This is a genomic window from Vibrio sp. 1401 (assembly GCF_033340295.1).
Window position 1 is genome coordinate 1 of the sequence record NZ_JAWOWF010000014.1, and the last position, 57,671, is coordinate 57,671.

The 57,671-nt window shown below is 44.5% G+C and carries 50 protein-coding genes and 1 pseudogene; 25 read left to right on the plus strand and 26 right to left on the minus strand.

Translation table 11 applies throughout. The features are described from left to right. The first annotated feature begins 92 nt into the window (after positions 1-92). Entirely contained in the window at positions 93-659 is a 567-nt protein-coding gene (locus R7Z77_RS09375; RefSeq protein ID WP_318136646.1) for a linear amide C-N hydrolase, read from the plus strand. Between the two features lie 250 nt (positions 660-909). Here R7Z77_RS09375 and R7Z77_RS09380 read toward each other — a convergent pair whose 3' ends face one another. The 5 genes from R7Z77_RS09380 to R7Z77_RS09400 all read right to left on the minus strand — a co-directional run bounded on the left by R7Z77_RS09380 (position 910) and on the right by R7Z77_RS09400 (position 6,735). Then, on the minus strand, positions 910-1,953 hold the full coding sequence (locus R7Z77_RS09380; RefSeq protein WP_005373458.1) for a GMP reductase: 1,044 nt from the start codon (positions 1,951-1,953) through the stop codon (positions 910-912). A 436-nt stretch (positions 1,954-2,389) separates the two neighbouring features. Next, complete coding sequence (locus R7Z77_RS09385; RefSeq protein WP_213895771.1) at positions 2,390-3,931, minus strand: NAD(P)H-hydrate dehydratase; 1,542 nt, start codon at positions 3,929-3,931, stop codon at positions 2,390-2,392. Positions 3,932-4,017: 86 nt separating this feature from the next. Then, positions 4,018-4,455 carry a PAS domain-containing protein gene (locus R7Z77_RS09390; RefSeq protein ID WP_005373463.1) on the minus strand — a complete coding sequence of 146 codons (438 nt, stop codon included), beginning with the start codon at positions 4,453-4,455 and terminating at the stop codon, positions 4,018-4,020. Beyond that, positions 4,455-5,459: a response regulator gene (locus tag R7Z77_RS09395; RefSeq protein ID WP_005373466.1), complete on the minus strand. Its 1,005-nt coding sequence runs from the start codon at positions 5,457-5,459 to the stop codon at positions 4,455-4,457. Before R7Z77_RS09395 ends, R7Z77_RS09390 begins: the two co-directional genes overlap by 1 nt. Positions 5,460-5,826: 367 nt before the next feature. Then, positions 5,827-6,735 carry an aldo/keto reductase family oxidoreductase gene (locus R7Z77_RS09400; protein WP_064354842.1) on the minus strand — a complete coding sequence of 303 codons (909 nt, stop codon included), beginning with the start codon at positions 6,733-6,735 and terminating at the stop codon, positions 5,827-5,829. A 95-nt stretch (positions 6,736-6,830) separates the two neighbouring features. Here R7Z77_RS09400 and R7Z77_RS09405 point away from each other — a divergent pair, with 95 nt between their 5' ends. After that, positions 6,831-7,244, plus strand: coding sequence for a helix-turn-helix domain-containing protein (locus tag R7Z77_RS09405; protein WP_005387686.1), 414 nt, complete (start codon positions 6,831-6,833; stop codon positions 7,242-7,244). On the opposite strand, the gene R7Z77_RS09410 is transcribed toward R7Z77_RS09405, so the two are convergent. Then, positions 7,225-7,839 (minus strand): hypothetical protein, encoded by a 615-nt coding sequence (locus R7Z77_RS09410; protein ID WP_081248214.1) that lies wholly within the window; start codon positions 7,837-7,839, stop codon positions 7,225-7,227. The two genes, R7Z77_RS09405 and R7Z77_RS09410, sit on opposite strands and share 20 nt — an antisense overlap. Positions 7,840-8,310: 471 nt before the next feature. Here R7Z77_RS09410 and clcA point away from each other — a divergent pair, with 471 nt between their 5' ends. Both clcA and R7Z77_RS09420 read left to right on the plus strand, forming a co-directional pair. Then, positions 8,311-9,714 (plus strand): H(+)/Cl(-) exchange transporter ClcA, encoded by a 1,404-nt coding sequence (gene clcA, locus R7Z77_RS09415; protein WP_005373473.1) that lies wholly within the window; start codon positions 8,311-8,313, stop codon positions 9,712-9,714. Between the two features lie 260 nt (positions 9,715-9,974). After that, positions 9,975-10,922, plus strand: a complete 948-nt coding sequence (locus tag R7Z77_RS09420; protein ID WP_005373475.1) for a TDT family transporter — start codon at positions 9,975-9,977, stop codon at positions 10,920-10,922. A gap of 45 nt (positions 10,923-10,967) precedes the next feature. On the opposite strand, the gene folE is transcribed toward R7Z77_RS09420, so the two are convergent. Further along, complete coding sequence (gene folE, locus R7Z77_RS09425; protein ID WP_005373478.1) at positions 10,968-11,621, minus strand: GTP cyclohydrolase I FolE; 654 nt, start codon at positions 11,619-11,621, stop codon at positions 10,968-10,970. Positions 11,622-11,909: 288 nt separating this feature from the next. Here folE and moeA point away from each other — a divergent pair, with 288 nt between their 5' ends. The 5 genes from moeA (at position 11,910) to R7Z77_RS09450 (ending at position 17,652) form a co-directional block, all read left to right on the plus strand. Beyond that, positions 11,910-13,145 (plus strand): molybdopterin molybdotransferase MoeA, encoded by a 1,236-nt coding sequence (gene moeA, locus R7Z77_RS09430; protein WP_213968016.1) that lies wholly within the window; start codon positions 11,910-11,912, stop codon positions 13,143-13,145. Positions 13,146-13,154: 9 nt separating this feature from the next. Further along, entirely contained in the window at positions 13,155-13,904 is a 750-nt protein-coding gene (gene moeB / locus R7Z77_RS09435) for a molybdopterin-synthase adenylyltransferase MoeB (protein ID WP_064354845.1), read from the plus strand. A gap of 175 nt (positions 13,905-14,079) precedes the next feature. Then, positions 14,080-16,185, plus strand: coding sequence for an LruC domain-containing protein (locus R7Z77_RS09440; RefSeq protein ID WP_064354846.1), 2,106 nt, complete (start codon positions 14,080-14,082; stop codon positions 16,183-16,185). A gap of 12 nt (positions 16,186-16,197) precedes the next feature. Further along, on the plus strand, positions 16,198-16,692 hold the full coding sequence (locus R7Z77_RS09445; protein ID WP_064354847.1) for a hypothetical protein: 495 nt from the start codon (positions 16,198-16,200) through the stop codon (positions 16,690-16,692). A gap of 129 nt (positions 16,693-16,821) precedes the next feature. Beyond that, complete coding sequence (locus tag R7Z77_RS09450) at positions 16,822-17,652, plus strand: sulfurtransferase (protein ID WP_064354848.1); 831 nt, start codon at positions 16,822-16,824, stop codon at positions 17,650-17,652. Between the two features lie 165 nt (positions 17,653-17,817). On the opposite strand, the gene R7Z77_RS09455 is transcribed toward R7Z77_RS09450, so the two are convergent. After that, positions 17,818-18,819 (minus strand): sugar-binding transcriptional regulator, encoded by a 1,002-nt coding sequence (locus R7Z77_RS09455; RefSeq protein ID WP_005387670.1) that lies wholly within the window; start codon positions 18,817-18,819, stop codon positions 17,818-17,820. A gap of 466 nt (positions 18,820-19,285) precedes the next feature. On the opposite strand from R7Z77_RS09455, the gene tal reads away from it, so the two are divergent. Both tal and tkt read left to right on the plus strand, forming a co-directional pair. Beyond that, positions 19,286-20,236, plus strand: coding sequence for a transaldolase (tal, locus tag R7Z77_RS09460; protein ID WP_005373488.1), 951 nt, complete (start codon positions 19,286-19,288; stop codon positions 20,234-20,236). A 125-nt stretch (positions 20,237-20,361) separates the two neighbouring features. Continuing rightward, entirely contained in the window at positions 20,362-22,353 is a 1,992-nt protein-coding gene (gene tkt, locus R7Z77_RS09465; protein ID WP_042522667.1) for a transketolase, read from the plus strand. A 141-nt stretch (positions 22,354-22,494) separates the two neighbouring features. On the opposite strand, the gene R7Z77_RS09470 is transcribed toward tkt, so the two are convergent. The 3 genes from R7Z77_RS09470 to aroG all read right to left on the minus strand — a co-directional run bounded on the left by R7Z77_RS09470 (position 22,495) and on the right by aroG (position 26,651). Further along, positions 22,495-24,057: a methyl-accepting chemotaxis protein gene (locus tag R7Z77_RS09470; RefSeq protein WP_017819900.1), complete on the minus strand. Its 1,563-nt coding sequence runs from the start codon at positions 24,055-24,057 to the stop codon at positions 22,495-22,497. A 209-nt stretch (positions 24,058-24,266) separates the two neighbouring features. Then, on the minus strand, positions 24,267-25,439 hold the full coding sequence (locus R7Z77_RS09475) for an MFS transporter (RefSeq protein WP_021035943.1): 1,173 nt from the start codon (positions 25,437-25,439) through the stop codon (positions 24,267-24,269). Positions 25,440-25,598: 159 nt separating this feature from the next. After that, complete coding sequence (gene aroG / locus R7Z77_RS09480) at positions 25,599-26,651, minus strand: 3-deoxy-7-phosphoheptulonate synthase AroG (protein ID WP_213968015.1); 1,053 nt, start codon at positions 26,649-26,651, stop codon at positions 25,599-25,601. 458 nt (positions 26,652-27,109) lie between these two features. On the opposite strand from aroG, the gene R7Z77_RS09485 reads away from it, so the two are divergent. Then, positions 27,110-28,102, plus strand: a complete 993-nt coding sequence (locus R7Z77_RS09485; protein ID WP_017819897.1) for an OmpA family protein — start codon at positions 27,110-27,112, stop codon at positions 28,100-28,102. A gap of 88 nt (positions 28,103-28,190) precedes the next feature. Here R7Z77_RS09485 and R7Z77_RS09490 read toward each other — a convergent pair whose 3' ends face one another. Then, positions 28,191-28,793 (minus strand): beta-phosphoglucomutase family hydrolase, encoded by a 603-nt coding sequence (locus R7Z77_RS09490; RefSeq protein WP_017819896.1) that lies wholly within the window; start codon positions 28,791-28,793, stop codon positions 28,191-28,193. A gap of 76 nt (positions 28,794-28,869) precedes the next feature. Here R7Z77_RS09490 and arfB point away from each other — a divergent pair, with 76 nt between their 5' ends. Further along, complete coding sequence (arfB, locus tag R7Z77_RS09495; protein ID WP_017635196.1) at positions 28,870-29,283, plus strand: alternative ribosome rescue aminoacyl-tRNA hydrolase ArfB; 414 nt, start codon at positions 28,870-28,872, stop codon at positions 29,281-29,283. A gap of 100 nt (positions 29,284-29,383) precedes the next feature. Next, positions 29,384-31,152 (plus strand): annotated as a pseudogene (locus R7Z77_RS09500) (methyl-accepting chemotaxis protein). A gap of 89 nt (positions 31,153-31,241) precedes the next feature. On the opposite strand, the gene vmeZ reads toward R7Z77_RS09500, so the two are convergent. Both vmeZ and vmeY read right to left on the minus strand, forming a co-directional pair. Next, positions 31,242-34,394 (minus strand): multidrug efflux RND transporter permease subunit VmeZ, encoded by a 3,153-nt coding sequence (vmeZ, locus tag R7Z77_RS09505; RefSeq protein ID WP_017635194.1) that lies wholly within the window; start codon positions 34,392-34,394, stop codon positions 31,242-31,244. Between the two features lie 8 nt (positions 34,395-34,402). Beyond that, the gene (gene vmeY, locus R7Z77_RS09510; RefSeq protein ID WP_017635193.1) at positions 34,403-35,530 is read right to left on the minus strand and encodes a multidrug efflux RND transporter periplasmic adaptor subunit VmeY; all 1,128 of its coding nucleotides are present in this window, start codon (positions 35,528-35,530) and stop codon (positions 34,403-34,405) included. Between the two features lie 419 nt (positions 35,531-35,949). Between vmeY and R7Z77_RS09515 the strand changes: the two genes are divergently transcribed. After that, positions 35,950-36,414, plus strand: coding sequence for a dCMP deaminase family protein (locus R7Z77_RS09515; protein WP_005373515.1), 465 nt, complete (start codon positions 35,950-35,952; stop codon positions 36,412-36,414). Between the two features lie 82 nt (positions 36,415-36,496). Here R7Z77_RS09515 and pepT read toward each other — a convergent pair whose 3' ends face one another. Both pepT and R7Z77_RS09525 read right to left on the minus strand, forming a co-directional pair. Beyond that, positions 36,497-37,726, minus strand: coding sequence for a peptidase T (gene pepT, locus R7Z77_RS09520; protein ID WP_176311456.1), 1,230 nt, complete (start codon positions 37,724-37,726; stop codon positions 36,497-36,499). 170 nt (positions 37,727-37,896) lie between these two features. Then, positions 37,897-38,760: a DUF6279 family lipoprotein gene (locus R7Z77_RS09525; protein WP_053304525.1), complete on the minus strand. Its 864-nt coding sequence runs from the start codon at positions 38,758-38,760 to the stop codon at positions 37,897-37,899. 261 nt (positions 38,761-39,021) lie between these two features. On the opposite strand from R7Z77_RS09525, the gene R7Z77_RS09530 reads away from it, so the two are divergent. Next, the gene (locus R7Z77_RS09530; protein WP_005373524.1) at positions 39,022-39,195 is read left to right on the plus strand and encodes a hypothetical protein; all 174 of its coding nucleotides are present in this window, start codon (positions 39,022-39,024) and stop codon (positions 39,193-39,195) included. 90 nt (positions 39,196-39,285) lie between these two features. Here the strand turns inward: R7Z77_RS09530 and R7Z77_RS09535 are convergent, their stop codons facing one another. Next, positions 39,286-39,900 (minus strand): response regulator, encoded by a 615-nt coding sequence (locus R7Z77_RS09535; RefSeq protein ID WP_031777156.1) that lies wholly within the window; start codon positions 39,898-39,900, stop codon positions 39,286-39,288. 4 nt (positions 39,901-39,904) lie between these two features. Continuing rightward, the gene (narQ, locus tag R7Z77_RS09540; protein WP_025767926.1) at positions 39,905-41,641 is read right to left on the minus strand and encodes a nitrate/nitrite two-component system sensor histidine kinase NarQ; all 1,737 of its coding nucleotides are present in this window, start codon (positions 41,639-41,641) and stop codon (positions 39,905-39,907) included. A gap of 247 nt (positions 41,642-41,888) precedes the next feature. Here narQ and napF point away from each other — a divergent pair, with 247 nt between their 5' ends. The 6 genes from napF to R7Z77_RS09570 all read left to right on the plus strand — a co-directional run bounded on the left by napF (position 41,889) and on the right by R7Z77_RS09570 (position 46,503). Then, entirely contained in the window at positions 41,889-42,374 is a 486-nt protein-coding gene (napF, locus tag R7Z77_RS09545) for a ferredoxin-type protein NapF (RefSeq protein WP_080276949.1), read from the plus strand. Between the two features lie 47 nt (positions 42,375-42,421). After that, positions 42,422-42,730 carry a chaperone NapD gene (locus tag R7Z77_RS09550; protein WP_005373535.1) on the plus strand — a complete coding sequence of 103 codons (309 nt, stop codon included), beginning with the start codon at positions 42,422-42,424 and terminating at the stop codon, positions 42,728-42,730. Beyond that, positions 42,727-45,216, plus strand: a complete 2,490-nt coding sequence (gene napA / locus R7Z77_RS09555) for a periplasmic nitrate reductase subunit alpha (RefSeq protein WP_005389060.1) — start codon at positions 42,727-42,729, stop codon at positions 45,214-45,216. Before R7Z77_RS09550 ends, napA begins: the two co-directional genes overlap by 4 nt. A gap of 78 nt (positions 45,217-45,294) precedes the next feature. After that, positions 45,295-45,750 (plus strand): nitrate reductase cytochrome c-type subunit, encoded by a 456-nt coding sequence (locus R7Z77_RS09560; RefSeq protein ID WP_005389061.1) that lies wholly within the window; start codon positions 45,295-45,297, stop codon positions 45,748-45,750. Between the two features lie 28 nt (positions 45,751-45,778). Continuing rightward, entirely contained in the window at positions 45,779-46,357 is a 579-nt protein-coding gene (locus R7Z77_RS09565) for a NapC/NirT family cytochrome c (protein WP_005373542.1), read from the plus strand. 11 nt (positions 46,358-46,368) lie between these two features. Then, positions 46,369-46,503, plus strand: coding sequence for a TIGR02808 family protein (locus R7Z77_RS09570; protein WP_005373546.1), 135 nt, complete (start codon positions 46,369-46,371; stop codon positions 46,501-46,503). 173 nt (positions 46,504-46,676) lie between these two features. Here the strand turns inward: R7Z77_RS09570 and phaC are convergent, their stop codons facing one another. The 4 genes from phaC to R7Z77_RS09590 form a co-directional block, all read right to left on the minus strand. Then, a complete protein-coding gene (gene phaC, locus R7Z77_RS09575; RefSeq protein WP_064354855.1) occupies positions 46,677-48,452 on the minus strand; it encodes a class I poly(R)-hydroxyalkanoic acid synthase in 1,776 nt (591 codons plus the stop codon). 66 nt (positions 48,453-48,518) lie between these two features. Next, positions 48,519-48,866, minus strand: coding sequence for a phasin family protein (locus R7Z77_RS09580; protein WP_005373550.1), 348 nt, complete (start codon positions 48,864-48,866; stop codon positions 48,519-48,521). Between the two features lie 44 nt (positions 48,867-48,910). Then, complete coding sequence (locus tag R7Z77_RS09585) at positions 48,911-50,119, minus strand: acetyl-CoA C-acetyltransferase (protein ID WP_064354871.1); 1,209 nt, start codon at positions 50,117-50,119, stop codon at positions 48,911-48,913. A gap of 12 nt (positions 50,120-50,131) precedes the next feature. Further along, positions 50,132-50,872: an SDR family oxidoreductase gene (locus R7Z77_RS09590; RefSeq protein WP_064354856.1), complete on the minus strand. Its 741-nt coding sequence runs from the start codon at positions 50,870-50,872 to the stop codon at positions 50,132-50,134. Between the two features lie 739 nt (positions 50,873-51,611). Here R7Z77_RS09590 and R7Z77_RS09595 point away from each other — a divergent pair. After that, positions 51,612-52,232 (plus strand): LysE family translocator, encoded by a 621-nt coding sequence (locus R7Z77_RS09595; RefSeq protein ID WP_021035942.1) that lies wholly within the window; start codon positions 51,612-51,614, stop codon positions 52,230-52,232. A 15-nt stretch (positions 52,233-52,247) separates the two neighbouring features. Beyond that, complete coding sequence (locus tag R7Z77_RS09600; RefSeq protein WP_064354857.1) at positions 52,248-52,514, plus strand: hypothetical protein; 267 nt, start codon at positions 52,248-52,250, stop codon at positions 52,512-52,514. A gap of 61 nt (positions 52,515-52,575) precedes the next feature. On the opposite strand, the gene secF is transcribed toward R7Z77_RS09600, so the two are convergent. The 4 genes from secF to R7Z77_RS09620 form a co-directional block, all read right to left on the minus strand. Beyond that, positions 52,576-53,478 (minus strand): protein translocase subunit SecF, encoded by a 903-nt coding sequence (gene secF, locus R7Z77_RS09605; RefSeq protein WP_054577769.1) that lies wholly within the window; start codon positions 53,476-53,478, stop codon positions 52,576-52,578. Positions 53,479-53,480: 2 nt separating this feature from the next. Then, positions 53,481-55,319, minus strand: a complete 1,839-nt coding sequence (gene secD, locus R7Z77_RS09610) for a protein translocase subunit SecD (protein WP_053349261.1) — start codon at positions 55,317-55,319, stop codon at positions 53,481-53,483. A 164-nt stretch (positions 55,320-55,483) separates the two neighbouring features. Then, positions 55,484-55,963, minus strand: a complete 480-nt coding sequence (locus tag R7Z77_RS09615) for a hypothetical protein (RefSeq protein ID WP_064354858.1) — start codon at positions 55,961-55,963, stop codon at positions 55,484-55,486. 168 nt (positions 55,964-56,131) lie between these two features. Further along, on the minus strand, positions 56,132-56,800 hold the full coding sequence (locus R7Z77_RS09620; RefSeq protein WP_005373574.1) for an SH3 domain-containing protein: 669 nt from the start codon (positions 56,798-56,800) through the stop codon (positions 56,132-56,134). 103 nt (positions 56,801-56,903) lie between these two features. Here R7Z77_RS09620 and R7Z77_RS09625 point away from each other — a divergent pair, with 103 nt between their 5' ends. Further along, positions 56,904-57,452: a hypothetical protein gene (locus tag R7Z77_RS09625; protein ID WP_064354859.1), complete on the plus strand. Its 549-nt coding sequence runs from the start codon at positions 56,904-56,906 to the stop codon at positions 57,450-57,452. Positions 57,453-57,671: the final 219 nt, after the last annotated feature.

The window sequence follows — 57,671 nt, forward strand, 5'->3', positions numbered from 1 at the left end:
CTACGATGATTAACTGATGTAACCGATCAGATCGTAACTTCCTGATTTAGTTCCATCGAATTACGCAACAAAGCCACTCCTACGTAGGAATAATGACTAACTGCCCAAATTACCATTGGCATGTCAATCACCTCTCATATTTTTCCAATTTGCGCAACTACAACCCAGAACCGAACAATGAAGTAACCATGCAACGTCATGTCCAAGTGCCTGGCCCACTTCAATCAATCAATGGCGCTGGCTTGATGGGCCTACCCGCCGACCCAACACCGCCGTCTCAATTTGTACAAACCTATGCAATTAAGCAATTAAGCGAACAACCAACTAACTTCGACGAAGCCTTCTCACTCGGACAAAAGCTACTTAATCGCGTTGATATACCTTTGGGCATCATGGCGAATGAGCTTGAGACATCCGATAACCCTGAAGTCTTTTTTAGTGATATCACCCAATGGAGCGTTATTAGACATAACAGTCATCAATCACCCGCGTTCTATCTGCGTACTTACGGAGACATGACTTGGCGAGTCGCTAATGTCAAAGACTATATTGGATTAAATAGAGACTGTCAGATTTCAAGCGTTTTACAGCTCATGCCAGTTACAACATCATTACCGTTTGAACAAGTCGAATCTCGACCAACTATTAAAATCGCTTAGAGTTAATTTTGAAGCGCAAACAAATGAGAAGCAAAAAGCCCCGCTTTCTAAGCGAGGCTTTTAAAAGACAAAACTGCTAAATTCACTATTCTTAAATTATCTTGAACTAAACAAGATGATCGCTATAAAGCTAATAAAAAAGCCAGAGTAAGAAATCAATCTCACTCTGGCTCATAGCTGCATATAGTATAGTTTTATCTGCTATAGATATAACGTATGGTTGCTTTTACACTTTTTACATTCAGTCGATTTACTCTTTACCGAACACGTTGTTCTCTTGTTCTTGAACGCGGATGAATGTAGTACGCTTGGTTAGCTCTTTAAGCTTTGCTGCACCTACGTATGTACATGTTGAGCGAACGCCTCCAAGGATGTCTTGAATAGTGCCGTGAACGCTACCACGGTATGGCAATAATACGGTTTTACCTTCAGCCGCACGGTAGCCAGCGACACCACCTGAGTGCTTATCCATCGCGCTCTTCGACGACATGCCATAGAATTTCATGAACTTCTCGCCGTCTTTCTCGATCACTTCGCCGCCTGACTCTTCGTGACCCGCTAGCATCCCACCTAGCATTACGAAGTCCGCGCCACCACCGAATGCTTTCGCTACGTCACCCGCACAAGAACAGCCACCGTCACCGACGATCATGCCACCAAGGCCGTGCGCTGCATCACCACACTCGATGATTGCAGAAAGCTGCGGGTAACCAACACCCGTTTTTACACGAGTTGTACATACAGAGCCTGGGCCGATACCCACTTTAACGATGTCTGCACCAGCTAGGATTAGCTCTTCACACATATCACCAGTAACCACGTTGCCTGCAGAAATGACCTTGTCTGGGAACTCTGCTCGCACGCGTTCAACATACTCGACCAAATGCTCTGAGTAACCATTTGCAATGTCGATACAAATGAAAATAAATTCATCTGAAAGTGCCATGATGTCTTTGGTTTTTTGGAAGTCTGCGTCAGATGTCCCAGTAGACACCATAACGTTATTCATGGTTACTTTATCTGCTGATTTAGCAAACTCAGCCCAATCTTCTACCGTGTAATGTTTGTGAACAGCGGTCATTACACCATGCTCAGCCAGCGCTTTAGCCATTGCAAAGCTACCAACCGAATCCATGTTTGCTGCGATTACTGGCACACCAGACCATTGACGACCACTATGCTTGAATGTAAAATCGCGGGTTAAATTTACTTGAGAACGGCTCTTAAGGGTAGAACGTTTCGGGCGAAACAGTACATCTTTAAAACCTAACTTAAGTTCTTGTTCGATACGCATTGTGTAATTCCTTGATTCATATGTATATGTGTCATTTCAGAGTGCGTAGTGACTTCGTTGGCAGACGAGTTCACTGTTCTTCGGACACAAAAAAACCGGAGCGTTGGCAGACGCTCCGGTTTTCAGCATTATAGGCTGTGATTTATTTCCTACAAGTCTGATATTTGAATTTTTTTTGTGATACCATCTTGAAAATCGCATATCAAAAACGCTCCCCAAGTCACCAAAACCTCTTATTATTTATAACTATCAACAACTTGAGAAAGCACTTAAGTTAACCCATTGCGCAAACCTTTGCGTCATATCTTAAAAATTAAAACGCATCACCTCTCAAATCTGCCTAAAACTCAATCACCTAATACTAAGATGCCCTGCTAATTCGTAAAAAAGTACTCAAAAAAATCGACCAATTTTCTCAGCAATGCATGAAATCTAATTAATTTCGATAGAGCTCTTGGGTGATAGCGGTACGAAGAGTGCTAACGACATCACTTGCCAAAAGACCAATTTGACCATTCTGACTCACGTTTATATCAGCAGCATGACTGTGAAGTACCACACCTAAACGTGCGGCAACAGAAATTGGTAAACCTTTGGCTAGTAATGCACCAATGACTCCAGATAACACATCTCCCATTCCCCCCGTCGCCATTCCGGCGTTACCCGCTAGACAGACGTACATTCTCGTTCCATCGTAAATAAGCGTCCCCGCGCCTTTTAAAACCACTACACCGCCATAACGCTCTTGCAGTTGTCTTGCAGCAGAGTATCGGTCACTTTCTATTTGTTGAATGGTTACATTTAGTAGTCGAGCTGCCTCTCCAGGATGCGGCGTGATCACTCGATGGTTGTCGCACACTAGAGTGCCATCGCATCGCTGGCTCAGCATCGCTAGAATATTGAGGCCATCAGCATCAACAACTTTAGGTTTCTGCTCTTGAGCCAGATATTGATAGGCTTGATAAGCCCACTCATCATCTCCAAAGCCAGGACCAAACACTAATACGTCAGCCCAGCGAATGCGTTTAGTTAAGTCGTTCTCAGTATCCCTGAGTAAGTCAGCGGTGATGCTCTGGCTCATTACTTCTGGGCAACCAACCTGCAGTGGAATAAGGCTACTCGTGTGAGTAATTGCGGCAGTTAAACCCGCTCCGGCTCTAATCGCAGCGGAGGAACATAAACGAATCGCTCCAGACATCCCTTGGTTGCCACCAACACAAAGCAACTTCCCGTTGTCACCTTTATGGACCGTTGGATTTGGCTTGGGCATTAATCTTGAAACAACCTGATGATCAATACCTAATGCACTTTCTACTTCGATAGTATCAAACTTAGTATTGACGCCTAAACCACAAAAGTAGAGCTCGCCAACTCGATCTCTCGCTTGTCCAGTGCATAAGCCTTGCTTAACCCCAATGAAGGTTACAGTATGCTCGGCACGAATAGCATCACCTAAAACTGCACCTGTATTAGCACACAGACCAGAAGGAACGTCGACTGCAATCACAGGGGTATGAATTTGATTAATTTGGTCAATATAGCGACGATACTCCGAACGAACCTCACCGCTTAAACCAGTGCCTAACATGGCATCGATGATCACATCTGCTTCTAGCAATGCGGTATTCCATTCATCCCAATCATTGTTAACACCGTCGATTGACTGCCAGTCTTGGTATGCGCGCAAAGCATCACCTTTTAGCACAGATACATCACCAATTTGGAAAACATGTACATTGAGTTGAGCTTGTTTCGCAAGAGATGCAAATACGTAACCATCGCCACCGTTATTCCCTTTACCGCAAATCACTAAGATATTTTTTGATTTAGGATACAGATGTAAAAAGCGCTCATACACGGCCATACCAGCGCGTTGCATTAAGCTATACATAGAAACACCAGCCATTTGCACAGCCAGCGTTTCACCGTTTTTTACTTGCTCTGCGGTGTAGAGTTTTAGAGCGAGATTAAAGTCCATATTCACGTTCTACGCATTGGGAAACACAATTATAAGTATACAAAAAAGCCAAGGCGGACCTTGGCTTTTGAGAAAGTTTTTTATCGCTATTGATTCTGAGACATCAGAGCTTCAGCCGTCGCGTCTTGTATAGACAAAAACAACGAGTTGATTTTTCCAGTCGGTGTACGCATTGGGTTCAACGTAACATTCTGGTACATAAACTCCGCTTGCTGCGTAACTGGTCGAACATTGCGACAGCAGAATAAGTAAGGTCGTTGTCGCCATGTGATGAAGCTGCGACAGCCTAGGTCATACACTGGTTTTGTTTTTAATTTAAACCACTCCTGTGGGATTTCAGGGAAGATATCAAATATAGAACGACCTATCGCATCATGAGACTGCAAACCACTGTGATGAGTCATAAACCCATTCCAGACCTGTACATTGTAATCTCGATCAATGACCACTAAGCCCATGTCGACGTTTTGTACCATATCCACCATCCAATGGAATTGTTCAAACTCTGCTGGCATATTCAACATTAGAACTCCTCCATTAGATAAGACAGTTTGTTATCAAGCAGCGGCAAGGATTCATCCACAAACATAAACAACAAGTCACAACGAATCGACGTTCCTTCAATGTTGTAGCTCACTTCGAATGTCATCGTGCGGCTGAATGCTCCAGTTGTAGATTCAATGATCGAGTCAATTGAGATATGCTGACCAAGGAGTACTGGTGGACTTTGGAAGAATCGGACTTCAGACTGCTCGCCTAAACCATTTAAGAACGACCCCACCAAAATATTAGAAATATCCATTAGCAGCTCAAGCTCTTCTAGCTCTTCGCTGTCTGCTGGTACTTTCATCAACTTTTTGAGATCAGATACGCTTGAGTCACTCAAGATCACTAGCGCTTCGCCAGCAATACCTTCGCCACAAAATCCCTGACAAACACCCGATACGTTGTCATGCGACGCCAAGTCGCGTAGGGCCATGTGAAGTTCGCTCACTTCAAAGATATTGACGTTCGGCAGAGGTAGTTGCACAAACACATCAAAGTGACGCGCCAACGCATCGGCTGCTCGACCAATTGAAACGTTAGCCACTTCCATGTAAATATCGCGACGACGTAAAATCGGTAACTCAATAGAGACAGGCGTGATAATTTGAGGACGAGGTTCTGGCTCGACCAACTCTTTAAGCGCCTTCTTGAGTTCATCTTTGGCGATCGGTTTTTGAATAAACGCTTTTGCACCCAGTGCGAACACGCGCTCTTTCGCTTTAGGTTGGATATCCCCCGACACCACAACCACCGGAGTTTTATCCCCTAACCGTTGCATGTGCTCTAGTGTTTCAAAGCCATCCATTTCTGGCATGGTCAAATCAAGAAACATCAATTTAAACTCGTTTTTTTCGAGTTCTTCTAGCGCGTTTTTTCCGTGGATAGCAAACGTAATATCGGCATTCAATGTGGCTGGTAGTGATCTCGCCATCTGTTTGCGTGCTAACGCTGAATCATCACAGATGAGTACGGGAAAAGACATTCAATCACCTTTTTATATTCCACAATCTGCGCCGGAGTCTAACAGATTGTTACAGCATGTAATACGAGAAAACTGACGAGTTTTTTATTTCTTTATTATTCAATAAGCATACGCAATATGAATGAATGAGTGAACAAAATGACTAAAAAGCAAGCATCACATTCGCTGTTTAGTGACATAAAACAAACATGGGTAAAACTCCTCCACCAAAAGTAAGCAAAAAGTTGCAGCTAACATCCAAAGCCCATTTTTGCTCGAATTTCATTCTTTCCATTTCCATAATGGGTAAACAGTAACGCGCTAAAACTAAAAAGGCACCCTGCTAGAGGATGCCTTTAATAATAATTTCATCGATAAGATATCAATTCTATGGCACACCATGGCCTTTAGAAGCCACCCATACGCGATACCATTGCTCTCGAGTAAGTTCGATGTTCAATGCATTAACTGCAGTTTGCACACGCTCGATTTTACCAGAGCCAATGATTGGAATAGGGTTAGATGGCAAACGACGTACCCAGGCATAAATTACTTGATCAATACTCGCTGCGCCCACTTCTTCACGAATTGCTTCTAATTCGTTACGGACACGAACAGCTTGCTCACTGTCACCACTAAAAATTGAACCACCACCGAGGCAAGACCAAGCCATTGGTCGCGTGCGCAACATTTGCATTTGATCAAGCGTTCCATCGTGTGCAACCTCAAAGCTAAGTGGGTTGATTTCCACTTGGTTAGTAACCAACGGCTTACCTAAGCGAGATTGCAGCAGTTCAAACTGGCGTGGAGTGAAGTTAGACACGCCAAAGTGCTTCACTTTGCCGACTTTGTGAAGCTCAGAAAATGCTTCTGCAACCTCGTCTGCATCCATTAACACGTCAGGACGATGAATTAAAAGTACGTCGATTTCATCCACATTCAAACGTTCTAGCGAGTTATTCACCGATTGGTAGATATGTGCTGAGCTCGTGTCGTAGTGATTGATCTTACGCTCTGGCGTTTTATCGCCACACAAATTGATGTCGCATTTCGTCACGATCTGAATTTGCTCACGAACACTCTTGTCTAAAGCTAACGCTTCACCAAACAACGCCTCACACTCGTAATTACCGTAGATGTCGGCGTGATCGACTGTCGTAATGCCTAACTCAATGTGTTGCTTAAGAAATGACAAACGCTCTTGAGCCGTCATTCCCCACTCAACTGCACGCCAATATCCTTGAACCAGCTCTGAGAACTCTGGGCCTTTTGGTGCAGTTACTACTTTTGCAACCATGGGTTTTCTCCTTCAATTGATCTGCATTCATCGTAGTCTTGTTTTCGTACCGGCTCAACGGGTAAACTTTCGCAATTCGAACTGGAGTACGAAATATGTCTTTTGCCCAACGCCTAGCCACCCTGATCGGAGAAGAAAGCATCAGCGGGTTCGCACGACGCGTCGATGTGTCTGAAGCTTTAATACGCAAATACCTTAAAGGCAGTGAACCTAGCCTAACCAAAGCAAATCAAATTGCAATGCGCGCCAATTGCTCTCTTGAATGGTTAGCAACGGGATGTGGTTATTTATATCGCCGTGCTGAAGTCGTGGATATGGATGCGTACAAACTTGCCTTTCAACACGTTATGAATCAGCCGTTGTCAGACGATGCAGAAGAGCTACACCGCAAGCTAATCGCAGGCTATCAATACCTGCGCGCTCACAAAAAATCGGATGGTTTTTTGGACGAATCTGCAATGGCGACCTTCCTATCTCTCCATAAAGAATCTAAAAACGAGTCACTTTGACCTCGATAATTTCGCCATCACTGCGCAATTGCACATTTAAGGACGGTGATGGCGTCAGAAACTCGTCCGGTTTTACCCAAAGCAAACTTCGAATCGCTTCTTGCGGATAGCGGTTCATCAACAAAATAACTTCTTTATCGACAAGTTCGGAAGATTTCTTTTCCAGAGCTTCAACGACATCATAGTGTTCTTGTCCGATAGTAACTCTGCGTAAAACTAACCCATCCTTTCTTAAGTTGAGGAGTAAGTCATTCAGACGCTGCCACTCGTATTCAGTGAGAAACGAGAACTGAGCTCTTTCTCTTCTCAAAATCACTTCACCATACAAGTGCTGCTGGTAGTACGAAAAATCATCCAAACAAAATGCGCTGATAAACGTTGAGTTGTCTCGCAACTGCACTTCGCAACCATACCAGCTTCCACTTTTTTCTATACGTTCTTTTAGATTGGAATATGGCATTGCTGACAACGTGTCTTGCCACCAGCTCGGCGTTGAAAGTGCCGGAAACGTTACCGAACAACAACATAAAGAAAGTAAGAGTCGAAGATAAAAGCGCATGCACTGCTCTAGTTGGTTGACATCGAACCAAGACATTACTAACTGCAAGAAAATGTTCAAGAGAAAAATAGTGGCAGGTGGCGATGAAAGTTATGGTGATGAAAGTTATAACGCAGAAATTAAGAAGGCGCACATGTGCGTGCGCCTCTACCTCGTTACTCAATCGTGAGTGTGCGAATCGGCGATGTCTATTGATGCATCCCGAACATAAAACGAGGACTTACCGTAGGGTTTGAATCCATCCAAATTGTGTGTAAAACCTCACATCCCTCCTTCTGAAGCAGTCATGTTGCTTTACAATTAAAGCATGGTTCATTTTTCTCAAAAAACAAGTTTTTTATCCTAAATTATGAGAGCAATAGCACAATCTGAGTGAATGAATAATATCGCGACACTTCGAACACTCAATAGTGAAAAGCTAAATTGCATCTTTATTGATTAGGTCTAGACTCTGCGAAGCGTATACTTTCTTTCGTCCCTTCCCCCCAGCAACAGGAGAGCTTGTTAATGACCAAACGCGAGAGAATTGTGAAATCTGTGTTGGCGCACGTACCGAAAGATGCGATTAACCAGTTTGTCTCTCGAGGGTCAACACCATTTTCTGTTCTCATTATGGCCGCCATTGTGGGTACGTTGGCTGGTTTTGTCGGTACGTATTTCGAGCTTGCCGTTCATTTCGTTTCTGAAACACGAACAGAATGGTTAAGAAGCGAAATTGGTAATGTTCTACCGTTGTGGCTGGCAGCGGTTCTCATTAGCGCACTTTTAGCTTTTATTGGCTATTTTCTTGTGCACCGCTTTGCGCCAGAAGCGGCAGGTTCTGGTATTCCTGAAATCGAAGGGGCAATGGATAATATTCGTCCAGTGCGCTGGTGGCGAGTTCTACCAGTAAAATTCTTCGGCGGCATGGGCGCACTTGGCTCAGGTATGGTGCTGGGTCGTGAAGGCCCAACCGTTCAAATGGGTGGTGCTGTAGGTCGAATGGTGACCGATATATTCCGGGTAAAGGATGACGATACCCGCCACTCCCTGCTCGCTTCTGGTGCTGCTGGCGGTTTGGCTGCGGCTTTTAATGCCCCACTCGCAGGCATTATGTTCGTTGTGGAGGAAATGCGACCTCAGTTTCGCTACTCTTTGATCTCAATTCGTGCAGTGATCATTTCTGCCATTATGGCGAACATAGTGTTTCGCGCCATCAACGGGCAAGACGCCGTTATCACTATGCCGCAATACCAGTCGCCAGAGCTTCAAACCCTATGGCTATTTTTATTGCTTGGCGCATTGTTTGGCGTGTTTGGCGTGATCTTCAACAAACTGATTACCGTGGCACAAGACAGTTTTGTCGCAATTCACAAAAACGATCGTAAGCGCTACTTGATTGTGGGTTCGTTACTGGGAGGCGTGTTTGGCTTGCTTCTTTTGTACGTACCCCAACTAACTGGTGGTGGTATCGGCCTTATTCCTGACATTACTAACGGTAACTACTCGGTATCCATTTTAGTTTTGCTTTTCTTTGGTCGTGTAATTACAACCCTGCTCTGTTTTGGTTCTGGTGCGCCGGGAGGCATCTTTGCACCTATGCTTGCTCTGGGAACCTTATTTGGTTATGCGTTCGGAGCAAGTGCTGATGTCTTGCTCCCTGCGCTTGATATCGAGCCTGGTGTATTTGCGATTGCGGGCATGGGTGCCCTGTTTGCAGCAACGGTACGTGCACCGATTACAGGTATTCTGTTAGTGATTGAAATGACGAATAACTACTACTTAATCCTGCCATTGATCATTACTTGTTTGGGCGCTGTGATTATTGCTCAATTGTTGGGTGGACAACCTATTTACAGCCAGCTGCTGCATCGCACAATCAAAAACGAAAAGTTACGCCAACAGGATCTACCGGAGAATCAATCAACATAACATTCTCTTTGTTATCACTTCGCTCCAGACTATCGAGGGTTTGGAGCGATAAACTCTGCATTTTTACATCTTTTCCCAAATATTCGATACCAAACTCACAAAATTATCATTCTCTGATATTTGCTCACCACCTTTCATGAGAAACCCCTCTCCATACTTGTTAGTATTCGCTACTTAAATAGAGCATTTCACCCAAATCGTCATGTTTCGTTTCATTCAGGCAAAAATCAAATGGAGTAGATTTGAACTGGAGAAGACTTGTGCAGTTTTATAGTGTCCCGCCGTCTCAAGCCGCGTTGGCACTAGGTATGATAGGTTTAGGGCAAGCTTGGGCACTCTATGTTCCTGAGATTGGTGAACCGATACGCCCATTTTTGGCGTCACTCGGCGCACTTTTACTCGCCCCTGTACTCATAAAATATGCCGCGAATCCACGATTATTCATGGTCGACATTCGTCACCCACTGAGTGGTAGTTTAATGGCACCAATGAGTATGGCGTTACTGATCCTTGCAGATTATCTTGCCGCTGTAGCACCTATCATCGCTTATCCACTTTGGTTTATGGCGCTTTTGCTGCATTTTACTATGATGGTGCTGTTTTTTAGCTTTCAGCTAATGAACTTCAAAATGTCCAATATCGTACCGAGTTGGTTTCTTTATCCGGTGGGGCTGATCAGTAGTTCACTAGCCGGTTCTCAACTAGGTCACAACTTATTCTCCGAAACGTTAGCGATGATGTGCATCGGCATTTATTTCTTCATGCTGCCACTCGTGTTGTATCGTTTGGTGTTTTTCGGCTCTCTACCAAGGCGAGCAAGACCGACCCTCGCGATTATGGCCGCGCCGGTAAACTTGTCATTAGCAGCATACTTGGTGAACTTTCCCTTACCTGATCCGATACTGACAGGCGCATTGGCCGGGATCGCCATCACTATGACTTTATTGATCTACTTATGTTACTTCCGCTTACTTCGCTTGAAGTTTCAACCTTCTATCGCGGCAGTAACCTTTCCTTCCGTGATCAGCGCCATCGCAATGCATCGCTTGACCTCTTTTTTCGCCGAATCGCACCCTCACTGGCACTGGCTACACGACTTTGGTTTTCTAGAGCTCAGTATCGCGACTGTATTGGTTGTTTGGGTATCGGCAGGTTACGTCAAAATGTATTGGCCAGAAATCATGAAGTCATTTTCTAAACAAGCATAAAAAAAGGATGGCGTTTGCCATCCTCTTAGAAACTTGCTTAGTTACCTAGCGTAAACCGTGCAGAAATTCGGCACGCGTTGCTGGGTTGCTCTTGAAGATGCCACCCAATGCAGTTGTTGTCGTTTCGCTGGTTGCATCCATCACACCGCGAGATTTCACGCAGTAGTGTGTTGCGTCAATCGTCACTGCCACATCATCGGACTCAAGCAGCGTTTGAAGTGCAACAAGAATTTGCTGAGTCATACGCTCTTGTACTTGTGGACGCTGAGCAAAGAAGCGAACGATACGGTTGATCTTTGATAAGCCAATGATCTTGCCACGTGGAATGTAAGCCACAGCGGCCTTGCCATCAATGGTCACAAGGTGGTGTTCACAAGTACTAGTTACGGTGATGTCCTTCACGCGAACCATCTCGCTCACGTTCATCTTGTTCTCAATCACTGTGATTTTAGGAAAGTTGGAGTAATCCAGACCAGAGAAGATTTCGTCAACGTACATCTTAGCAATGCGGTGAGGGGTTTCTTCTAGGCTATCGTCAGTGAGGTCAAGTTGAAGTAGACCTAAAATCTCACGCATGTGGTGTTCGATCTTCTCTTTCTTCTCTTCACGACTTACGTTGTTTGGACGCATTGGCGTTTCCAAACCGCGTTGCTCTAGCGCTTCTTTTACTAACTTCGCTGACTCGCTAAGACCTGACATTCCACTTCCTCTTTTGTTTTACTTCAGCCTTCGTACAAACCCAATCAAAATTGCATTCATACTTTTCGCTTTGAGTTGCTCAGTTCGTGTCTTTACACCAAGTCACATCAGATGAAGGTACTGAGCTGATTTTCTTGAGCTCCGCGGGCTTTTTACCCCTTTCGGATGGCTGACAAGGATACTCGGATTTTTGAATAATTACACCCATATTTTATAGGTGGACATTCTTACTCGGTCCCCTTTTTATGGTAAAGTTGCCACAAAACAAAAGAACACAGGATTTTCTCAATGGGCTGCTGCGACGCACCTGGCTTGATGCCAATTGAAGAAGCGATGGACAAAATGTTATCGCGAATCAAACCTATCCAAACAACGCTTTCTCTTCCACTTGCTGAAGCACTCGGTTTTGTACTGGCAGAAGATATCTTGTCTCCTATCCACGTACCGCCATTCGACAACTCAGCAATGGATGGCTACGCTATTCGCATTCAAGATCTTGAGTCATCTTCTGTATTGCCTCTGGCAGGTAAATCATTTGCAGGACAACCTTTTGAAGGTGAATGGCCTCAAGGTACCTGTGTTCGCATCATGACTGGCGCAAAAATCCCACAGGGTTGTGATGCCGTTATCATGCAAGAAAATACTGAAGTAACAGATGCTGGCATTCAGTTCAACCAAACCGACGTGAAGCCACAAAACAACATCCGCCCAACAGGTGACGACATCAAACAAGGCGACATCGTACTGGCAAAAGGTGCACGTTTGACACCTCGCGATATTCCGATGATTGCGTCGCTTGGTGTTAGCCATGTGACAGTAGTACGTAAGCCAAAAGTTGCGTTCTTCTCTACTGGTGATGAACTTAAACCACTGAGCGAACCGCTAGACGAAGGTCAGATCTACGACAGCAACCGTTACGGTATTAAACCGCTTATTGAAAACTTCGGTTGTGAAGCCGTTGATCTTGGCATCATTCCAGATTGCCCAGAGACTCTGAAAGCAACCTTTGAACAAGCGCAAACATTGGCAGATGTGGTTGTGACCTCAGGCGGTGTTAGTGTGGGCGAAGCGGATTACACCAAAGACATTCTTGAAGAGCTTGGTGAAATCGGTTTCTGGAAGTTAGCAATCAAGCCGGGTAAACCTTTCGCATTTGGTAAGCTAAGTACAGCTTGGTTCTGTGGGCTGCCGGGTAACCCTGTTTCTGCAGTTCTTACTATGTACGTGCTTGTTCAACCAATGCTGGCAAAACTTGCAGGCCATACAGAATGGAAAGCACCCGAATCTATTCCAGCAACAACCAAAACCGCCTTTAAGAAAGCGTCAGGTCGTACCGATTACCAACGTGGTATCTATACATTGGAAGATGGCAAGTTTGTGGTTGAAACAACCGGTAACCAAAGCTCTGGTGCATTCCGCTCAATGAGCCTAGCGAACTGTTTTGTTGTATTGGAACGTGAACGCGGCCGAGTTGAAGTGGGCGAAACGGTTCAGATTCAACTATTCAACTCAACCCTTTACTAGGAAGACGTTGTGGATATTCTTTCCGATCAGGAAATGTTGCGTTACAACCGCCAAATCATTCTTCGTCAGTTTGACTTTGAAGGACAAGAAGCACTCAAACAAGCATCGGTATTGATGCTTGGTGCTGGCGGTTTAGGCTGCGCATCAAGCCAATATTTGGCGACTGCTGGTGTCGGTAAAATCACGCTGATTGATGATGATATCGTCGAGTTGTCTAACCTTCAGCGCCAAGTGCTGCACCACGATGCGGATATTGGTCGTAAGAAGGTAGACTCGGCGGCCAATGCGCTACGCGAACTTAACCCGCACATCATTGTAGATACCATCGCAAAGCGTCTTGATGATACAGAGCTAAAAAGCTTGATCGAACAGCACACAATTGTTGTTGATGCATCAGATAACGTCGATACGCGCAATCAACTTAACCGCCTATGTTTTGCGACTAAAACACCGCTAATTTCAGGCGCGGCTATTCGTATGGAAGGCCAAGTGAGTGTGTTTACTTACGACGACCCAACTCAACCATGTTACCAGTGCTTAAGTGCCCTCTTCGGCAGCGGTGCGTTAAGTTGTGTCGAAGCCGGAGTCATGGCTCCTGTTGTGGGTATTGTTGGCGCAGTACAAGCGATGGAGACGATCAAAGTGATTGCTGATTACGGCCAACCAAAGAAAGGCAAAATTCTGATTTTGGACGCGCTCAGCATGTCTTGGCGAGAAATGAATCTGATGAAAATGCCAACCTGTCCGGTTTGTAGTTAGTTCTATACCTCTAATCATTCCCAAAAAGCCCAACTCGATGTTGGGCTTTTTATCATTTTGACAATCAGATTTACAACCCTTCTTCTTACAAATCTTATCTCTATAAAATTCAACAAGTTAAAAGTTGGCACATTCCTTTCATTGCATATATCACGAACCAATGAGAGGGCGAATTATGAAAAGGACATCACTACTACTTGGGTCTCTAATAGCGAGCGCTTACGCACAAGCGGCGCCATTTGATACGTGCCCAAGCCAAGCATACCTATTCCAATCAACCCCGGTTCAAATCTATGGCGTCAATTTGGTTACAGGCTCTACGACTCTTTTAGAGGACGACACAGGTTTGGCTTCGGGCATCAACGGTGTAGGCTTTAACTTCACTGACCGTTATATCTACGGCTACGACACCACAAACAAAAAGATTGTTCGTCTTGGTCAAGACTTCCAAGCAGAGACACTTGATGTTTCGGGTCTTCCTACCGACCACACGTTTTACGTAGGTGACGTTTACAACCACGTCTACTACTTGTACCGCAAAGGCAAAGGACTTTTCTCCATTGACCTTTCTCCGCTCGATTCTGATCCAAATGCGACATTGAGCATCGTGAAAATCAGCTCAACAGCGACTGTGAACCTAACCGACTTTGCATTTCATCCAGGTGATGGCTCCCTTTACGGCATCGACAACAACTCTGGTGTGCTATATCAGTTCAACCCATCAAATGGTAGCGCAACTGCGATAGGTGACACAGGTGAGAAAGGCACATTTGGTGCTGGCTACTTCGATGTAAACGGCAACTACTACGTGTCACGTAACCAAGATGGCAAAATCTATCGCGTTGACCTTTCGGAAGGTAACGCAGCCAATATCGCAGCAGGTATCGTTCCTGCGGTTGAGTTTGTATCCAACGGTCCAAGCTCAAGCCAAAATGATGGCGCACGTTGTGCAAACGCTCCAGTGATTAACGAAGACGAGCCAATTGATTTCGGTGATGCTCCAGACAGCTACCACACAACACTTGCGTCAAACGGTCCTCGCCACGAAGTCGACGGTGTAACTTGGCTTGGTTCAGTCGCTCCTGATGGTGATGCCGACGGTCAAGCAAACGACAACTCTGTGGGCACAGCCGATGAAGATGGTGTTGGTTTTGTATCCGCACTTGACCCAGGCTTAAGCTCAATTGTGAATGTGACAGCTTCTACTTCTGGCTACCTATCAGCATGGTTTGACTGGAACCGCGATGGTGACTTTGATGATGAAGGTGAGCAAGTCTTTACCGACCAATTACTGTCTGCGGGTAATAATCCCCTACCGTTTGTAGTTTCAACCGCTGCAACGGAAGGGTCTAGCTGGAGCCGATTCCGCTTTAGCCAACAAACCGGATTAAACTACGATGGTGGTTCGACATCTGGTGAGGTGGAAGATTACCCAATTACCATCACTGGTAATGGTTACTCAGTGGAATATTTCCCGAGTGCAGAAGATTACGCCACCGTCGCTTACGAAGATAACTGGCCATACACCGCAGACTACGATATGAACGATGTGGTCGTGAAATTCCGCATCACTGAAACCAGTCTTGCTGGTCATGTTGAGAATATTCAAATTACTGGTGACCTAGCGGCTTACGGCGCAAGTTACAAAAATGGCTTCGCAATCCGACTACCGGGTGTTTTAAGAAGCTCGATTGAAAACGGACTAACAACGCTCTCCTTCAATGGTGTAGAACAAGCATCTAATGGCTTGGAAAGTATTTCTGATGAAGCCATTTTCATCATCAGTGAAGACTTAAGCACACACGCGGCGAGCAGCTGTAGCTACTTCCGTACCGAGTCTGGCTGTGATGATAACGTTTCACTCACCTTTACCTTGAATGTGTTCTTCACTGAAGGATCTGACCGTTCAGCCATTCAAGCCATGCCATACGACCCGTTCATCTTTGCAACACCGGGCACTTACCATGGCGATGGGATTACCTTCCAACCAGGCCGTAAATGGGAAGTTCACTTAGCAGACCAAGCACCAACAGAACAGTTTGATGACCAAAACCTCTTCGGTGTCGGCGTCGATGCAAGTGACCCTGCGCAAGGTGTGTACTTCAAAACAGCAAACAACTTACCTTGGGCACTGTTGATAGTAGAAGATTGGGATTGGCCGCTAGAGCGTGTAGACATGGTCGATGCATACCCTCAATTCCAAACTTGGGCTGAGTCTGGTGGCGAACGAAGCACAGATTGGCACACCGCTCCAACACCTAACAAATGCTACATTCCATAGGGAGATAACATTATGAAAGCACTTATCACAATCATCATGGGATTAGCACTAACGGCTTGTGGCGGTGGCGGCGGAGGTGGTAACAGTACACCACCTTCACCAACCCAAACCACCGTTGCAGAGGAAGACACAACCCAACAGGAAGAAACAACCGTAGAAGAGACTACCGTAACTGTAGAAAATGCAACCATGCAGGACCTAGTAGTACCGGATGGCTTTAGCTACAACCCAGTGACGGAGGGTACGCTCAATGTAGACATCAGTGGTTTCTCTTCACAACGTGCACACCTAAGCGTGTACAAAGAGTTTGTCGAGAACAGTTCAGGTAACTACGATGCAAAATATCCAAGCAAAGTCGCATCGGTTCCACTCAACAACGGTACAGCAAACGTCGACTTTAATGTTTCTGATAGCCAAGGTAGCCTACTTGTTGAAATTTGGTTCTATGACGGTAGTGACCCAATTCAGAAAGTGATTACTTCTGGAGACAACACTTGGACCATGTAACTGGGTAAATCGAAAGCTGTCTTTCAGAACAAATCTTCAATCTTTAACTTAAAAATCGCATCGTTCTTTTGAACATGCGATTTTTTTGTTGTAAAACAGTAAGATTATCCACCTAGCAAACTAAAGACAATGCAAGCACTGATTAGTACTGATGAACTCAATAGCCTTCTCGGCCAACCTAACGTCAAGCTCCTCGACGCTAGTATTGCGTTTCAAATCCCTTCTGAAGGTAAAAAGATTCAAGATAAGTGGATTCCAAATACTTTACGCTTTGATTACGACAATGACTTTTGCTTACCCGGCTCCTCCCTACCGCATATGATGCCAACAGAAGAAGGCTTCAACCAAAGTGCGCAACAACTCGGTTTGAACAACGAAGACTTGATTGTGGTTTATGACAACTCAGGCACTTTAGCGGCACCAAGAGCTTGGTGGATGTTCAAAGCCATGGGGCATGACAATGTCCGAGTCTTAAATGGCGGTCTTCCAGCTTGGATTGAAGCAGGACTCCCTGCCGAAAGTGCCCTATCGCAACCAAGCGAAGAAGGCAACTTTGCGGGCAAGCTCAACCAAAATGCCTTTTTGAGTGCACAAGATGTTCTTGCTCATTCAACCAATAAAAGTGCCAATATCATCGATGCTAGAGCCAAAGCTCGCTTCCTTGGTGAAGTGCCTGAGCCACGAGAAGGTCTACGTAGTGGGCACATTCCAAATTCGGTTTGCTTACCGTTTCAAGAACTCTTGGCTAACGGTCACATTAAACCAAATTCAGAGTTGCAACAGATATTTAGCGCACTAACGATAGATAGTGACAATTCGATTATTTTTAGTTGCGGTTCCGGTGTAACCGCATGCATTTTATTACTCGCGGCGTATCAAATTGGTCTCGACAATCTGTCGGTGTACGACGGTTCTTGGACCGAATGGGGTGCAGACCACTCTCTACCTATCGAGCGTTAAGACAAGTGTCTGTTTAACAAAGTATCTTACGTTTATCTAAAGATGATGTGTTCCAATAAACTAAACGCAGCTTCTAAACCAAACTTGTCGTTTCGAAATAGAAACTGGCTATGAGTGATTTGTCCCTCCTCATAGCCTGACTACATCAAAAGCCGACTATTTTCGTTAGCGTTCAGATGTCGCGTTGCCGTGCATTTGCTCATCTAAGTTGAGCACGGTTAATGCGTTGCTAACGCTCGTGGCGATCACGTCTATCGCTCCAGTTCTTAATGCTCCGAGTAGAGCGAGCGGCTTGCTGTTCTCTGCTGCGATCGCAATGACTTCCGAGATCGGCCGAAACTCTTCAATACCAAGTCCAATTACTCGGTCACTCATTACCGTGTTCGCTACATTACCGTGAATATCAAAGAAGTCATAACCTGCAAAATCCCCTACCACACCTTGTTGAAGTCTCGACTGAACCACTTCATCAGGCGTAAACCAACCTAAGTCGACCATGTAACTGTTTTCGCTCATGTCACCAATACCAACCAAAGCAACATCGGCTTTACGTGCTAGGTCGAGCGTTTGTTTCACGGTTGCATTTTGCATGAAGGCCAACTTCTGTTCTCTATTTTCTGCGTATGCCGGCGCATAAAGGGTTTCAGAGGTTCCCCCATATTTCTTCGCCAACTGACGACAAATATGGTCGGCGTTATACATACCGCCACGCGGGTGAATACCACCAATGCCACACACAAATTTACAGTCACGCGGCGTAATAACACCTATATGGTGAGCGACAGACGACACGTTGCGCCCTTGTCCGACCGTCACCACCATACCGTTTTTGAGCGTGCTAGTGAGATAATTGGACACCAATCCCGATACCTGTAGTCGTTGCGCTTCTTCATTCGGTTGATCAAGAGCAACAAGCGCGCGCTTAACGCCGAATCGCTCGATCAAACGTTGTTCAATCTTGGCGCTAAACACCGGATGGTATTTAACGGTAATTTCAACAATGCCTTCATCACGCGCCTGCTTTAGCATTCGCCCGACCTTTGCGCGTGATATGGCAAATTTTCTCGATATCTCTTCCTGAGTCGCACCGTCTTGATAATACGCGACGGAAATCTCTGTCAACAAATCCGTGTTTTCAATGGAAATATCTTGATTAGAACTGCTCATGGTTTCTCTCGCCCTTTAAGAGGATCGATATTGTATGCAATAAGTGAACATATGCTCATTGACTTAGCATATGTTCTTTATCAATTTAAACGCTACATTTGCTCATCGCAATAACATTTTCTCACTACAATTTTTTACCCTCTTGGATAACGCTCAAGCTTTGAACAATAAGGGCAAACGTTTATTTGGGTTAACCACTAAACACACAGTAAAAAAACGTTGATGAAGTTCACTATAAGTCCATTTCAGCGATTGACTTTCAGCATAGATAGGATAAATATGGACACATCATTTACTCAGCTATCGATCAAATGTTCATAGCATTTGTTCGGTAACGAAATTTTCCGTAGTTGGCTGAGCAGATGTCTCATTAAATGCGATGAGACGGTTAGCTAACTCGCTTTCAAATGCACAAGCTGTGATAACAAAAATCACGCTTAATCCCATTTAAATAGGATGATCGATTATGAGCAACAAGTTAGAGCAACTTCGTAAACTAACGACTGTAGTAGCAGACACTGGCGAAATTGATGCAATTAAAAAGTATCAGCCAGAAGACGCAACAACTAACCCTTCTCTTATCCTTAAAGCCGCTCAAATCGCAGAGTACGCACCTCTAATCGATGCTTCAATCGAATACGCTAAAGCACAGAGCAACGACAAAGCTCAACAAGTTCAAGATACTTGTGACATGCTTGCAGTAAACATCGGTAAAGAAATCCTAAAAACTATCCCAGGTCGTATCTCTACAGAAGTAGACGCTCGTCTATCTTACGATATGGAAGGCAGCGTAGCGAAAGCTCGTCAACTAGTGAAAATGTACAACGATGCTGGCATCACTAACGACCGTATCCTTATCAAACTGGCTTCAACTTGGGAAGGCATTCGCGCAGCTGAGATCCTAGAAAAAGAAGGCATCAACTGTAACCTAACGCTTCTATTCTCGTTCGCTCAAGCACGTGCTTGTGCAGAAGCGGGTGTATTCCTAATCTCGCCATTCGTTGGTCGTATCATGGACTGGTACAAAGCGAAAGAAGGCCGTGACTTCGAAGCTCAAGAAGATCCAGGCGTACTATCTGTAACTAAGATCTACAACTACTACAAAGAATACGGCTACAAAACTGTAGTTATGGGCGCAAGCTTCCGTAACATCGGTGAGATCTTAGAACTAGCTGGTTGTGACCGTCTAACTATCGCTCCTGCTCTACTTGCAGAACTAGAAGCAGCTGAGGGTGAAGTAGTTGAGAAACTAGTTGATTCTAAAGGCGCAGCTGAGCGTCCAGCACCAATGACTCACGCAGAGTTCCTATGGGAACATAACCAAGACCCAATGGCTGTTGAGAAGCTGGCTGAAGGTATCCGCAACTTCGCCGTTGACCAAGGCAAACTAGAAGCGATGATCGAAGCTAAGCTTTAATTGCTTACCAAAAGCGAGTAGCCCGTCTACTCGCTTTTACCATCAGCACTATTTTCAAAAAATTCTATTTGAACTTGTTTCGGCGAGTTCCCTCTATTTAAATCAAATATCGAGAAGTAATCACTATGGATCGTAAACATCTAGCAAATGCAATCCGTGCGCTAAGCATGGATGGTGTTCAACAAGCTAACTCTGGTCACCCAGGTGCACCTATGGGTATGGCTGACATCGCTGAAGTTCTTTGGCGCTCTCATCTAAACCACAACCCATCAAACCCTGAGTGGGCAGACCGCGACCGTTTCGTACTGTCTAACGGCCACGGCTCAATGCTGATTTACTCTCTACTGCACCTTGCAGGTTACGAGTTGTCTATCGACGATCTGAAAAACTTCCGTCAGCTTCACTCTAAAACTCCTGGTCACCCAGAGTACGGTTACGCGCCAGGAATCGAGACCACAACGGGCCCACTAGGTCAAGGCATCACTAACGCGGTTGGTATGGCTCTAGCTGAAAAAGCGCTAGCAGCACAGTTCAACAAAGAAGGCCACGACATCGTTGACCACTTCACTTACGTGTTCATGGGCGACGGCTGTCTGATGGAAGGTATTTCGCACGAGGCATGCTCTCTTGCAGGTACTCTTGGTCTAGGCAAGCTGATCGCATTCTGGGATGACAACGGCATCTCTATCGACGGTCACGTTGAAGGTTGGTTCTCTGACGACACACCTAAGCGTTTCGAAGCTTACGGTTGGCACGTAATCCCTGCAGTCGATGGTCACGATGCTGACGCAATCAACGCAGCAATTGAAGCGGCGAAAGCGGATCCACGTCCTACACTTATCTGTACTAAGACTATCATCGGTTTTGGTTCACCAAACAAATCTGGTTCACACGATTGTCACGGTGCGCCACTAGGCGCTGAAGAAATTGCAGCAACACGCAAAGAACTAGGTTGGGAGCACGGTCCTTTTGAAATTCCGCAAGAAGTCTACGCAGAATGGTCAGCGAAAGAAACAGGCGCAGCTAAGGAAGCAGCGTGGAACGAGAAATTTGCAGCTTATGAAGCAGCGTACCCTGAGCTGGCAGCTGAATTTAAACGCCGCGTAAACGGTGAGCTTCCTGCACAGTGGGAAGAGAAAGCAAGCCAAATCATTGCTGATCTTCAAGCTAACCCAGCAAACATTGCATCACGTAAAGCGTCTCAAAATGCTCTAGAAGCATTTGGTGCTCTACTACCAGAGTTCATGGGTGGCTCTGCTGACCTAGCACCTTCTAACCTAACAATGTGGTCTGGTTCTAAGTCTCTAGAAGCAAGCGACTTCTCTGGTAACTACATCCACTACGGCGTACGTGAATTCGGTATGACAGCGATCATGAACGGTATCGCGCTACACGGTGGTTTCGTTCCTTACGGCGCAACATTCCTAATGTTCATGGAGTACGCACGTAACGCAATGCGTATGGCTGCGCTGATGAAAATTCAGAACATCCAAGTGTACACGCATGACTCTATCGGTCTTGGCGAAGATGGTCCAACTCACCAACCAGTTGAGCAAATGGCATCGCTACGCCTAACACCAAACATGAGCACATGGCGTCCATGTGACCAAGTTGAGTCCGCTGTAGCTTGGAAACTAGCGATTGAACGTAAAGATGCACCGACAGCACTTATCTTCTCTCGTCAAAACCTTGCGCAACAAGAGCGCACAGCAGAACAAGTAGCAGACATCGCGAAAGGTGCTTACATTCTGAAAGATTGCGAAGGCAAGCCAGAGCTAATCCTTATCGCAACAGGTTCTGAAGTTGAACTAGCAGTAGAAGCAGCAGCACAGTTAACTGCTGAAGGTAAGAAAGTACGCGTTGTTTCAATGCCATCAACAGACGCATTCGACAAACAAGACGCCGCTTACCGTGAAGCTGTACTGCCATCAGACGTAACAGCGCGTATCGCAATTGAAGCAGGTATTGCTGACTTCTGGTACAAGTACGTAGGCTTCGACGGTCGCATCATTGGTATGACTTCATTCGGTGAATCTGCACCAGCCGGCGAACTATTCAAAATGTTTGGTTTCACGACTGAAAACGTAGTGAACACAGCAAAAGAGCTACTCGCGTAATTGCAGTAAAAAGATAATCAGTTTTCTCTATTGCGAATGTGAAAACTGAAAAGCCCCACCAGCAATGGCGGGGCTTTCTTTTATCTGGCTCCTATTCGCATAAACGCAGCCAGGACATAAACATCACAACTTTCGTTACGACTATTTGTCTTCAAATCGAAGTGCGAGCTGATAGAAATCTTGTACTTGGTCTTTCAACTGTCGGCTATTTTGCTCAACTGAATGTGTTGCTGCCAAGTTTTGTTCTGCGGTCGAAGCGATAGAATGAATGTGCTGGTTTACATCACTAGATAGCTTTAACTGGTTATTCGCCGCTTCTGCTACATCAACCATCAGCCCACTCATGGTTTGCATCATCTGTTCAACTTCAGACAAACGTAACGCACTTTGTTCTGCTACTTGAGAACAGGCATCGGTTTGCTCTTTGTTTGCCAGAATATCTTTCTGCCAACTTTGAATCGTTGCCAACATAGTGGAGATAGAGGCTTGGATTTGTTCAGTTGCATTGGATGTTCGCCCAGAAAGCGCGCGGACCTCATCAGCTACAACAGCAAAACCACGACCTTGCTCCCCTGCTCTTGCCGCTTCAATCGCCGCGTTGAGTGCCAGTAAATTGGTTTGCTCTGCGATCCCACCAATCTCTTCCATCAAATGGTTCACCTTCTGCGCCTGATCACTCAGTTGATACGTCGTTTCCGTCGCTTTTTCAGCTTGAAGGCTTAACTTCGCTAGATTGGTGTGCGTTTGATCGATGGTCTCCTTCGCCATCAAGCATGACTTCAATGTATCATCAATCAACATATGGGCATCATTGGTACTCGAAGAAACCGAATTTGCCGACGACTCCACCTCTTGGGTAGCATCTCGCACACGATGAATATCGGTATTTTGCTGATTTAATGCAGCTGAGACTTCTGCCGTTGTTTGACTAAGCTCTTCGGCGCAATGCTGCAAAGGCAATGCGGAGTCAGTCATTCTTCCTAACACGGTTCGAATTCTTGCGGATAGCATTTTGATATGGAAATCGGCAATCGAAAATGCCGTGTTACCGGAATAGATCAAGCGACTTACGCTGTCATATTGCTTTTGTAACTTTTTAAGTTGCTGAGGTGTATCAATTAACTCTTGGCGGAATAACAGAGCCAGAACACTTGCAGGTAACGCACTTGCAAGCCAAGCCAACGGCCCTTCAACAGACAACGCATATGCGGTTGCAGGTGCGGTTAGTGCACCAAGTAGAATCGCATAGCGAATGGTTTCATTGATTTTCAACGACCAAGTTCGACCAGACTTCTCTGCAGCACGCATGCTTTTGTAGGCTTTTGTCGCAATATCAACCCACTCTCGCTTTGGTTTCACGCGCACTGATTGATACCCAACAACATGGTTGTCTTCGTAGATAGGGGTGACATAAGCATCAACCCAATAGTAACCGCCAGACTTAGTGGCATTCTTAACCATTCCACGCCAGGCTTTACCTTGTTTAAGGCGTGCCCACATATCACCGAAAGCGGCTTTAGGCATATCATTATGACGAACTATATTATGGTTCTGACCGACAAGTTCTTCGTGAGTGTATTCAGCAACGCGGCAAAAGGCTTCATTACAATATGTAATAACACCTTGTAAGTTCGTTGTTGAGACGAGTTCCTCAGACTCCCTCACGAGAGTTTCTTGAGCTTTATGAGAAATATTGGCTGACATAGACGAAACTTCTTTAGTTTTTATTGATTTTCGGCAAGATATATACAGGATTTTTATTTTTATTACAAAAAGTTAGATAAAAAGTCTTATCAAATCGACATTTTTATTGTGGGAATTCACATTATCGATAAAAACATAAAGAAGAGATTGTTGATTTGAGCTAATAAACAAACCCGACACGATCGGCCGGGTTATATATTAAGCCTCAATTAAGCGGTTTGTGATTCTGGCTTTTTATTCGTTTTTAACGCAAACATCGCGATAACGAGTAACACAAATGGAAGAACATACAAATTAAGATTCTGCCAACCTACGGTAGACTCAAGCCAACCAGATAGTAATGCGGTGATGGTGACACAACTGAACACGAAGAATTCATTAAACGCTTGAGCCTTGCTTCTGTTTTTCGCTTCATAACTTTGACTAAACAGCCCGGTTGCTGCGATAAACATAAAGTTCCACCCTATTCCTAACAGGATTAAAGCAAGACTAAAATGCCAGATAGACACTCCATGTATATTAATTCCAATACAAGCAACAAATAGCAATCCACCCGCCAAAATCATATTCTTAGCGCCAAACCGCTCTATCAGACGGCCCGTGACAAACGCAGGTGCAAACATACCCAACACGTGCCATTCGATCACTCCCGCCGCTTTATCAAAATCAAAGCCACAACCAATCATCGCTAAAGGAGTTGCTGTCATTAAAATGTTCATCACCGCGTACGCAACCATTGCCGCGATAACTGCCAGCATGAAATTAGGTCGACGAATAATCAGTCTCAGCTTATCCGCCTTAGCGTGTAGCGCCTGCGTGTGTGCAGGTGGAAAACGAATGGTTTGTAGCACAACCAACGCGGTTATATAAAGCACGACAAGCACAGCAAATGCACTAATGTATAAGCCATCATCTGACCACTGCTGCGAGTACACGGCCAGATTAGGCCCAAGGATCGCCGCTAACACCCCACCCGCCATAGATATCGAAATCGCCCTATGCCTTGCCGACTCTTCACACACTTCAATGGCAGCAAACCTGTATAGAGTACCGAAACCTATACCAACACCAAGCAAAAACGTAGACATGCAGAACAGATAGAAGTTTTGTTGACTTAATGCATACGTCGCTAGACTAGCACCCAAAATGCCAATGACATTACCAAGGCTAAAACCAAGGCGACGCCCTAACTTGCCCATAATTAGCGACGCAGGAATTGTCGCGGCCATCAGTCCCAAAAACTGCAGTGCAACTGGTAATGTGATAAAACTTGATGACGGCGCAAGTGTTTTGCCAATAAGGGCAATAACAGATATGAGTAAAATATTCCCTGTCATTAATAAGGCTTGGCAGAGGGATAGAAGCCATACATTACGATTCAATTCCAAATTCCTTTTGGTTACAACGTATACAGATAACATATAGGAAAGCAGAAACAATAGAAAGATATGAGAGTAATTCTCAACAAAAAGAGCCAGAGGCATAGTACCTCTGGCTCTTCACTATTCACTTTTCGCTTTTAAAAAGTTTTTCTGTTGAGCTTACTTGTTGCGGCGCGCTTTTACTGCATCAGAAAGCTGACGAAGTACCGTTTCCGTATCTTCCCAACCAATACATGCATCAGTAATCGACTGACCATAAGTGGCTGCTTTGCCATCCACTAAGTCTTGGCGACCTTCAACTAAATGAGACTCGATCATCACACCAAAAATGGCTTCTTCGCCAGCAGAGATTTGTTCGGATACATCATCAGACACCAGCATTTGACGCTTGAACTGCTTCGAGCTGTTAGCATGGCTAAAATCAATCATCACTTTTTTCGGCAGACCTGCGGTGTCCAGCTCATCTTTAATTTGAGCTACATGTGCTGCACTGTAGTTTGGTTCTTTACCGCCACGTAGAATAATATGGCAGTCTGGATTACCAGCGGTTTCTACGATCGCGGAATGACCGTATTTTGTTACTGAAAGGAAGTGATGGGAAGCGCTTGCAGAACGAATCGCGTCGCTCGCTATTTTAATATTCCCGTCTGTACCGTTTTTGAAACCTACAGGACAAGAAAGACCAGAAGCTAGCTCGCGGTGAACCTGAGATTCTGTCGTACGAGCACCGATAGCGCCCCAACTGATCAAATCCGCCACGTACTGAGGTGTGATCATATCTAAGAATTCACTTGCCGTTGGCAAGCCCATATCGGTTATATCAAGAAGAAGTTTACGTCCGATACGTAGACCATCATTTAGCTTATAGGTGTCATTTAAGTAAGGGTCATTGATAAGGCCTTTCCAACCAACGGTCGTACGCGGCTTTTCAAAATAAACTCGCATAACAACCTCAAGCTGCTCGCCCAGTTCATCACGTAATACTTTTAGCTTTTTACCGTACTCAACCGCGGCAGCCGGATCGTGAATAGAACACGGGCCAACGATCACGAGTAATCGATCGTCTTTTCCTTCAAGAATATTGTGAATGGCGTTACGGCAATCAAAAGTGGTCGAAGAAGCGGTTTCAGTCGCTGGGAACTTCTCTAATACTGCAACAGGTGGCAATAACTCTTTTACTCTATTTATTCTTACATCATCAGTTTGAAACATTACTTCTACTTCCTGGTTTTATTTCCGACCCCATTTTTACCAACTGAACTCATTGCAACATTGTTCACAAAGCGAGCAGCATCAAGGGCTGTGGTCATTTTCTGTCTAGCGTTTAAGTAACTTATCGGCTTAGGCGTAGACTTGCAATCAGTTTTTGCAAATAAATGCAAATAAAAGCCACCTGTTAACTACTGCGCACAATGTAAAGTAAAGTTTACGAAAAAAGTTCAAAATAATCATCAATTTTCTTATGCACCAAAAAATCTTTACTACAATGTAAGAAATATCAGAAGTTTGTGAGGTATTTTTGGGTAGTAAATGTTGATCAAGTTCAAATATATTGTTGCTTGATATGAAATGATTAGAATATTAAACTAATTTCTTATAAACGCTGGTTTTTTCTAATTTTTTGATAAAACGAAGTAGAAGTTAATATGCAATCAATACAAGGAAACATTATGAACAAAGTAGCAATTGCAGTAGCAGCAGTGGTAGCTGGTAGTAGCGCGCTTTTAAACTCTGCTCAAGCTGAAATGTACATCGGGGGCAAAGTGGGCATGACTACACTTGACGACGCTTGCTATCTAAATAGCCCTTGTGATGATGAAGCGTTTGGTGCAGGACTACATATCGGTTATGACTTTACCGATATCATTGGGCTAGAGTACGGCGTAGACTTCTTAGGCGACTACAAAGCTAACTCGATGTCAGGGGCTAACACGGTTAATACGATTGACGGCAATCTAACGGCTTTAACACTTGCACCTAAATTCAACTGGCACTTAAACGACTCTTGGAATCTGTTTGCTAAGATCGGTGGTGCTTACATGATGTCTGATGACGAAACAGACTTTGTCCCAACAGGTTCTTTGGGTGCTGAATACTCGATCGATAGAAACTGGAGTGTTCGCGCTGAATACCAACGTTACCAAGACATGTCTGACGACGTGTGGGACGACATGGATGCTAACTTCTTTGGTATCGGTGTTAACTACAAATTCGCAGCAGCTCCAGTTGTTGCAGCAGTTGTAACGGAAGAAGTGATCGAGCCAGATCCAGAACCAGTGATGATGAGCAAGGTGCACAAAGAAGAGTACGGTACAGGTACGTTTGAATTCGATAGTGCTAAGTTAACAGAGTCCGTTTCTGAACGTCTGGACAACTTTGTTTCATTCTTGAACGAATATCCTCAAGCTCAAGTAGAGATTACTGGTTACACGGATAGCTCAGGCCCTGCGGCATACAACCAAAAACTGTCTGAGCGTCGTGCTCAATCTGTTGCTGATTACCTAACCGCAGCTGGCATTGGTTCAGATCGTTTGACAGTTAAAGGTATGGGTGAAGAAAACCCAGTTGCTGACAACAGCACTCGCGAAGGTCGTGAGAAAAACCGTCGCGTAGAAGTTGTGGTACCTTCATTTGAATACCAAGAGCTAGTTCAACCAGAATAAGCATCTATGATTCATGATCGATGATGTGGTAAAAATTAATGGGGTGCATTTGCACCCCATTTTGATCTCATATTAAGGGATATTGCCACTATGGTTTTGGGAAAAAGATCAACTCATTATCTTGCACCATAACGCAATCCATACCAGCTGCATGCGCCGCTCGCTTCCCCAACTCAGTATCCTCGAACACAAGACACTGTGACGCCTCCAAGTCGAGTTGTTCCGCGGCCACCAAAAAGGTATCTGGAAAGGGTTTATGGTTCTCTACATCACTCGCGGTTACTACAACATCTAACTTGTCTAATAAACCTGCATGACTTAATAAGCGCATGGCACTTTCTCGTTGGCTGCCAGTCCCGACTGCAATTTTCTTATGGCCTAAATATTCCTCTAACACGATGTTCGTGCAAGGAATAACGTCACCATGAAGCTCCATAGCAGCGAATGTTTCCATTTTAAATGTCGCGACAGTTTTAGGATCTAACGAAAGCTCATGCACACGATTTAGTTCCTCAACAATTTTAAAGCTCGGCATCCCTCCCAAACTGTGAAACCATTCCTGGCAAAACGGAAAATCAAAACGCTCAGCAGTTGCTTGCCAAGCTGCCAAGTGGGCTGGCATGGTATCGATTAGAGTACCATCCATATCAAATATGAATCCCTCATAGGGTCTAAAATCAATCGTGCTCATGTCTTTTCTTCTATTTGTGCATCTGTAATGTTAATTTATCAGCTCTTTCAATCGTCCTTACCGGCATTTACTTATCATGCTCAAAATTTCGAACTCCGTCACAATTCAAGAGTGGGAAATTCAATTATCCCCAATTAGAGCTCAAGGAAATGGTGGCCAGAACGTTAACAAGGTAGCGTCCGCTATACACCTGCGCTTTGATATCCGGCATTCAAGCTTACCTGACTTTTACAAAGAGCGATTACTTGCACTTTCTGATAGTCGTATAAGTAAAGATGGCGTGATCATCATCAAAGCGCAACAATTTCGGACACAAGAACAAAATAAGGAAGACGCCCTAAATCGGCTTCAAGCATTGATAAAAGCTGCCGCTTTACAGGAGAAGAAGCGTATTAAAACGAAACCAACCCGCGCTTCTCAACGCCGACGACTTGATACAAAAAACAAGCACGGAGCGAAAAAACAGCAACGTAAAAAAGTGCTGTATTAGTGAATGTCGTTTTCTCGACATGTTAGTTGAACAACGTTTGCTAGCCCTTGGAAATCTCATTGGATTTCTCTTTTTAGTTACTTATTCAGGAAACAACAATATGACTATTAGGCAAAAACTCTACTTCCTCGGAGTTATCGCCATTTTAGGCATCGTGGCCCTTTTGGGTACGTCATCCCATTTTGAAAACAAGAGCAATGATCTAAATCACGCGATCAAACTCGTTGGTGATCTAGAAATACGCTTACTCAACTTACGCAGAAATGAAAAAGATTTCCTACTACGTAGTAATGACAAATATCTAAATAAGTTTGACGCCAATGTTGACAAGTTTATAGACACAGAAAAAGAGCTTGCGAACATACTCAAGAGTAATGAATTACCTTCCAGTCAACAATTTAAGCAAGACTTGCTCGCATACCAAAGGGGCTTTCAGAATCTGGTCAGCGCTTACCAACTATACGGGCTTGATTCAAAGAGTGGGCTTCTCGCTGGTTACGAACAAGCACTATTAGAAGCAAAACAACGTTCAGACCACCAGCAGTTATTGGCATTAGTCCGTTTTGACTCTGCGGTAAAAGCAGGACTATTCAATAGTGACTTGCTTGAGGGGCAATATGCTCCGGAGCTTATCAAAACAGGTAAGCAATTGGCGGCCCAAAAGCAAGTTGTTGGGGTTGCTTATGACAAAGGCCTACTCGGTGAAACTCGCGCATTATCCCATGCCGTAGAAGAGCAATTTGAAACCTTTTCCACAGCCCTTAGCTCTGCTGCCGCACAACGTGATGAACAAATGTCGACCATCAAGCAGGTCATTACAGCTCTGATCTTAGTCGTTATTTTCGCATTGATTTGGCAAATTTCACGTTCAATCAATACGCGAGTGAATAGCTTACTTGGCACCATTCGAAGTATCAGCGAAACGAACAACATGGGACTTCGATCTGATTTGAAAGGTCAAGACGAGCTATTTGATATCAGTCATCACCTCAATGACCTATTGGATAAGCTTGAGCATCTAATTAGTAGTACCCAAGAAAAATCGGCGCAACTCACTGCAAGTACCGATAATATGCATCGTGAGTTAGAAGGCGTTATGGAGCAATTCCACACTCAAACTGACCACACTGCATCAATGGCGACCTTGTTCAGCAAATGGTTGCCACAATAGGTGAAATCTCAGAAAGCACATCAGTTGCGGTAGAAGGCGTACATCAGGCAGCGAATAATGCCGAACAAGGTCGAGGAGTTGTTGAGGCGACGGTAACCAACATCGGTCAACTAACCACGATTTTATCAAACAGCCAGCAGTCGATTGGCTCGCTGAATCAGCATGTAGATAAAATTGGTGGTGCCGTGAACATCATCCAAGAGATTGCAGAGCAAACCAACCTACTAGCTCTCAACGCAGCAATTGAAGCCGCGCGAGCAGGCGAACAAGGCCGCGGGTTTGCAGTTGTTGCCGATGAAGTACGCGCCCTAGCTAGCCGAACTCATCAATCCACAGAGGAAATCACGCGGGTAGTTGCAGATATTCAAACTCAAATGTCTACAGTTGTTGCTGATATTGATCAATGTAACGATCAAGGGCAACAAACACTTAATGCTTCTGAAAAACTGGATTCTAGCCTGCAACAGATCATCACTGACATGCATTCAATTCAAGGTAATTCGGAGCGCATAGCTTCAGCAATTGAAGAACAAGGTATCGTGATGAACCAAGTTAGCGGTTCAATCACCGAGCTAAACGCAATATCTGAGAATAACATGCAATCCGCTCAGGAATGCTTGCATGAAGTCAACTCTGTCTCTGCTCAAGCTCATGATATGGATGAAGCTGTTGCACAATTCAAAACTGCGCTAAAATAACCCTTTTCAAAATAGAAAGCCCGAGGCAATCATTGCTTCGGGCTTTTTTTCAATTGTCACTTCGTGCTTACTGCGCACTTCGGATGTGATTATTCATCATCAAGAGGAACCAGCTTGGTGTTGCCGCCATGAACTTTCTCACGCTGTCTTTGCACCAGGGCGTAGAAGCCTGGGATCAAGAATGTACCTGCTAGAAGCACACACAATAGACCACCAATCAGCGACACGCCGAGTGAGTTTTGACTGACGTGCCCCGCACCAGCGGCAAAGATAAGCGGGAAGATACCCAGGATAAATGACCAGGATGTCATATTCACAGCGCGGAAACGTAACGTGCCTCCTTTAACCGCTGCACTATCGATATCAGCATCTTTTTCTTCTCGCTCTTGCTTGGCGAACTCCACAATCAAAATTGCGTTTTTCGCCGCCAAGGCTATGAGCAAGACAAGACCAATTTGGGCATACAAGTTAAGCGGCGTGCCAGTTAGATTCAACGCAAGGAAGGAACCTAACGTTGCTACTGGGACCACCAAAATAATAGCCAGTGGAATACTCCAACTCTCATACTGAGCCACCATAAACAAGTAAATGAAGATCAAAGCCAGCGCAAACGCATAAATGGCTTGGTTACCCGCGAGCACTTCCTGATAAGCCATACCTGTCCATTCATACGTGTACCCTTGTGGAAGAACTTCAGCAGCAACGCGTTCCATTGCGGCAATCGCATCACCACTAGAGTAACCCGGTGCTGGTTGGCCTTGAATGATAGCACTGCGGTACATGTTGTAACGCCACGCCACATCAGGCTCAAACACTTGCTCGTAGCTCACTAGCGTACTTAACGGGACCATATCACCGTTCGAAGAACGAACATGGAAACGCTCTAGATCTTCCATGCTGCTACGGTGCTGGCTATCAGCTTGCATGGTTACGCGGAAGTTCTTACCAAACATGGTGAAGTCATTCACATAAAGCGAACCTAAGTTGCCTTGCAAGGTTTGGAAAATAGACGACAGCGAAATACCTAATTGCTGCGCTTTCTCACGATCGATATCAACGTAGTAGTGCGGAACATTCGCGCGGAACGTGCTAAACGTGTAGGCAATTTCAGGCGCTTGGTTAGCCGCTTGGATCATTTCTCCCATGACCATCGACAAGTCGGTACGACTTCGCCCTAGCGTGTCTTCAAGCACAAACTCAAAACCAGACGCAGCGCCCATACCTGGAACCGCCGGTGGTCCCATCGCAAAAACAACCGCTTGAGGTAACTCTGTCGCCGCTCGCCCGTTAATACGTGCCGCGATAGCATTAGCAGAGTGCTCTCCTTGCAGCGAGTTACGAGTATCCCAATCATGCAATTTGATAAATACAGAAGCACCGTTTGATGCTGCTGCGCCTGTCATAAACGAGTAACCGTTCGCAACCGTCACACCATCCACACCAGGTTCTTCACCGATCATTTTCATTAAATCATTGGTGACTTCTTCAGTGCGTGATAAAGAGGCTGAATCTGGTAGCTGTACGTTAACCAGCAAAATGCCTTTATCTTCTTGAGGAACAAACGCTGTAGAGGTGGTTTTCGCAAAGAAAGTGACCGCTGCGATAGCAACTATAAAGAACGTCACGAGCAGTAAAGACTTCTTCACCAAGAAACCAGCGATCTGGCCATAACGCGTAGTGATGCGCTCTAAGCCTCGGTTGAAAGCCTGGAACCAGTTAGCGGTATTGCCCCCACCCTGCTTCAATACCAGAGAACAAAGTGCTGGAGACAGCGTCAATGCATTGATGGATGAAATCACAACCGAAATACAGATGGTCAAAGCGAACTGGCGATACATGATACCGGTGATACCTGGCAGCATGGCGACGGGTATGAATACCGCAAGTAGAACCAAGGTCGACGTGATGATTGGTCCCGTTACTTCTTTCATCGCTAGCAACGTCGCTTTACGCGGTGAAATGGTTGGGTCTTTCGCCATGGTAGTATCGACGTTTTCGATAACCAGAATCGCATCGTCCACCACGATACCAATCGCAAGGATCAGGCCAAACAAAGTAACCGTATTAATGGTGAAGCCCGTTGCCTGCATGATGGCAAACGTACCAATCAGAGAAACGGGGATCGCGACAACAGGAATCAACGTTGCACGCGCACTACCCAAGAACAAGTAAGTTACAGCGATCACCAATAGAATCGCTTCAATCAGTGTTTTTACTACCCCTTTGATCGATTCAGATACGAACACGGTTGTATCGTAGCTGGTCTCGTATTCCATTCCCTCTGGGAAGTTTTTGCTCAAGCCCTCAAGGAGCTCCATGACGGCCTGACCACTTTCTAACGCATTCGCATCCGATTGAAGAGACAACGCAACGATTGACGCGTCCTGGCCACGGAACTTACCGTTACCATCGTAGAACTTTTTGCCTAGTTCAACGCGAGCAACATCTTTCAGATAAACCGTAGAGCCATTGGGATTAGCTCGAAGGACTACGTTCTCAAACTCACTCACGCTTTCCAAGCGACCTTTGGTCACAAGGTTAAACTGAACTTCTTGCGGATTGTTGTATGGTGCTGCACCTACACGCCCTGCCGCAACTTGAACGTTCTGTTCAGCCAAAGCGGCGTATACGTCTGACGTGGTTAGCTTAAGGTTGGCCATTTTTTCAGGATCTAACCAAACACGCATTGCGTATTCGCCACCACCAATCACGTTAACTTCACTGATACCTTTCGCACGAGCCAACTGATCTTTTACATTCAAGTTAATGTAGTTAATCAAGAACTGATCATCGTATTTGCCATCAGGTGAATAGAAGTTAAGTACCATCAGCAAGTCAGGTGAACGCTTTTTCACCGTCACACCAACCATGCGAACTTCTTGAGGCAGTTTTGACTCAATCTGTGACACGCGGTTTTGCACGTTAACTTGCGCCATATCTGGATCGGTGCCAACATCGAACGTGACGTTTAGGCTGTAAGAGCCATCGTTCGCGCTCTTTGAAGACATGTATATCATATCCTCAACGCCGTTGACTGAGGTCTCTATGGGGTCCGCAATGGCCTGCTCGACAACTTCCGCACTCGCGCCAGTGTAGTAAGCCGAAACGCTTACTGATGGCGGGCTTATCTGTGGGTACTCAGCCACTGGCAAAATCGCCAGTGAGATCGCGCCGGCTAGCGTTAATATGATCGAAATAACCAGCGCGAATTTAGGTCTCTGAATAAAGAAACGACTTAACATAGTGCCCCCTACTGCTTATCTTCAGCAGGTGCTTGAAGGCGCACTTCTACACCATTACGCACACGTTGTAGGCCTTGTGTAATAACCGTATCTTCCTGATCGAGCCCTTCTCGAATGATAATGCCTTGTTCAACCTGAGGGCCAAGCTCGACGTTACGACGCTCTGCCACACTTCCCTCAGCCATCACCATCACAAAGTCACCTTCTAAGTCAGTCTGTACGGCACGTCGTGGGATAACAATAACGTCTTTCGTGTTCTTATCTCTCAAGTTCACTTTGATGTGTTGACCCGGAAGTAACTTCTGCTCTGGGTTTGGCACTAGCGCGCGCATAGCAATCGTACCCGTTTTGGTGTCAATACGATTACCTAAGAAATCAAGCTTACCGAGATGCTCAAAAAACTGTCCATTTTCCAGTTCAAGCTGAACTTCAACGCGGTTTGATTCAGCCGAGCCATCACCTTTTACTTGATCCATACCCATAGCTAAACGCTCGCGCTCACTCACACTAAATGAAGTATGCACTGGGTCTAAGCTCACCAATGTCGTCAGCACGCCAGATGATGGAGAAACCAGATCACCCGTACTCACTTTGGTATCACTAATACGTCCGCTAAAAGGTGCTCGGATTTGAGTATAGGAAAGGTTAACTTCAGCAAGTTTAAGTTGAGCATTTGCCGCTTCTAGCTCTGCTCTCGCACCAAGAAGTGCCGCAGTTAAAGCATCAAACTCAGATTGAGAGATACTACCGCGAGGCAACAAGTTTTTACCTCGAGTATGATCTAATTCGGCTTTTTTTAGCGCCGCTTTAGCTTGTGCAAGTGCGGCTTTAGCACTCGCGACTTGGGCTTCAAAAGAAGATGGCTCGATAGAGTAAAGGAGCTGCCCTTTTTCTACCATTTGCCCCTCTTCAAAGTGACGAGCTTTTAAGTAGCCAGAAATCTGCGCGGTAATATTGGTATCTTCTACTGCTTCAATGCGACCGATATAAGACTTGCTCGGTTGGTAGTCGATAACCGTGACATCCTGAGTCACTACGAGAGGCGCTTGACCTTTCGTTTGGGCATTATTAGCTTCCCCGCATCCAGCGAGGATTGCTGTAGCCGCCATTAGTGCGACAAGTGGTTTCTTTTGCATGTATTTACCGTCTTTATAGAACAGGATATTGTTGAATTCCTATCAACCTTACTCCTTGCTGCCACTGAAAACTTCACTGAAAAGCGCCCAAGGTGTTTCTAAATGTAAACATGAGAAACAAAAGGAAAATAAAGTAATTTAGTTAACAGTGGTATTCAATGAGCAATATACATACAACTCAATCATAACTATTTAATATACGCCTTAGGAGATCGCGAATTTTAGCGTGTGCTTGGAAACACTAACGGGAGTATTGTATTCGGACGTAAAGTGAGATTCAGTGCTCAAGATAAGAACGTTTTGTGGCTAAAAAGGTGAAAAGTGACGCCTTCATACTCAAGACCCCGATTTTGACTATTTTTTTAATATAAATGGGTTATCATTCAATTAATTCAACGCCTTCGACAGAGAGGATGACTATGATTTCTAAATGGGCGAAACGCTTTTACCAGATGGCAGAACTAGTGGCGTCTTGGAGTAAGGACCCATCAACACAAGTCGGTGCCGTTATTACTAAACAGAATCGCATTGTATCTGTTGGATTTAATGGCTATCCGCATGGTGTTTCTGACAGTGTCGACACCGATGAGCGCGAGTTGAAATACCTTAAAACACTGCACGCGGAAGAGAACGCAATTTTGTTCTCAAAACGTGACTTAGACGGATGTGATATTTGGGTAACGCATTTTCCTTGCCCTAACTGCGCGGCAAAGATCATTCAAACAGGGATCTCACACGTACACTGCCCTGAGCAGTCTGAAGACTTTTTATCTCGCTGGGGAGATAAAATCCAAGTCAGTCAAGATATGTTCGATCAAGCGGGTGTGAAAGTCGACTGGTTACCACTAGAAGACATTGAAATTGAAGACAAAGACGTGCGCTAGTATTCCATCTTAATATTTAAATAGCCCAGAGAGATCTGGGCTATTTTGTTATTAAATCTGCAAGAGGTCTCGACGTAGTCTTTTAACTGTGTTTTTTCGCTGTGAGCTCAGCAATTTTGACAATAACGAGTACTGATTTTTCCATCATTTCAACAGAAATAAACTCATGAATTCCGTGGAAGTTAAAACCACCGGTGAAGATATTCGGGCACGGCAAACCCATAAAAGATAAACGAGCACCATCTGTACCACCACGAATAGGTTTTATAATCGGTTCCACATCACACGCTTCCATCGCTTGCTTTGCCAGCTCAATGATATGAGGGTAAGGCTCAACCATTTCTCTCATATTGTAATAGCTGTCTTTTATCTTTAGCTCTACAGAACCATGGCGTAAACCCGTGTTCATTTCATCGACGAGTTTCTGCATAAAGGCTTTTCGATCCTCAAGTCTTTGACGGTCAAAGTCTCTAATAATGTAACCTAGCTCGCTTCGTGCAACGCCCATTTCTGCCGATTTTAAATGGAAGAACCCTTCGTAACCTTCGGTTGTTTCCGGAGTTTGATCTTGGGGCATTTGAACTTGAAATTTCGCAGCCAAGTTCATCGCATTGACCATTTTGCCTTTTGCGGTACCTGGATGAACGCTAACTCCATGAAAAATTACATCAGCGTTTGCTGCATTAAAGTTTTCGTATTCCAATTCACCTTGCGGGCCACCATCTATAGTGTATGCCCATTTCGCGCCAAACTTTTTAACGTCAAACAAATCTGCACCACGACCGATTTCTTCATCCGGAGTAAAGCCGATACAAATGTCGCCGTGTGGAATGTCTGGGTTTTCCAGTAGCAGAGCTACCGCGGAAAGAATCTCTGCGATACCGGCTTTGTTATCCGCGCCAAGTAATGTAGTGCCATCGGTAGTAATAAGATTGTGGCCATGTAGGTGATGTAAATCGGGGTATTGCACGGGAGATAGCACTTCATCCCCCAACCCTAATGCAATATCGCCACCTTGGTAATCTTCGATGAATTGCGGCTTTACGTTTTTGCCAGATGCATCCGGCGCGGTATCCATATGGGCAATGAAGCCGATAGGAGGAACCTCATAATCAACATTGGCTGGCAGTTTAGCCATCAAGTAGCCATTTTTATCCAAAATCACGTCACTTAAACCAAGCTCGATCATCTCTTTTTTAAGTAACTCAGCAAACACAAGCTGACCAGGTGAACTTGGGCAAAGCGTCACATGTGGATTGGATTGGGTATCAAACGTGACGTATCGAAGAAATCTTTCAACTAAATGTTTCATATTTATTCTCATTGTTTTGTACGATGAGGCCTTATCACGCATTGATAAGCTGACGTTGCCTCATCAAACCTCACGCTATGTTACGCTCTTAGTTCAATAAGAATTTGCTTTGAATCATTTTTTGATAAGAAAGGCTTCTGCACTTTGCCCTCGCTAATTGAAGCACGAATTTAATCTAAAAGTTCCTCTGCCAGTACTCGCCACTCTTTAACCTTTTCACGAAAATGACGCCATTGCTTATCGGTCATCGAACGAGAAACATCTAATGTCAGTTGATCAACCAATGCAAAGTTAGAGTCAATATTCAGAGAAAGCTGCTCACTATAATAACTCTCTGGCTCGAACAAGAGTCGCATAAATATATCTTGATAAGTCACAACATTAGATTTGTTGTCGAACAAGTATTCGAGCTCTTGATATACCGTGGCTCGATAATCTCTCCATAAAGGGCTGTTTAAAATAACTTGCTGAGAAAATGTTTGAGCTAATTGACGCTGATTTCCTGATAGATTCCCCAGCCATTCTTCCATCCACTCTTCAGTGTTATCCAGAATAATTTCACGCACTTCGTCTTCTGTCTTATCGGCATATTTTGCGTTTCGCTCTTGATAATGTTCTTGTACATTACTCAAAAACTCGCGTTCTTGCTCTTTCGTTAATTGCAAACTTAACGCAAAAAGATCTGGTGCTGCTTTGCTTACCACTCTATCGTAATGCGCTCGCGTTCTATCTCGATTTTGTTGTAAGTAATTTAAGGTGATATCGCTCGCTTTTAATCTCTCAAGGTCTTTTAAATGTTCGATATATAATGGTAACTCCTCTTTCTTGTGCCAGTCTGCCAACAATAATAAGCGCTCTTCCACTAGGACTTCTTGTTCCCCTTGCAACGAGACATAGTCCTCTAAGTAATCGAGCACGAACCAATCGATATTGCTGTATAAAAACTTTTTCGCACAACCGGCAAGCAGAAATACGAAACAAAATAGAAGGCCATAACGAAGCGCCTTATTAGATACATCCTTTAATTTAGTCACTTATTCGTATTCCCTTTTCTGTTGATTAAGTTCTATACTCAACCTGTATCACTTAGTGTTGCGGCAAACTTACACCAGTGTGACAAATATTGATTGCCACCTTAATAATATATAGAGTTTGAAATTAACTTTTTGATCACAGCTATCCGCAAAAAAGTGAGTTAGAGCGCAATTATCGGCTAAAAAACGTACCGAACGACGCTCCCTATAACGGCATATAATTTGCATGGATGTTTTTTGGATGGTTTATGGAGGCGAAGTATGGCAGCCGCTGAGCAACTTGATACCAGTGTAGAATATGAGATTCGATATTTTGAACAGGGGAAAATGCACTGCATGAGAGTCATTGCTGAAAGCAAAAAAGTGGCTTATCAGTACTATTTGGAGTGTGGTAAGCACAACAGTGACTTGTACTCTATTCGCCCAGACAAGTAAAAAAACCGCCTAACAGGCGGTTTTTTTATTCGTCAGAATCAATATAACTGTTTGATTTTATTTATTATTACAGATTCAAATCCAACAATGTTATTTGATGTCGCCAAAGCGCTCAAGATAAAGGACGGTTGCTGCAGTACGAGAAGGAACTTGAAGCTTTTTAAGTAAACTCTTCATATGTACTTTAACCGTAGACTCAGAGATAAAAAGACGATCGGCAATTTGCTTGTTGCGGAAACCTCTTGCCACCTCTCTTAAGATCTGCGATTCACGATCGGTCAGTGTATCAAACACGTCCTCTTGCTCTGAACGTTCACTCAAATACTTAGAAACTTCTTGGCTGTATGCCTTGTCCCCTTGGTGCGCTTGTTTTAGCAACTCAACCAACTCATCGGGCTCAGTGTCTTTCAATAAATAGCCATCGGCACCACTTCGAACTATTGCTTCGATATCTGCTGGGCTATCTGAAACGGTTAGAATGACAATTCTGGCTTCACAGCCATCTGCACGCAGTGCTTGCAAAGTATCAAGGCCAGACATGCCTTTCATATTAAGATCAAGAAGTACAAGATCCAGTTCCAGCTCATGCGCTTTCGCTACTGCATCCGCGCCATTACTTGCTTCTGCAATAACCTCAAACTCAGGCTCAAAGCTTAAAAGCTGGTGGATACCTCTTCGCATGAGTGGATGATCATCCACCAGCATTACTTTACACACTGTCACTGTTTACTTCCTTACTATGTTGGAATTCTAATTTTACGGTACAACCTTTGTTTATCGATGCTTCGATGTGAAGATCGGCATGCAGTCTAGCGGCCCGCTCTTGCATGATACTCATACCGTAATGATTTAATTTTTCGTCTTGATGTTCAAAGCCTATTCCATCGTCGCTAACGGTTACTGTGACTTTTCCATCATTATCGAGACATTGAATGTGAATATTATCTGCTTGCGCATGTTTGATAGCATTAATTGCCGCTTCTCTTATCAACTGTAGTAAATGAACCTGCTGATGTGCATCCAGTTCAGTTGATGAAAGTCTATTTTTTAGCGTAATGTCCGCAGCAGTTTGTTCACTGAGCGTTTCAACCATGTCTTGCAATGCTTGGCCAAAACTGCCCTCTTTAATCGTAAGACGAAACGTCGTCAGCAACTCGCGTAACTGCGTATAAGCCGCAGATAAGCCCGTATCTAGCTCAGCAATAACTTGATTAGCCTGCGCGATCGCCTTTTCGTCAGGTAAGTTCTTTACGCTTCTCTTTAACAAAGCGACCTGAATTTTTAAGTAAGAGAGTGCTTGAGCCAATGAATCATGCAACTCCCGAGCAATAGTGGCTCGCTCTTCCATCAGCAGAATTTGTTCTGCTTGGCGCTGCGCCCGATTGTAATACACGGCGCGTGATAAAATCTGCACGAAGTTGTCAATAAGAGCCTCGTTCGGACAAGGTAACCCTGCTTTCCAATATAAATAGCCCAAGTGCTCGCCATCTAGCATCAGGGCTTTACCGTGGCAATCTTCATCACAATCTTGGCAGCATTCTTCTCCTTCCATCAATATCCAGCTCGGTTCTCCCAGCTGCTCGATTTCAAGTTTGACCGCTTTAATGCCCTCAAGACTGACAATATGCTGCAAAATCGCCTGGAAATTGTCTTGATTAATACGCGACGCCGTGAGTTCTTTTGACGAGTCATACAGCACTTCTAAAGACTGGTTGGCATGCTGCAATTTACGTGTTTTCTCATCAACCGCTTGCTCTAATCCTCGGTACAACTTACCAAGGTCTGTCGCCATCCGGTTAAAGGTTCGAGTCAGTATTCCCATTTCATTATCGCTAGATACATTGAGCGATATATTGAATGAGCGATTTTTAATTTGCTCGCTAGCAAAAACTAAGGCACGCAGAGGCCGAACAACTTCGAGGCGCACAAAATGAACGACAAACATACTGACACAAAGGATGCCACCCAACCCTAACCCGCCGATCCAGGCTAAGTTAATCAGTTTTTGCTCCGAAAAGCTTTGCAGCTTAAATACAAACTCATCGATTTGTTCAACAAAACCGGCCACTAGGAGTTGATATTCTGCCGGGTTGTCTCCTCTAAGCACCGCCTTGAGTTCATGCCATCTGATAATAAGACGGTAGTAATCGTGAGTGATGTCTTCAGGCACAGACCAATGCTGAAGCGCTTTCATTGAAGGTGAATATATCGAATGTTCAAATGCGTCAATATGTGAAGAATAGTCAACAGATTTAACCTGAATATCATTCGCCAGACGGTAGCTTTGCATTCGCATCGAGCCAGCAACATTGACGGCTTCAGCATCGTTCAAACTGGACGCTAACGTAAAAATCGCAAAACCAGTCGTAGCGACTGAGAGCAGCAAAATAAGAAGCATCGCGGACGCAATCGTGCGCGTCACTGACTTTTTCACATTTTTAAACAATCTGAGTTCCTCGCCCATTAACAATCCTATTTGTACGTGCAATGAACCCATTACCTTTCAACTTTATCAATATGTGATCACCTGCGACGGAATTTATTGATCCAAAACAATATTGCATACCATTTACCCCCTAAGAGGTATTTATACAAATATGTCAAAAACTACAATTTCGTTAGTTTAAATGACAGTTTATTAATGAAAATTGTGGACTATGCTTAGTTTGGGTTCCAAGTTTCGAGGTGACTAAGTGGTAGACCTTTCCAGAAGAAGACTCTTTGCAAGAAAAGCGCACCCCGACAACGCCGTACGTTTGCCTTGGTTAACTAAACCGCAACAGTTTACGGACGATTGCACTCGCTGCGGTAAATGCATTGAGGCCTGTGAAACAAAGATTATAACCAAAAGTGATGGCGGATTCCCCTCGGTCGACTTTTCCATCGATGAATGCACATTTTGCTATCAATGTGCAAACGCCTGTCCTGAGCCCCTTTTCTTGCCAGAAACAGAACAACCTTGGCAAGCAAAAGCAAGTATCAACGATAACTGCTTAGCAAAACAAAATGTCGAATGCCGAAGCTGTGGGGATATGTGCGACCCGATGGCAATTCAGTTCAAATTAGAACTGGGGAAAGTAGCACAACCCAATTTAGACCTTGATGAGTGTAACGGCTGCGGCGCCTGTGTTTCAGTGTGCCCGACTTCATCCATCAATGTGAGCAATATAACTGCCTAAGCCGAATGTCGTCGGCCAAAGGCAATAAAAATAAATGAGAGAGCTATATGTCACTAAATGAAGTGCATATTTCAAGTTTGGTAGTACATGTGCTGCCGGAACATTTGGACGAAATCAAACAAAAGATAGAAGCACACGAAAATGCGGAAATCTATGGTGACAGTCCTGAAGGCAAGATTATCGTCGTACTTGAAACTGAGAACCAAGGTTTCATCACAGACACTATCGATGCCATTAACAATTTACCGAACGTCTTAAGCACGGTATTGGTTTATCACCAAATCGAAACTGGGCTTGAAGAAACGGATGAAGAAGACACTGGAACACAACATTCCCAAATCGAGGGTGAAGTATGAAAATGACAAGACGTGCGTTTGTGAAAGCAAACGCGGCTGCATCAGCTGCTGCTGTCGCAGGTGTGACACTACCAGCATCTGCAGCCAACCTGATTGCAAGCTCTGATCAAACCAAAATCACATGGGACAAAGCACCTTGTCGTTTCTGTGGTACAGGCTGTTCTGTTCTTGTTGGCACTCAAAACGGCAAAGTGGTAGCAACACAGGGTGACCCAGAAGCACCAGTAAACAAAGGTCTGAACTGCATCAAAGGTTACTTCCTTTCTAAGATCATGTACGGTCAAGACCGTCTAACTCAACCGATGCTACGAATGAAAGATGGCAAATTCCACAAAGATGGTGAATTTACACCTATCTCTTGGGATGACGCTTTCGACATCATGGCTGAGAAATGGAAAGCTTCCCTCGAGAAAAAAGGCCCAACAAGCGTAGGTATGTTTGGCTCAGGCCAATGGACAGTAATGGAAGGCTACGCTGCGTCAAAGTTAATGAAAGCAGGCTTCCGATCAAACAACATTGATCCAAACGCTCGTCACTGTATGGCTTCTGCCGTTGTAGGTTTCATGCGCGCATTCGGTATCGATGAGCCAATGGGTTGTTACGATGACTTCGAGAACGCAGACGCTTTCGTTCTTTGGGGCTCAAACATGGCAGAGATGCACCCGGTTCTATGGACTCGCATTACTGACCGCCGCCTAAGCCACCCTCACGTTAAAGTGAACGTGCTTTCTACTTACTACCATCGTTCATTTGAGTTGGCTGACCACGGCTACATTTTCAATCCTCAGTCTGACCTTGCAATTGCTAACTTCATCGCAAACTACATCATCGAAAACGATGCAGTAAACTGGGACTTCGTGAACAAACACACGAACTTCACTCAAGCAGACACTGACATCGGCTACGGTCTACGTGACGACGATCCGCTACAAAAAGCAGCGAAGAACCCGAACTCTGGCAAACTCACTTCTATCTCATTCGAAGAGTACAAGAAATCAGTAGCGCCATACACAGTAGAGAAAGCATCTGAAATCTCTGGTGTTGAGAAAGAGAAGCTTATCGAGCTTGCGAAGCAATACGCGGATCCAAACACGAAAGTGATGTCTCTATGGACGATGGGTATGAACCAGCATACTCGTGGTGTATGGATGAATAACTTGGTTTACAACATCCACCTACTAACCGGTAAGATCTCGACTCCGGGGAACAGCCCATTCTCACTAACGGGCCAACCATCAGCATGTGGTACCGCTCGTGAGGTTGGTACGTTTGCTCACCGCCTACCAGCGGATATGGTGGTTGCTAACCCTAAACACCGTAAGATTGCAGAAGACATCTGGAAACTGCCAGAAGGTACGATTCCACCAAAACCTGGCTTCCACGCCGTATTGCAAGACCGTATGCTGAATGACGGCGTTCTGAACTGTTACTGGGTTCAATGTAACAACAACATGCAAGCCGGTCCAAACATCAACACAGAACGTCTTCCAGGTTACCGCAACCCAGAAAACTTCATCGTTGTGTCTGACCCATACCCGACAGCAACAGCACAAGCAGCAGACCTTATTCTTCCTACCGCAATGTGGATTGAAAAAGAAGGTGCTTACGGTAACGCAGAGCGTCGTACCCAAGCTTGGTACCAACAAGTGGGCACAGTCGGTCAAGCAAAATCGGACCTTTGGCAACTAATGGAGTTCTCGAAACGCTTCAAAATGGAAGAAGTGTGGCCTGAAGAGCTTCTAGCGAAAGCGCCTCAATACCGTGGTAAAACAATGTACGACGTACTTTACCGCAATGGTAACGTCGACAAATTCCCTATCGAAGAAGCTCGTGAACTGAATGACGATGCTCACCACTTCGGTTTCTATGTTCAAAAAGGTCTGTTTGAGGAATACGCAACATTTGGCCGTGGTCACGGGCATGATTTGGCTCCATACGACCGCTACCACCAAGTACGTGGTCTACGTTGGCCTGTTGTTGATGGTAAGGAAACACAGTGGCGCTTTAAAGAAGGTTCAGACCCATACGCGAAAGAAGGTTCTGGTTGGGACTTCTACGGCAATGCTGACGGCAAAGCGAAGATCATTTCCGCGCCATACGAAGCGCCACCAGAAGTACCGAACGATGAATTTGATATGTGGTTATGTACTGGTCGTGTTCTTGAACATTGGCACACAGGCACCATGACTCGTCGTGTACCTGAATTATACAAAGCAGTACCAGACGCAGTGTGTTACATGCACCCAGAAGACGCAAAAGCACGCAATGTTCGTCGTGGTGAAGAAGTACTCATGGCAAACAAACGCGGTGAAGTACGCGTTCGTGTTGAAACTCGCGGTCGTAACCGTCCGCCAAAAGGCTTGGTATTCGTACCGTTCTTTGATGCACGTATTTTGATTAACAAGCTTATCCTAGATGCGACTGATCCACTGTCTAAACAGACAGACTTTAAGAAGTGCCCAGTCAAAATCACTAAGATTGCTTAACCTTCAGATACTGAATGCTACGGCCGTCATTATGGCGGCCTAATAAAGAATTTAAGCCATAAAGGCGGAGATGAAATGATGAAAAAATTACTTGTCGCAGTTTTATCTGTAGGTGCGTTAGTGACAGGCATTGCGCAAGCTGAGTTGGATAATCCAGGTGGTATTGGTGGTCTAGAATCTTTACGTGGAATGTCTCAATTGGAAGATACGCGTCCAGCAGACGAGTTCAAAGACTTCCCTAAAGATCAAATTGTTGAAGACAGCTATGTTTATCAACCACCGTTGATCCCACACAGCATTCGTCACTACGAAATTTCGTTAAATGCTAACAAGTGTCTTGCATGCCATAGTTGGAAAAATGCAAAAGAGTCAGGTGCGACTAAAATTAGCGTAACGCACTATGTAAACAGAGAAGATGCGGTACTGGCAGATATGTCTCCTCGTCGTTACTTCTGTTTGCAATGTCACGTTCCACAAACGGATGCAAAACCACTAGTGGAAAACGAGTTTAAGGCAGTCGATTCGCTTCAGTAATTGAAACGCGAGTACTAAGAGGTTACTTATGAAAATACTTAAAGCGTTTTGGAAGAGACTGTCGAGCCCGAGTAAAGCTGCCGCTGGTGTGGTTTTATTTCTAGGCTTCGCTGGTGGCCTTCTATTTTGGGGCGCATTCAACACAGGTATGGAAGCAACCAACACAGAAGAATTCTGTTCTGGCTGTCACGCGCCGATCGTTGCTGAAATTCAAGAAACAATTCACTACTCCAACCGCTCTGGTGTTCGTGCGATTTGTTCAGACTGTCACGTTCCTCATGAATGGACGGATAAGATCGTTCGTAAAGTACAGGCATCTAAAGAGCTATTTGCACACTTCGTAACGAAGACGATCGATACGCCAGAGAAGTTCCAAGAGCGTCGTGGACACCTCGCAGAGCGAGAGTGGGCACGTATGAAGAAGAATGACTCTCTTGAATGTCGTAACTGTCATGAGTTTGATTTCATGGATTACTCTCAGCAAGGATCACGTGCGGCAGAACAACACTCCACCGCTCTAGCTTCAGGCGAGAAAACATGTGTAGACTGTCACAAAGGTATTGCGCACAAACTACCAGACATGAGCGGCGTTGAAGGCTGGCACTAAGGAGACTTACCATGAGTACATTAGAATCTGTAATTTGGCATATCCTTGGCTACAGTGCTATGCCAGTGATTATTCTTTCCGGCTTTGTGGCGGTAGCAGCAATCTCTCTCTGGCTGCTGTCATTTGGTAAGGATAAAGAGGTGTAACGTAACGCATCTCTACTCGTCAACTAGCCTATTTGTTGACACTGAGCGCCGAGCAAATGCTCGGCGCTTTTTATTTATTGCTCAATGGTACTGCCAACAATAAATAAACAAGCAATCATACATAAAAAAAGCGACCATAAAGGCCGCTAAGATTTACTGCTATAGGGAGTTGTTTAAGATTCTTTTACTGGCAGAACCTGTTTGACGTATTGTCCTGGCGCTTCATCAATAACCGGATGGTTTTCTGAGCCAATAGGGAAAGGCTCAACTTGCTCTTTAGGGTTGAATTGGAGTAACCACTCGTTCCAGTGTGTCCACCACGATCCCTCTTTGTGTTCCGCGTTATTCAACCACTCATCAGCAGAGTCATCCAAATTATCGTTCAACCAATAACCATACTTATTTTTAGCTGGAGGGTTCACGATGCCCGCAATATGACCAGACTCACCGAGGACAAACGTTTTGTTACCACCCGTGTTCAGCGCACCACGGTAAGTTCCCTGCCATAACGCAATGTGGTCTTCTTTCGTTGACACAAAATAGCTAGGAATTTTGATCTTATTTAGATCAATCCATACTCCACCAATTTTGACGCCTTTATCTTGCACCAGCTTGTTCTCTAAATAGAGCTCGCGAAGCAAGAAATTGTGAGATGCAGCGCTGACGTTGGTGCTATCGCTATTCCAGTACAACAAGTCGAAATCAACCGGACTGTTACCCTTCAAGTAATTGTCGACGTAGTAGTTCCAGTACAAGCTGTTTTCACGCAGTAAACTAAACGTCACGCTTAAGGAACGGCCGTCCATATACCCTTTTGCGTTATTTTGCGCTTCAATTGCACTAACAATGGTGTCATTGATATACGCGCCGACTTCACCTGGTTGAGAGAAGTCGAGCAACGTGGTGAAGAAAGTAGCAGACTTAATGCGCTTCTTCATACGTTTTGCAGCGTAGTACGCAACCGTGCTTGCTAAAACAGTACCACCAATACAATAACCAGCAGCATTGATTTGCTCTTGTCCTGTTATGTCTTCAATTGCAGCGACGGCTTTCACTGCGCCTTCTGTCACGTAGTCACCAAACTCTATGTGCGCTTGTGCCTTGCCTGGATTGCGCCAAGACATCATAAATACACTGTGCCCCTGCTCTAACAACCATCGAACCATTGAGTTCTTTGCCGTTAAATCAAGGATGTAGTATTTGTTGATGAAAGGTGGGACGATGAGCAGCGGCGTCGCATTCACTTTCTCTGTTAGAGGTCGATATTGAATCAACTCAAACAATTCGTTTTGAAAAACCACATTACCCTGTGTCGTCGCAACGTCATCGCCCACGCGGAATGCATTGTTATTCGTCATACGAATTTTTAAAATGTCTGCGCTCGACTCAACGTCTTCTTTCAACTGCTCTAAGCCTGCCAGTAAGTTTTGACCGTTTTGCTCAAGTGTCAGCTTCAAAAGCTCTGGGTTAGTGGCGATGAAGTTGGAAGGAGAAAGGGCGTTAATGGCTTGGCGAGAGAAAAAAATAATACGTTCTTTCGTCTTTTCATCTAAGCCTTCCAAGGACTCGATGGTGTCCAGATAGGTCTTACTAAATAAAAGGTAGGATTGTTTGATGAAGCTATACATGGCTTCATTTTGCCACGCTTCGTTTGAGAAACGCTTATCCCCTTTTTCAGCTTCGACGATTTGTGCTTGGTTCCCTGCCAATGCAACATTCTGCCAAATTTGCAGCTGCTGTTCCCACCACTGTGCTTGCAGCTTTAAAATCGCAGCAGGCTGATTCGCAGCTTGTTCGAACAGTTTGGCAGTATCCTCAAAGTTCACTTCTTGCATGGCCTTGTTTAAAGGAGAGTTCACGACTGCCTTGTTCACTTCGAAATCATGCCACCACTGATGATTGGTTTCCTGAAGCTTCACAAGATAGTCCGAAAAGAAGTGTTGAAACATAGTCTTACTCCTATATTCGGAAAAAACAACGCCGCCCAAATCTAGGGGCGGCGAGAATCGGACAAATTACGCTGGAGTAACAGTCTTTAGATTTTCCGAAGTCATTTTCTCAACGTCTTCTTTGAACTCTTTTGCAATCGCTTGAAGCTTGTTGCTGTCATCCATCATTTGTTGAGAAAGTTTAGTAAGTACGCTTAGTTGCTGACTGTTGAAAGCAGTCAATGACGTTACGTCTTTGATTTCTGTCGCTGCTTTCATCTGGTTTAGACCCACTTCACTGTATGTGCGAATGGCGTTCAATTGAAGCTCGGTCAACACTTCTACGTTTTTTGTCACTAGCTTGTTGAACTTCAAGTAAGGTTCTAGATTTTTTTCAGTTTGATCGCTAAATGTTTTGAAGAAATCTGTGTACATGGTTTGTCTCCTAGAGAAAGAATTAAAAATGTCCGTTTAAATAATTACTTAACTGTCTTTACAACCACAGCCGTGCCCATGCCGCCGCCCACACAAAGTGAAGCAACGCCATATTGACCATTTTGCTTATGAAGCTCGTGAACCAGCGTGACTAAGATTCGGTTGCCAGAAGCACCAAGCGGGTGTCCTAGCGCGATAGCACCACCGTTAAAGTTCGCTTTATCTTGAATCGCGTTAACTGGAACTTGGTTTGTTTCCGCCAACTGATGAATCACGCCAAGTGCTTGCGCTGCAAATGCTTCGTTTAACTCGTAAACGTCGATGTCGTGTACACTGAGTTCCGCTTTTGCGAGTGCTTTATTGACGGACTCAACAGGACCTAGGCCCATGATCTTCGGATCAAGACCCGATTGCGCATAGCTTACGATCTCAGAAAGCGGCGTTAATCCATGCGCTTTAACTGCGCTTTCAGACGCCACGATAATCGCACTCGCGCCATCGTTAATGCCTGATGCATTACCCGCAGTCACAGTGCCTTCGCGGTCAAAAGCAGGACGTAGCTTGCTTAAGGCTTCCATTGTCGCGTTCGCTTTTGGGTATTCATCCGTATCAAACATCACGGTTTCACGGCGTTGCTTTACTTCCACTGGCACAATTTCGTCTTGAAATTTGCCAGCTTCGATAGCGGCTACCGCTTTCTGTTGGCTAGACAGCGCGTATTCGTCTTGCTGCTGGCGAGTTAAGCCGATTTGTTTTGCTACGTTTTCTGCCGTCACACCCATGTGATATTGGTTGTAAACATCGGTTAAACCGTCCGCTACGAGCAGATCTTTTAGCTCCAGATTGCCCATTTTGTTGCCATCACGAATGCTGCTTGGTGCAGCAAACGGAATCTGCGACATGACTTCAACACCCGCTGCAACAACGATCTCAGCATCGCCACTACGGATATGGGACACGGCATCCATGACCGTTTTCATGCCACTACCGCAAACCATGTTTACGCCATATGCAGGAACAGATTCAGGAATCCCCGCAAACAGTGCCGCTTGGCGGCCAACACCCATTCCTTGACCTGCACCAACAACGTTGCCAACAATCACTTCGTCAACCTTGTCGCCAGGTAACTTTGCCGCTTCCAACGCGCCTTTAATCGCTACTGCTGCCAGATCGCCAGCAGAAGTATTTTTCAGGCTGCCACCAAAAGCACCAATTGGAGTACGCTTCGCCGCTACGATAAATACTTTTTCCATCATCTTCTCTCCTTAGTGCATGTATAGGCCGCCGTTCACCGACAAAGTCTCTCCGGTGATGTAGGCGCCTGCATCGCTGACCAAGAAGCTCACTGATGCTGCAATTTCTTCTGGTGTCGCAAGACGTTTCATTGGAATTTGGTTCGTGATGGATTCCAGCACTTCTGGCTTCATTTGCTCAACCATTGGCGTACCCGTGTAACCCGGAGCGATAACATTAACTGTCACACCCGAGCGAGCACCTTCGTATGCTAAGGCTTTAGAGAAACCGATCACCCCAGCTTTCGCCGCCGAGTAGTTTGCTTGACCAAACTGCCCTTTAAGACCATTGACTGAAGAGATATTGATGACACGACCACCGCCTTTTTCGCACATTGCAGCAAAGAGGGGTTGCGTAACGTTGAATAAACTATTGAGGTTGGTATTGATGACATCATTCCAAGCTTGCGCAGTCATCTTTTTAAACACGCCATCACGTGTGATTCCTGCGTTGTTGACAACAACATCAATGGTTCCTTCCTCCCCAAGCAATTGCGCCAATTTCTCTGCACACTCTGTCGTGTTTGTTACATCCAACTCAAAAAGGCGAACCTGATCTTTGGTAAACCCTTTGCTGTTGAACCACTCCAGCGCACATTCGTAGTTACCTGTGAAATATGTAGCAATTACACGGTAACCATCATTAACTAATTGAGAGGAAATAGCAGAACCAATTCCGCCTTTTGATCCAGTGATCAAAGCGACTTTCTTCATTGAAGACTCCATTCTTAACGGCATTTAAAAAGCAAACTTAATACACTGATGAAATAGTTCACCAACTGACGTGTTTATTTATTCTTTTGACAACCAATCCCGTGCTGCCTTTATTTTAAGTTAACCTAGAAATATTACATTTCAAATAAAAAACTCACCCAATTGCATAAGATTGATTTAGATCTCATTACCCGTGAAATGTTATAAAATGGTTAATTTTACATAAGTCATTGTTTTAAATCACACTTCCACAAAAGCCACACCAACAGAAATAGAAACATAATTATTAAATATCATGCAGTTACATACAGAATGGTAGACGTTACATTATGTCATGATTTAAGATCTGAATTTTAAGCCTATATGATTACAACAAACTTGAGATTAGAATAATAATTCAATTATCAGTAAAAATAATTATCAAACATATCATTTAATTACTGCATTTAATGATAATTTAGTTATCAATTCGATTATTTTAATACAGTGATGATTAATACCGATAAAATATAATAAATTAAATATATTTAATCTAAAAATGATATAAGATCTTGTCTCATACTGGTGCAATACGCACTATTATGACGCATAGATTAAAATATAATTTCATTTTAAATTTATATATTCGAAGAACATCAACTAGCTACTAGTGAAAGTAATCGTTCGCTTTGTAGTAGCATCCTTTTCCACTTTGCACTATCTTTGTGGCTTCTCTTTAATCACTAAATCATCAACAGATATGAATCTTGCATTGCTCAGTATGTTCATCCCTACTTTCTTTTTTGTCTCAATCACGCCTGGTATGTGCATGACTCTCGCCCTAACGTTAGGTATGAGTATCGGTTATCGTCGCACGTTATGGATGATGATAGGAGAGCTTCTCGGTGTTGCGCTGGTGTCAGTCTCTGCGGTGTTAGGTATCGCTGCGATTATGCTCAATTATCCTTGGATGTTTATCGCGTTAAAGTTCATTGGTGGCGGTTATTTACTCTATCTTGGTGTTGAAATGTGGCGATCGCGAGGGAAACTTGCGATTAATGTCGACAACTTAGAAACACCAAAGAGTGACAATATCGCACTTATCATGCAAGGCTTCGTTACCGCAATCGCAAACCCAAAAGGCTGGGCATTTATGATTTCTCTTTTACCGCCTTTTATAGACCAAAACGCAGCGCTTGCACCGCAACTGATCATACTTGTCTCCATTATTTTACTGTTTGAGTTCATTTGCATGTCTCTGTACGCTACTGGTGGTAAAGGGTTGAAACACGTATTAGGTCAGTCTAAGAATGTACGTCTAATGAACCGTATCGCAGGCACTTTAATGATGGGAGTTGGTGTCTGGTTGCTACTAAGTTAAGGCAAACTGGAAACAATGAAAAATATTCTGAATAAAATCGCTAAAGTCATGGGTGAAGTATTGGACTTTCAAGCCCGAGTTTGGGTTGTGAACGTCTATAGCGGTGAGCATAAAGGCGAGTCTTATGTCGTTAATGAAGATACTTTCTCTGTACCTCTTCAGTGGATGAAGAAGAAAGGCTACCAAGAGCCAATGTTGAATAAAGTCGAAGCAATGAAGCGCTCACAGATCTTAGAGTTCGATTTGGGACGAGTAAAACATCGTCTGATGCGCGTGAAATAAGCACAAAAAAAGCGCCACTCAAAATGAGTGGCGCAAGCACTTTTACCTTAAAAGAACGATGCTATGGCGCAGCGTCGATCTCAACAGGCAGATAATGTTTCGGCTCCAGTTTCAACCACTCTGGCAGCACGGTACCAATCGAAATCGATGACCATGTACCAGACAGAACACCAATAAACATCGCGGTTGAGAAACCAGCCAAAGGCGCTCCTCCCATAATCCATAATGCACCAACAGTGATCAATGTCGTACCAGATGTCACCATGGTGCGTGAAAACGTCGCGATAACAGCTTGATCATTGATGTCTTCTGTTTTCCAACTCTGTTTCGCAATCAACAGCTCACGGATTCGGTCTGCAATGATGATAGAGTCATTCAATGAGTAACCTAAAATTGCTAACACCGCTGCAAAAACGGTTAAGTTGAACTCCATTTGAGTAACTGCAAAAAAACCAAGCACTAAGATCACATCATGGGCCAAAGCAAACAGTGAACCACTGGCCAAACGCCACTCAAAACGGAAACACAAGTAACCGAGAATACTCAACACACAAATCAACAATGCTAAGCCACCTTGTTCAAACAAGTCTTGGCCAACTTGAGCGCCAACTATACTGTTGCTGACAACATCAACTTGGTGAGAGATTGGCTTCAACACCTCTTCTACACTTGGCAACGTTTGTCCATCTTCCGGCGCAGAGTAACGAATCACCCAACGGCCATCTTCACCAGAGCGTGTCACTGACGCAGATTCACCAAGCTTTGGTTGCAGAACGTCAAGCAGATCATGGTTAGTTAGCTGCTTATCTACCTTTACTTCTGTCACCATACCGCCAGTGAAGTCCAAACCTAGGTTCAACCCTTTAAAGCCTAGAGCGACGATCGCGATCACCGTTAAAATGATGGAAACTAGCGTAGTAAAGTAGCGAATTTTACGAATATTTTGTTTTAGCATTTCGACCATGATTAAACCCTCACATCACGACGGGCATCGCGGCCCCAAATTAAATTGATCATTGCTCTAGAGGCAAATACGCCTGTAAACATACTGGTTAACAAACCTAATCCGAGTGTTAAGGCAAAGCCTTGGATTGGGCCATTACCGATGGCGTACAAAATCACGGCGGTGATCATGGTAGTAATGTTGGCATCAAGGATGGTCGAGAATGCGCTGTCAAAGCCAAGATCAATCGCTTGAGCGAAGCTGCGGCCTTCACGCATTTTGTCCTTAATACGTTCAAAGATAATAACGTTGGTGTCTACTGCCATACCGACGGTTAACACTAAACCGGCAATACCCGGAAGCGTTAGAACCGCTCCTGGTAACAAGGCGATTAAGCCAAGCAAACAAAGCATGTTGGCACAAAGCGCCACGTTTGCTACCCAACCTAAGCGGCGGTACCAAAGTGCCATAAAGGTCAGTGTTAGTCCCATACCTAAAGCCAGTGCTGCAAAACCGTTTTCAATGTTTTCTGCCCCCAGAGAAGCACCGATTGTTCGCTCTTCCACAATAGTAACCGGCGCGGTCAGTGACCCCGCGCGAAGCAATAGCGCCAACTGCTGCGCATCGTCCATGCTACCTGCCCCAGTAATACGGAACTGGCTACCAAGCTGAGATTGAATAGTCGCGACGCTGATAACGCGCTCACTACGCTCAGTTACACCGCGATCGTTTGTTTTGTATTCACGGTAAACGGTCGCCATTGGCTTGCCGATGTGAGTTGCTGAGAAGTCACTCATTTTCTTACCACCAGCGTGATCAAGAGAAATATTGACTTCTGACATGCCCATTTTGTCGACACCAGCACGAGCGTTCACGATGTGCTCGCCCGTTAGAACTGGTCGTTTTGACAAAATCACAGTACGACCATCATTATCTTGAAGAACAAGATCTTGGCTGCTGTGTGCTTGGCTCGCATCTTTCACTTCATAAAACGCCAAGCTTGCTGTTGCACCAATAACGTTTTTCGCTTGAGCAGGATCTTGTACACCAGGGAGTTCAATTCGAATGCTCTCTTTACCTTGGCGTTGCACTAGCGCTTCTGTGATACCAAGTTCTTCAATACGACCACGCATGATCTTCAGGTTTTGTTGAAGAGTCGACGATTGAAATTCTTGGATATTTTGTTCACTCGGTTCAAGCACAAAGCCACGAGATGAACTTTTTGAAATCCAGCCCGGGTAATTTTGACGCAAAAACTTGTTCACTTCCGACAATGCTTGCTCGCTGTCACTGTTTACCGTAATTCGGTTGCCGCTTTCTGCTCGAACTTGCACACCACGAACACGTTGATCACGTAGGTTCGCTTTGATTTCATCAATCAACGCATCACGTTGTTCTTCAAACGCTTTATTCACATCAACATTCAACAAGAACTGAACGCCACCACGAAGGTCAAGACCGAGCTTAATTGGGCTAAAGCCCATCTCATTCAACCATTCTGGCGCAACCGATACGTATGAGAAAGTGATGCTGTCGTCTTTATTTAGCTCTTTGTTTAACAACGCACGAGCTTTACTTTGCGCATCTTCACCATCGAATACAATGGTTGTTTTGCCGTCTTTTTCGATGATTTTGTCTGCTGAAATATGGTTGGTTTTTAGCAGTTGATTCAGATGAACAACCGACATTTCACTGTTGTTTTGATCCGCAAACGTCAACTGGATAGAAGGCTGTTCGCCAAACCAAGTTGGTATAGCACTTAGGGTTAAAATAATGACTGTCGTAATTAATACGACATATTTCCAAGCTGAGTAGTGATTCATCAGCTTTCTGTTCTTTTGCTGCTTTGGTGTTTTTTTCATGTAAACATCATCCCTTCACGATGAAGTGAAGCTTTTAATAACAAGGCTTAACACACGACAGATGCTCCCAGAATAAATTCAGGGTATGAAATGCTCAGAACGCTCACGTCCTGTCGAATACAATCGTCGTGTTAAGAGTGCACAATGGTGCAAATAGATGGTGTTTAGGCAGAAAACTGACTATTGAGTGCGACGTACATGGCATTGGTCTCTTTCCAACCAGAAATGCGATGATCGCTTGTGAAATGATAAAATGTGGACTGGTTGTGACGCCAGTTAATGTCCATCAAGCTGTATGCGTAACCCGCATCAGCGTAAAACGGAGTAGTGAGATCGCCGACAAAATCTACGTGCTCGTCATCAAGCCCTTCCCGTAAGTAAGACGTCCAGCGCTGAGAGTTAAACAAAGCAACGGAATCGAGACTTGCATGGCCTTCAGATACTGGAGATTGAGAGCTTTCTTCTGAAACTTCAGAAAAATCGACGGAAGAGTTTGGCGATACACTTACGGCTACAAAAGGTTGTAGCTTAGAAAAGTGCGGTACGTGAGCCTTGTGATCGATTTGCGCAGCAGATACATGCACTGGTAGCAATACCATTGCAAATAGCAGCAAAATCAACTTTCTAAGGTAAATCCAAGACATAGGAACTCACTAAAAACACAAAGAGCCAAGTTAGGTCACTTGACTCGTTGATAGTATTCCTATTGATTATGGTTAACAACTAAAAAGTTATAAATCTCTGATTTCAGGTTTGCATCGTTATTGCATTTATCAAAACGTCTTTAGAGAACTAGTGTAATTGGTGGTGAGTTATCGATAAAAAATATCGCCCTTATCAACATCTAAGTAGATCTTGTTCTCTTGCTCCAAACCGCCACAATAGATGAAGTAAACGTTGCGCTTTTTGAACGTCACAGAACGAACCCAGCCTCCGAGCTCCTCAAAATCACTCGGATCACAGGTTTCATCGTCTAACAATTGCTGTGTTTTCTTACGGAAAATATCCAAGTGAACTTTTAAATCATCCGACTTCTGTAGGTATTCATCCAATATCTCTAAGCGCTCTTGCTCTTTAATAACTGGCTCTGCATCCGATAACCCTTCAGCATTCAACCATTCGGCTTTTTCTTCTCCACCCTCTTCATAGACAAGATAGCCGGAGATTCGGTACCACCCATCTACTTTTTCTAACACCGATACTTTTTCTCCCTTATAGAGCGTATCGACAACTAAAGCATTAAGGTTAGGCTTGTTGTAAACATTGACACGACGCTCAATAACGTAGTACTCGGTAACTTCCGGGGGAGCGGCTTCTAAATCCAGAATCGGTTTGGATGTTTCTTTTTGCAGTGACGATTGCTCGACTTGTGTAGCCTTTGGTGCTTCAGGTTCATCTTTCTGCATAAAGAAGAAATAGTATCCAGCCCCCGCTCCGCCGAGCAACAGCATGACAATCAATGCGACGAGAATTTTCTTCATGCCCTTTTCCTTTTCATTCTTTATTCTTATCCCACCAGCAGCACGCATGTCGTAGAAATTTGGGTATATACTCAAAAGAGCAGGTCAACTAACGCGAGCAATAATGATCAACAGACTCAATTGGATACTACTATTTCTTCTGTTCCCGATAACGGGGCACGCCAATATTCAATGTAACCCATCGTCGTGGAATGACAATCTTACCCAATTCAATCGTTTAGAGTCCAATTACAATCAGCATGTTGAGGTATTCAATACACTTTTAACCGAACATAAACAGCGTCAGTTATTGTCCGAAACCTTTTCACTGCATGAGCTCGTGCTACTTTGGCGTGCCAAGTCGAACCAAAATGTGTTCAAAGCGCAATTAAAAGCATCGATTCAATACAAAGAAGAGCTCACAACTAAAGCGAATCAACTGCTTAAATTGAGCACACAATCCCAATGGTCAGCTAATGGGTGGGAGATCCTGGCCCAAAAGTGCCGCGAGTCAAACAAAACCGTCAATCAAATAACTGCGGAATGGTATAACACCAACGCTTTGGAACTTGCTGAAGATTACAAGCGCCTCTCTTCACAATATCAAACTCTGTCACAAGTCTATGATAAAGAAGCTCGAGCGCTTCAATACGCTCAAGATGTTTCGAAGTAAAAACAGAGCCAGTTTTGAATAGACGATGTTGGTTTTTCACTCCAATATTGGACGTTATTCGTGCTTTTTTCTTTCCTTAGTCGTGAATGATATCAAATGTAAATAATGGGATTGTTCTCTTTGACAAACTTGACTAAACCATGACCAAGACAATCAATTTATAGAGACATACGTCACATTAATGCTTTACTTATGGACATTTTTTGGTTAGTTTAGCCA

Coding starts and splice junctions, on each gene's coding strand:
- R7Z77_RS09530 (WP_005373524.1), top strand. CDS start 39,022: ATGGCAGCCGCTGAGCAACTTGATACCAGTGTAGAATATGAGATTCGA.
- R7Z77_RS09455 (WP_005387670.1), bottom strand. CDS start 18,819: ATGAGCAGTTCTAATCAAGATATTTCCATTGAAAACACGGATTTGTTG.
- R7Z77_RS09400 (WP_064354842.1), bottom strand. CDS start 6,735: ATGGTTGCAAAAGTAGTAACTGCACCAAAAGGCCCAGAGTTCTCAGAG.
- clcA (WP_005373473.1), top strand. CDS start 8,311: ATGACCAAACGCGAGAGAATTGTGAAATCTGTGTTGGCGCACGTACCG.
- moeA (WP_213968016.1), top strand. CDS start 11,910: ATGGGCTGCTGCGACGCACCTGGCTTGATGCCAATTGAAGAAGCGATG.
- secF (WP_054577769.1), bottom strand. CDS start 53,478: ATGGTCGAAATGCTAAAACAAAATATTCGTAAAATTCGCTACTTTACT.
- R7Z77_RS09445 (WP_064354847.1), top strand. CDS start 16,198: ATGAAAGCACTTATCACAATCATCATGGGATTAGCACTAACGGCTTGT.
- R7Z77_RS09565 (WP_005373542.1), top strand. CDS start 45,779: ATGAAAATACTTAAAGCGTTTTGGAAGAGACTGTCGAGCCCGAGTAAA.
- R7Z77_RS09595 (WP_021035942.1), top strand. CDS start 51,612: ATGAATCTTGCATTGCTCAGTATGTTCATCCCTACTTTCTTTTTTGTC.
- R7Z77_RS09485 (WP_017819897.1), top strand. CDS start 27,110: ATGAACAAAGTAGCAATTGCAGTAGCAGCAGTGGTAGCTGGTAGTAGC.
- vmeZ (WP_017635194.1), bottom strand. CDS start 34,394: ATGTTAAGTCGTTTCTTTATTCAGAGACCTAAATTCGCGCTGGTTATT.
- R7Z77_RS09410 (WP_081248214.1), bottom strand. CDS start 7,839: ATGTCTTGGTTCGATGTCAACCAACTAGAGCAGTGCATGCGCTTTTAT.
- R7Z77_RS09405 (WP_005387686.1), top strand. CDS start 6,831: ATGTCTTTTGCCCAACGCCTAGCCACCCTGATCGGAGAAGAAAGCATC.
- R7Z77_RS09625 (WP_064354859.1), top strand. CDS start 56,904: ATGATCAACAGACTCAATTGGATACTACTATTTCTTCTGTTCCCGATA.
- aroG (WP_213968015.1), bottom strand. CDS start 26,651: ATGTTTCAAACTGATGATGTAAGAATAAATAGAGTAAAAGAGTTATTG.
- R7Z77_RS09580 (WP_005373550.1), bottom strand. CDS start 48,866: ATGTACACAGATTTCTTCAAAACATTTAGCGATCAAACTGAAAAAAAT.
- R7Z77_RS09450 (WP_064354848.1), top strand. CDS start 16,822: ATGCAAGCACTGATTAGTACTGATGAACTCAATAGCCTTCTCGGCCAA.
- R7Z77_RS09395 (WP_005373466.1), bottom strand. CDS start 5,459: ATGTCTTTTCCCGTACTCATCTGTGATGATTCAGCGTTAGCACGCAAA.
- folE (WP_005373478.1), bottom strand. CDS start 11,621: ATGTCAGGTCTTAGCGAGTCAGCGAAGTTAGTAAAAGAAGCGCTAGAG.
- R7Z77_RS09375 (WP_318136646.1), top strand. CDS start 93: ATGACTAACTGCCCAAATTACCATTGGCATGTCAATCACCTCTCATAT.
- pepT (WP_176311456.1), bottom strand. CDS start 37,726: ATGAAACATTTAGTTGAAAGATTTCTTCGATACGTCACGTTTGATACC.
- arfB (WP_017635196.1), top strand. CDS start 28,870: ATGCTCAAAATTTCGAACTCCGTCACAATTCAAGAGTGGGAAATTCAA.
- R7Z77_RS09380 (WP_005373458.1), bottom strand. CDS start 1,953: ATGCGTATCGAACAAGAACTTAAGTTAGGTTTTAAAGATGTACTGTTT.
- R7Z77_RS09620 (WP_005373574.1), bottom strand. CDS start 56,800: ATGAAGAAAATTCTCGTCGCATTGATTGTCATGCTGTTGCTCGGCGGA.
- R7Z77_RS09585 (WP_064354871.1), bottom strand. CDS start 50,119: ATGGAAAAAGTATTTATCGTAGCGGCGAAGCGTACTCCAATTGGTGCT.
- R7Z77_RS09470 (WP_017819900.1), bottom strand. CDS start 24,057: ATGTCAGCCAATATTTCTCATAAAGCTCAAGAAACTCTCGTGAGGGAG.
- tal (WP_005373488.1), top strand. CDS start 19,286: ATGAGCAACAAGTTAGAGCAACTTCGTAAACTAACGACTGTAGTAGCA.
- tkt (WP_042522667.1), top strand. CDS start 20,362: ATGGATCGTAAACATCTAGCAAATGCAATCCGTGCGCTAAGCATGGAT.
- R7Z77_RS09615 (WP_064354858.1), bottom strand. CDS start 55,963: ATGTCTTGGATTTACCTTAGAAAGTTGATTTTGCTGCTATTTGCAATG.
- R7Z77_RS09515 (WP_005373515.1), top strand. CDS start 35,950: ATGATTTCTAAATGGGCGAAACGCTTTTACCAGATGGCAGAACTAGTG.
- R7Z77_RS09535 (WP_031777156.1), bottom strand. CDS start 39,900: ATGCTGGTGGATGATCATCCACTCATGCGAAGAGGTATCCACCAGCTT.
- R7Z77_RS09550 (WP_005373535.1), top strand. CDS start 42,422: ATGTCACTAAATGAAGTGCATATTTCAAGTTTGGTAGTACATGTGCTG.
- phaC (WP_064354855.1), bottom strand. CDS start 48,452: ATGTTTCAACACTTCTTTTCGGACTATCTTGTGAAGCTTCAGGAAACC.
- R7Z77_RS09440 (WP_064354846.1), top strand. CDS start 14,080: ATGAAAAGGACATCACTACTACTTGGGTCTCTAATAGCGAGCGCTTAC.
- R7Z77_RS09600 (WP_064354857.1), top strand. CDS start 52,248: ATGAAAAATATTCTGAATAAAATCGCTAAAGTCATGGGTGAAGTATTG.
- R7Z77_RS09570 (WP_005373546.1), top strand. CDS start 46,369: ATGAGTACATTAGAATCTGTAATTTGGCATATCCTTGGCTACAGTGCT.
- R7Z77_RS09390 (WP_005373463.1), bottom strand. CDS start 4,455: ATGTTGAATATGCCAGCAGAGTTTGAACAATTCCATTGGATGGTGGAT.
- vmeY (WP_017635193.1), bottom strand. CDS start 35,530: ATGCAAAAGAAACCACTTGTCGCACTAATGGCGGCTACAGCAATCCTC.
- R7Z77_RS09385 (WP_213895771.1), bottom strand. CDS start 3,931: ATGGACTTTAATCTCGCTCTAAAACTCTACACCGCAGAGCAAGTAAAA.
- secD (WP_053349261.1), bottom strand. CDS start 55,319: ATGAAAAAAACACCAAAGCAGCAAAAGAACAGAAAGCTGATGAATCAC.
- R7Z77_RS09560 (WP_005389061.1), top strand. CDS start 45,295: ATGAAAAAATTACTTGTCGCAGTTTTATCTGTAGGTGCGTTAGTGACA.
- R7Z77_RS09590 (WP_064354856.1), bottom strand. CDS start 50,872: ATGAAGAAAGTCGCTTTGATCACTGGATCAAAAGGCGGAATTGGTTCT.
- napA (WP_005389060.1), top strand. CDS start 42,727: ATGAAAATGACAAGACGTGCGTTTGTGAAAGCAAACGCGGCTGCATCA.
- R7Z77_RS09490 (WP_017819896.1), bottom strand. CDS start 28,793: ATGAGCACGATTGATTTTAGACCCTATGAGGGATTCATATTTGATATG.